Genomic DNA, 55,587 nt, shown 5'->3' on the forward strand with positions numbered 1-55,587 from the left:
ACACCGCCCTTGTGTTCGGCCAGATGGATGAGCCGCCGGGAACGCGTCTGCGCGTGGCCCTGTCCGCCCTGACCATGGCGGAGTACTTCCGCGATGTGCAGAACCAGGACGTGCTGCTCTTCATCGACAACATCTTCCGCTTCACCCAGGCAGGCTCCGAGGTTTCCACCCTCCTCGGCCGCATGCCGTCGGCCGTGGGCTACCAGCCCAACCTGGCTGACGAGATGGGCCTCCTCCAGGAGCGCATCACGTCCACCAAGGGCCACTCCATCACCTCGATGCAGGCCATCTACGTTCCCGCAGATGACTACACCGACCCGGCCCCGGCGACGACCTTCGCACACCTCGACGCGACCACGGAACTTTCCCGTGAAATCGCCTCCCGCGGTCTGTACCCGGCCGTTGACCCGCTGACGTCGACCTCCCGCATCCTGGATCCGCAGTACATCGGACACGACCACTACAACACGGCCGTCCGCGTCAAGCAGATCCTGCAGAAGAACAAGGAACTCCAGGACATCATCGCCATCCTTGGTGTCGATGAACTCTCCGAAGAAGACAAGATCGTCGTGTCGCGTGCACGCCGCATCCAGCAGTTCCTGTCGCAGAACACCTACACGGCCAAGCAGTTCACCGGCGTCGAAGGTTCCACCGTGTCCATCAAGGACACCGTGGAAGGCTTCACCGCGATCTGCGACGGCGACCTCGACCACATCGCAGAGCAGGCGTTCTTCAACGTCGGCGGCCTGGACGACGTCGAGCGCCAGTGGGCCAAGATCCAGGAACAGACCAAGTAATATGGCTGAGCTTGAGGTTGAGATTGTCGCAGCGGACCACTTCGTGTGGTCCGGAGCGGCCAAGATGGTCAAGGCCCGCACCAGCGATGGTGAAATCGGAATCCTGCCCGGCCACTCGCCCCTGCTGGCGATTCTGGCCGAAGGTGAACTGGCGATCGAGCCGGTCTCCGGTGACCGCATTGCCGTAGTTGTCGACGGCGGGTTCTTCTCCGTCGACAACAACCGGGTCGTCATTGTTGCTGACAACGCCCAAATGGGTGACGCGGCTACTGCGGGGATCCGCTAGCCCTACCTTGATGAACGTTACTGGTTTTCCGTTCATCGTCCTGGCAACCGTATTCGCGTTGCTGGTCTTTGCACTGTGCCTTTCCGGGGTGCGCCGCTTCAACCTGCGGCGCGCCCTGGGCACAGTGGACGCCTCCATCTGCATGGCTGGAAACAGCTGGCAGATGGGGGTTTGTCGTTATCAGGACAACGACCTGGAGTGGTTCCGGCTGGCCTCGCTCAGCGTCCGGCCGAAGCACACCTTCCGCCGCAGTTCGCTCGAACTCCTCGGCCGCCGCGAACCCACGGAGTCCGAACTCGTCAAGGTGCAGCCCGAGACCGTGATCGTCGAACTCCGCTACGAGGGCCGGGACGTCCTGCTGGCGATGCGGTTCGACGCCTACACTGGGCTCTCCTCCTGGCTCGAGGCCGGACCGGTCATCGGCGTCGGCACCTGGCGCTAGCCCCGGTGGACTTCATCGAGGACATCCGGCTCGTCGACGGGCCGGTGCTATGGACCGCCTGGGCCGCCGGGCTCGCCGGTCTGGCCTATCTGCTGTGGCGCAGCGGACGACGCCACACCCTCAGCGCCTCCGCCGTTGTCATCACCGCAGCGCTGATGCTCTCGGCAGGCCTCGTGGCCGGCTTCCACCTGCTGCTGATCTATGTCCTGTCAGTCTTCCCCGAGGAACTTCCCTGGGAGACCCTCGTCTGGAGCGTCCCGGCCGTCGCGGCCCTGCTGCTGTGGCTGCTCCGGCTGCACGGCATCTGGGGCCGGCGGCCGTTCCTGGCCAGCATCCCGCGCCCCACCCGGCCCGTGGTGCACCGCCTGCGCTCGACTGCGCTGGCGGTGGGCGCCCTGCTGGGAGTTGTTGCGCTCTCCGCGGTGCAGATCAACATCTATTTCGGGCTGAACCAGACTGTCAGCGACCTCGCCGGCACTGCCGTGGCCCGGATCCAGCCGCTCGAGGCGAAACTCACCCGCGCCGCCGGCGGCCCGGAATCCGTTGACCTGGCGGGGTGGACGGCGCCAGGACCACTGCCTGAGGGGACCATGCGCCGCGCCGGCATCCCGGGCACGAGCTCTGGATTCCAGAGCCGGGAGGCGTACATTTACCTGCCGCCGGCGTACCAGAGTTCGCCCCGCCCCGCCCTCCCCGTCCTGGTCCTCTTCTCCGGCCAGCCAGGCGGTCCCGCAGACTGGCTGGCCGGCGGCGCCCTCCGGAGCCGACTGGACCGCTTCGCCTCGGTCCACGCCGGCGTCGCGCCGGTGGTGGTCGTCGTCGACCCGAACGGAACCCCGGCCGGCAACACCCTGTGCATGGACAGCCGGATTGCCAAGGCGGACACTTTCCTCTCCCGCGACGTGCCGGACTGGATCAACAAGACCCTCGACGTCGATCCGGACCCGCACCAGTGGGCGGTCGGAGGCTTTTCCTTCGGAGCCACCTGCGCAATGCAGATGGTGACGCGCCACCCCGACGTCTACAGCGCGGCGCTGTCCTTCTCAAGTGAGAAGGAGCCCGCCCTCGCCAAGGAGCGTGACAAGACGATCCAGGGCTCCTTCGGCGGCGACGTTGCCGCCTTCGAACGGCAGACACCGCTGCACGTGATGAAGGAGCGCCGCTTCAACGGCAACGGCATCTACTTTGCGGCCGGCGAACGGGACCCGGAATTCGTCGGCTACATGGATCTGCTCTCGGCGGCGGCACGATCCGCCGGCTTCACCGTTGAGTCCCACCGGATCCCCAACGCGGGCCACTCCTGGGAAGCCGCGTCCAAGGGTATGCCGGGGGGCCTGGACTTCCTGGCCGGCCGCTGGGGGATCAAGCCATGACGGGCCTGCGCGGCATCTGGTACCACTTCCGCCAGGTCCCCTTTACGCTGTCCGTGCTCGCGGCCTTTCTGGCCACCGGGGCGGCCACGGGCAGCTTCCTGGAAGGCCCGCCGGAGTCTCTGCTGGACTTCGCCTCGGTCAGCGCCCAGGGACTGCAGGCCGGGCGCTGGTGGACCATGTTCACCTCGCTGTTCTTCGCGACCAACCCCTTGGCCTACCTGGCTGCATCCCTGATGATCCTGGGCCTGCTGGGGATTGCCGAACGGCAGCTGGGCCCGCTCCGCACCGCCGTGTTCTTCTTCGCCGGGCAGTTTGCGGCGGTGACGCTCTTCCTGCTCCTGACCCAGCTCGCCCGTTACGCCGGGGACGGCTGGCTCGGGCTGATGGTGGACGCGGTGCTGATCGGGCCGTACGCCGCCATCCTGGCGGTCACCCTGGCGGCGTGCGGGCTGCTGCCCACGCTCTGGCAGCGCCGGCTGCGGACGGCAGCGGTCTCGACGGCGCTGCTGCTGGTCCTCTACGTGGGCCATCCCGAAACCGTCGTGGGCCTGGCGGGCGCGTTGGCCGGCCTGATGGCGGGCTGGTGGCTCCAGGGGGACAAGGGCACGCTGCACCGCCACCGCTCCACCGGCCGCGAGACCCGCAACCTGCTGGCCCTGACGGTGGCGATTTTCGCCGTCGGGCCCATTCTGACCGCGGCGGTGCGGACCCCCACCGGGCCGCTCGCGCTGCTGCGCGACGTCGTGCTCAACCCGCTGCCCACGCTGAACCAGCTGGAGCAGAACTGCGGCGGCACGGTCGACGTCAACTGCCTCGAAGCGGGGCGGGCCGGCTTCGCCGGGCCGCTGGGCCTGGCGCTGGCCGTGGTGCCCGTGGTGCTGCTGCTGATCTGCGCCGACGGCATGCGGCACGGTCGCCGGCTGGCGCTGCGCATCGCCATCCTGGTCCAGCTGGGTGTGACCGCCCTGTCCACGGTATACCTGGCGCTGTTCGCCAGGATCCCGCACTACCCCAACCGGCCGCACACGGCCGTGATGGGTTCCGGATTCGTCCACGTGCTGCCGCTGGTGGCCGTGCCGCTGGCGCTGGTCCTGCTGCTCTTCGCCTACCGGCGCCTGTTCCGGGTGGAAACCACACGGCAGGCCCGTCGGATCCTCGCCGTCGCGGTCGGCGGGACCTTTGTGGTGCTCGCCGGCGGCTACACCGCGGCCTGGCTTGCCGCCGGGGGCCTGGACCGCGACGGCGGCTGGCTGGGCCTCGCCGCGGAGCTAGCCCGGCAGTACCTGCCGCTGCCCATCCCCGGCACCTACAGCCGGGTCTTTCAGAACCGCAACGCCGTCGAGGCGTTCCTGTTCGCCTCCTCGGGGGTTGTGTTCTGGGTGGTGGCGCTGGCCGGGGTGTGGCTTGTGCTGCTGCGCCGGCACCACGGCACGGACGCCGGGACCGGGGACCGGGAGGTGGCGCGCCGGCTGACCAGGCAGGGCGGCGACTCGCTGTCCTGGATGGCGCTGTGGGAACCGAACAAGTATTGGTTCAGCGAGGGCAGGCGCGGGGCAGTGGCCTACCAGCAGCACGGTAACGTGGCGCTGACCCTGGGCGGACCGCTCGGTCCGGCCGAGAACCGCGAGGACACGGCGGCGCAGTTCCTGGCGTACTGCGCCGAGCACGCCCTCATTCCGTGCTTCTATTCCTGCACCGACGAGCTCTGGCCCATGCTCCAGGCGCGTGGTTTCCGCCGTCTCGCCGTCGCGCAGGAGACCCGGCTGGGCCTCGAGGAGCTCACCTTCAAGGGCAAGGAATGGCAAAACGTGCGGACCGCGCTGAACCGCGCCGCCAAGACCGGGGTCGAGGCCGTCTGGGGCCACTACAGCGAATTCTCGCCCTCGCTGCGCGCCCAGCTGAGTGAGGTCTCGGAAGAGTGGGCGGCGCAGAAGTCGGTCCCGGAAATGGGATTCACCCTGGGCGGCCTGGACGAGCTCGAAGACGACGAGGTGCTGTGCTGCCTGGCCGTGGACGCCGAGGGCCGCGTGCACGGCGTCACCAGCTGGCTGCCGGTGTACGACGCCGGCACCCTGGTGAGCTGGACCCTGGACTTCATGCGCCGGCGCGGGGATGCCTTTCCCGGCGTGATGGAATTCCTGATCGCCTCGGCCGTGCTGGAGCTGCGCGATTCGGTGGAGGTTATCTCGCTCTCGGGGTCGCCGCTGGCCCGCGATGAGGCCCGCGATGAGACCCGGGGCGAGGGCGGGGACGGCCCGAAGGCGGGCGAGGGGCTGGCCGGGATCCTCGACGTGGTGGGCCGCGCGCTGGAACCGGTGTACGGCTTCCGCTCGCTGGCCACGTTCAAATCGCGGTTTAAACCGGAATACCGCACCCTTTACCTGTACTACCAGGATCCGTTGCAGCTGCCGGCCATGGGGCGGGCATTGAGCCGCGCCTATCTGCCGGGCCTTTCGGTGCGGCAGAGCGCCCGCCTGCTGCGGACGCTGGTGCGCTAAAGAAATTGAGGCAAGGCTTTGCCCGTCCGGAATATGCATTCCCGGCGGTGCAATTCGGGACCGCGCACGGTGCCTCCGGACGGGCCGCCAATTTCCGCGGCAGTCAAAAACAAAAAATGATCCCCGGCGAAATCGCCGGGGATCATTCTTTAGCAAGGCCGCCCTCGGGCGGGCCCGCCGGGGAGACTAGACCAGCGTCACGCCGGTAGCCTGGGGGCCCTTGGCGCCCTGGCCGATCTCGAACTGAACGCGCTGGTTCTCGTCGAGGGTCTTGAAGCCGCCGGTCTGGATCTCGGAGTAGTGAACGAAGACATCGCCATCGGAGTCATCCGGGGTGATGAAGCCGAAGCCCTTTTCAGCGTTGAACCACTTGACGGTTCCCTGTGCCATTTAATTCTCCTCATTGTGGATCTTGAAGAAGTCCGGCGCACTTTGCACCGGACTTGGTCACTCTGCGAGAAGAACCTTGGCTTCCGCCCGGATCACCCGGGCCTGGGCGGCAGGAGCTTCGCGCTCGCAACATGTCTTGCGAGCATGAAAAACACCTACACAAAGACTGGTATAAGAATTTCATGCCCCTCCCGTCAGGTCAACGGGCCCGACGCATAATTGACCGAAATTTTATCTAAAGAGTGCATGAACGCCGCCGCCGGCCTGCAGTGGGGGAGTGCAATGTTGGGTGCAATGGTGCGCCGCCCCGGCCGGAACGGACATTAAGAAAGCGGTGCCAGCCATTCTCCGCCGCGCATTACGCGGTAAAGACCCAGGCGGGAATTGACGACGACGGCGTCGGCGCGCCGCCCGGGCCGGAGCGAGCCGAGCTCGCCGGACAGGCCGAGGACGGCGGCGGGGACCGCGGTGGCGGAGCGGACGGCGTCGGGCAGCGGCACGCCGGCGGCCACGGTACGACGCACGACCTCCAGCAGTGTGGCGGTGCCGCCGGCCAAGGCCCCGCCGGCGTCGAGGCGGGCGGCGCCGTCCGCGACCGTGACGGCGGAGCGGCCCAGGGTGTAGCCGCCGTCGGGCAGCCCGGCGGCGGCCATGGAGTCGGTCACGAGTGCGATGTTGGCCGCCCCTGCCAGTTGGAATACCGTGGCCACGACCGCCGGATCCAGGTGCGTGCCGTCGGCGACCAGTTCCAGGACCGCCTCCCCGGCGGCTGCGCTGCGCAGGCAGGCCGCGACGGGCCCGGGTGCCCGGTGGTGCAGGGGCGGCATGGCGTTGAAGAGGTGGGTGACGGTGGGCCGCCGGCCGCCGGGGGACCCCTGCAGGGCCCCGGCCGCCAAACGCAGCGCGGCGGCCGCCGTCGCGTCGTCGCAGTCGGTGTGCCCGAGCGAGGGGACCACGCCCTGCCCGGCCAGCAGCCGGGCCAGGCCGTCCGCGCCGGCAAGCTCCGGGGCGAACGTCATGACCGAGAGCGTGCCGCGGGCGGCTCGGAGGAGCTCGCCAAGGAGGTCCGGATCGGGGTCGCGCAGGAAGGCGGGGTCCTGGGCGCCGCACCGGGCCGCCGAGAGGAACGGGCCCTCCAGGTGGATGCCGGCCAGCAGGCCCTCCCCGGTCAACCGGGCGTGCAGGGCAACCGCGCGCAGCAGTGACTCCGGCGCGGCCGTGACCAGGCTTGCCAGCAGCGTGGTGGTGCCCGAGCGGTGCAGGAAATCGATCGCACGCCGCGCCGGCGCTTCGCCGCCACTGGAGAAGTCGCCCCCGTACGCGCCGTGGCAGTGCAGATCCACCAGGCCCGGCAGGATCACCGCGCCGGGCGGAAGGGACGCCGTGGTGGCGTCGGCGAAACCGGCAGCGCCGACGTCGAAAACGGCCGCCGGCCCGGCATAAGCGATCCGGCCGCCGTCGACGGCCACAACCGCGTCCTCGTGCAGGGCGCCGTCGCTGACAACCGTGCCAAACAGGAGCTTGCGGCCGGCCGGTGCGGGATTCATGGTCAGAGTCTAGGGCGCGCCGGCGGCCGGGGACCTAGAAGAGCCTGGACTCGCTGTCATCGACGCCGCGCATGGCGTCGTAGTCCAGCGTGACGCAGTCGATGCCGCGGTCGGTCGCGAGCACCTTCGCCTGCGGCTTGATCTGCTGGGCGGCGAAGATTCCGCGCACGGGCGCAAGCAGTGGATCGCGGTTCAGGAGTTCCAGGTAGCGGGTGAGCTGCTCGACGCCGTCGATGTCCCCGCGCCGCTTGAGTTCGATGGCGACGGTGCCGCCGGTGGCGTCCCGGGCCAGGATGTCCACCGGGCCGATCGCGGTGAAGTACTCGCGGCGGATCAGCGAGAAGCCGGCCCCGAGGGTCTCGATCTGCTCGGCCAGCAGCCGCTGCAGGTCCGCCTCGACCCCGTCCTTGATCAGTCCGGGGTCCTGGCCCAGCTCGTGGGAGGTGTCGTGCAGCTGCTCGTGGATGTTGATGATCAGCCGGTCGTCCGTCTTCGCGGACTGCACGGTCCACTGCTCGATCACGCCGACTTCGACGTCGACCTCATCCGGGGTGGAGACGCTCAGGCGCGCCGGCGGGCTCATCCAGTTCAATGGCTTGTAGGACCCGCCGTCCGAGTGGACCAGGACCGAGCCGTCGGCCTTGACCAGCAGCAGCCGGGTGGCAAGCGGGAGATGGGCTTTGAGCCGGCCGACATAATCAACGGAGCAACGGGCTATGACTAAACGCACCCGGTCAACACTACCGCCTGGGCGGACCTGGGCGGACCTGGGCGGACCTGGGCGGACCTGGGGGCACCTGGGGGCACCCGGGCTGGGGCAGAATGGAACCATGCCCCGTTCCAACCGACCCCGCCGAGCCGCCTCCGGGAAGGCCCCCGCCGGACGGGCGGCGGCCGGCAAGCACGCCGCCGGTCCCGCCCCGGAACTGGACCTGGAGCGCGCCCGCACCGGGATCGCGCGGCGGGAGAGCGCCCCCGACGGTGAATGGATGGTCCGCTCGATCTCCGCCAGCCGGGCCGGGAAGACCTACATCTGCCCGGGCTGCTTCACGGCCGTAACGCCGGGCACCGCGCACCTGGTGGTCTGGTCCGAGGACCACATCTTCGGTGCGGCCGCGGGCCTCGCCGAGCGGCGGCACTGGCACTCCAACTGCTGGACCTCGCGCACCTACCGTTACCGCTAACCCGCTCCGCTGAGCCTCACCGCGGACCACCGTCGCCGGCGGGCTTCGCTAAGCTGGAGGGCATGACTTTCGACCCGGCGTCCTACGTGTTCAGCCAGCCCTCCGCGCCCACCGCCATCCGTGCCTCGACCGTGCTCCCGGCCCGCCGGGAGAACGTGGAACTGCGCACCGGGGACGGCCACCGGCTGGTCGGCGAGCTCGCCGTGCCGGAATCCGGGGAGATCAAGGCCACCCTCATCACCCTGCATCCGCTGCCGACCCACGGCGGCTTTATGGACTCCCACGTCTACCGCAAGGCTTCCTACCGGCTGCCCGCCCTCGCCGGCATTGCGGTGCTCCGGTTCAACACCCGGGGAACCTCCTCGCCGCGGGGGACAAGCCAGGGCAGCTTCGAGGAAGGCATCGGCGAGCGGCTCGACGTCGAGGCGGCGGTCCGCTTCGCCGTCGAGCGCGGGCTGCCCAACCGCTGGCTGGTGGGCTGGTCCTTCGGCACCGAGCTGGCCCTGATGTACGGCGCCACCGAGCCGGTGGCCGCGGAGATCGAGGGCGCCATCCTGCTCTCGCCGCCGCTGCACCGGGCCACGGACGTCCACCTCAAGGAATGGGCCGCCGCCGGCAAGCCGCTGAAGGTCCTGGTCCCCGAACACGACGACTACATTCAGCCCGCGGCCGCCGCGGAACGCTTCGCCCTCGTGCCGCAGGCCGAGGTGGTGGGCGTCGACGGCGCCAAGCACCTCTGGGTGGGCGAGAAGTATGCCGGCCGGGTGCTCAACGAGATTGTGGCCGAGGTGCTGCCGGGCGGGACTGCAGCGGCGCTGCCCGAGGAATGGGACGGCCCGGTCGCCACCGCACACGCCTGAGGCGTTAGTGCTTGTCCTGGCGGACGATGAAGATTTCCTTCACCAGCAGCATGATCGCCGCGGCCGTCGGGATGGCGATCAGGGCGCCGAGCACACCGAGGAGGCTGCCGCCGGCGATGACCGAGATCACGGCGACCGCGCCGGGCACCGCGACGGCCTTCTGCATGATGCGCGGGGAGATGAAGTAGGCCTCGAACTGAAGGTAGGCGAAGTAGCAGATCGCGAACACCACGGCCGTCTGCCAGCCCGCGGTGAGCGCGATCAGAGTCACCAGGACGCCGGCGATCATGCCGCCCACCAGCGGAATGAAGGCCAGCAGGGCCACCACAAACGCGAGCAGCACCGCGAACGGGACCCCCACGATCGACATCACAACGAAGGCGAAGGTGGCGTTCAGCAGCGCCACGCAGACCTGGCCGATGACGTAGTTGCCGACGGAACCGGTGATCTCCTCGGACAGAGCCTCGACCCGGGCACGGCGGGAGCGCGGCGCCAGCCGGTAGCCCCACTTCTTCATGGCCGGCATGGCGGAGAGGAAGTACAGGCTCAGGACCAGGACAATGAGGGCGCCAAAGAGGCCGTTGGCCACGGTGGAGCCGAAGCCCACCACGCCGCCGAAGATGCCGCCCATCGCCTCCGGGTTGTTGACGAACTTCTCGAGTTCCTGGCTGATCCGTTCACGCACTCCGAACTGGCTGTCGAGCGTGCGGAAGAAGTCGGAGTCGATGAAGTCCTGGATCCAGCGCGGCGCCTCCTGCACGACCTGGGTCACCTGCTGGACGATCGTGGGGATCAATGTGGCGAAGAACCCGGTAACGGCCAGGGCCAGGACGGCGACGGAGACCAGGACGCCCGCCGGACGCGGCACCTTGTGGCCTTCGAGCCAGCGGACCACGGGGTCCAGGCCAAGGGCAATAAAGAGGGCGGTCACGATCCAGAGCAGCAGCTGGGTGGTGTTGGAGCCGATCCAGTACACCAGCAGGGCGGCGCCGACGCCGACCGTGCCCATAAAGCCGACGTAGAGCGGATGCTGCGCGGACATCCGGGGCCCCGGGTCGCCGAAGCGCGCCGTGTTCCCGCTGTCGGCGCCGGCTTCGGTGTCCTCCTGCTCGGGGGGCATCTCGAACCGCAGCCGCGGCTGGGCTCCCGGGAGGGGCTGGCGCAGGCGGCGTGCCATCGAGATCAGGAAGCCGGCCGCGGCAGCCCGCGGGGCGGAGTGCTGCGGGGCCGGCTCGAGCGGGCCGCGTGGCTGGCTCCCGGATTCCTGGGTGGCTGCGTGTCCCGAGGGGGACGGATCCGTGGGTTCAGTCACTGCGTTGAATGCCCTTTTTCTCTGGTATTTCCCTGCAACTCCGCGGTTGCGGGCCGGGTGTGACGATCACCGCAAACACTATCAGCAGCCTTGTCATACGGCGGGTTGGCCGGACCGGCGGAGGCACTGGCGGGGGCAGGAACGGCCCCCGATCTGACTCGCAAGTAACAAAACGGTTACTGTTAAAGCTACGTGTCCGCTGATGATAGGTAATATTTTGCATTTCAAGACTGCAGTTGCACTAGTGCTGCTCGGCCTCCTGACACTGCTGGCCGGCATCGGCCAGAAGACGGTGTGGGCCCCGCCCGCCACCGTCACCGCCGTCGCGCCCGCGGGCGGGACCGCCGCCCCGTTGACCGTCATCGAGGGGAAGCTGCGCACCCTGCACGGCGGCACGGTGAAGATCACGGTCAAGGGCGAGGGCAACTTCATGCTCGCGTCCGGCCGGCCGGACGACGTCGACGCGTGGGTCGGGAAGACCGCCCACAACACCGTCACCGGCGTCTCGGACGACGGCAAGGCACTGCAGCTTGCGCACGCCGACGGCGAAGCCGCGGCGCCCTCCCCGGCAGGCTCTGACCTCTGGGTGACCACCGAGAACGCCAACGGCGAGCTGAACTACTCCTGGACCCCGCCGGCGGACGGCGACTGGTCCCTGCTGCTGGCCGCCGACGGCACGAAGCCGGCCCCGTCCTCGATCTCGATGACGTTCCCGAATGACACGTCCACCCCGTGGGCCATCCCGCTGATGGTGCTCGGCGGACTGCTGATTCTGGCCGGCGCGGCCCTGCTGCTGCTCAAGCCCAAGGGCGGCGCCACGGACGATGACGAATCCGCCGGGACGGGTGGGCCCCGCCAGGGCAGCGTCTTCGCCCGCCGTGCCCGCGCCCAGGCCGTCGCCCGGGCCAAGACCCGCAATGCCGGCGGGGCGCAGGCCCCGGAGGGCGCCGCCGGGACCGGCCGCGCCGAGAACCGGGTTGCCCCCGCCGCCGCCCGCCGCGCCGCCGGCGCCGCAGTCGCCCTGCTGACCGCCGCCGCGGTCGCTGGCACCGGCGTCGCCGCGCAGGCCGGCCAGGCTCCGTCACCGGCGCCGAGCGGCTCCTCGGCCGCGGCCAAGGGTGCCGGCACCCCCGTGCTGCTGGACGCCCAGTTCCGCCGCATCCTCGAACAGGTCGCCGGCGCGGTTGATGCCGGGGACGCCGCCAAGGACGCCGCCAAGCTGGCGCCCCGGGTGGCCGGCTCCGAACTGGACGTGCGCACCCAGAACTACAAGATCCGTTCCCAGGTGGGCAGCTACGAGCCCCGGATGCCGGTGCGTTCCACCAAACTCCTGACCACCGTGGTGAGCAACAAGCGCGAATGGCCGCGGTCCGTGATGGCCGTGACCCAGGGTGACGGCAACGTCGTCCCGCAGCTGCTGACCCTGGTGCAGGCCTCCCCGCGGGAGAACTACAAGCTCGTGGGGGCCACCCCGCTGCAGCCGGGCACCACCTTCCCGGGCATCAACCGCGGCGGCACCGAGACCCTGGCGCCCTCGGACAAGTCCGGGCTGCTGTACAGCGGCGAGGAAGCGCTCGCCGGGCTGGGCGACCGTCTGTCCTCCGCCGACTCGGCGTTCAAGGACAAGCTGGCCGAGGGACAGTCCTCGCCGTACATCGCGGACACCCTGGCCTACCAGAACGACGTGGTGAGCTCCGGCGCGAACGGCACCTTCGCCTTCAGCCACAAGGTGGTTCCGGAGAACACCGTGGTGTTCCGCACCGCCGACGGCGGCGCGCTGGTCCTGGGCCGGCTCAACTTCGCCTTCGACGGTACGCCCAAGAACTCCGGCGACAAGCTGACGATCGGCGACGACGCGGCGGCCCTGGCCGGGGGCAAGGACACCAGCACCGGTATGGTCCTGAACTTCGCCGAATCCGTGGCCGTCTACGTGCCGCCGGCCGGTTCCAAGGACCCGATGAAGCTGGTGGCCGCCACACGTGGCCTGGTGGGGGCCAAGTTCAAATAGCCCCCCAAGGAGGTTGCCGCGCTGGCGGCCTCCGCAGCAGACACAGCAGGACAGACGACCGGGCCGCCACCGCGGCCCGGTCGTTGCTGCTTCCGTCGCTGCTGCCCGGTCGTTGCTGCTTAGGCCGTAGTGGATAGAGTGGAGCTATGACTTCGCCAGCTTCCCGCCCGGTCCCGCCAGCTGCCGCCAACCCGCTCAACCTGCGGGGCGCCGTCGACCTTTCCTCGCTGAAGCAGCGCCCCGCCCCGCCGTCGGCTGCCGGCCAGCCGCCCGCCCCCGGAACCGGTCCCGCTGCCGGTGCCCCGGACGGCGCCGTTGCGGCGCTGCGGGTGGACGTGACCGAGGCCAACTTCCAGGAACTCGTGGACCTCTCCGCCAAGGTCCCCGTGGTGATTGCCCTGTGGGCTGGCTATTCACCCGGCTCGGCCCAACTGGTCGACGCGCTGGAGCAGATCGTGGAGGGCTATGAGGGCCGGCTGGTCCTGGGCGCCGCCGACATCGACGTCTTCCCCCAGCTCGCGCAGGCCTTCCAGGTGCAGGCCGTTCCGACCGCCGTCGCCCTGGTCAAGGGCCAGCCGGTGCCGCTGTTCCAGGGCGGGGCCGACGAGGCGCAGGTGCGCAGCCTGTTCGATGAACTCCTCAAGGTGGCCGCCGCCAACGGCGTGACCGGCCGGATCGGAGCAGGCTCCGGCGCGGCCGAGCCCGAGGCTCCGCCGCTGCCGCCGCTGCACCAGCAGGCGTTCGACGCGATCGAGGCAGGCGACTACGCCGGCGCCGCGGCGGCCTACCGGCAGGCGCTGACCGAGATGCCGGCCGACGCCGAGGCCAAGGCGGGCCTGGCGCAGGTGGAGCTGATGGGCAGGCTGCAAGCGCTGTCCGCCGCCGAAACGGACGCACTCCGCGGCCGCGCCGCCGAAGAACCGGACAACCTTGAAGCCCAGCTGGCCGTCGCCGACCTGGACATCGCCGGCGGCCACGTCGAGGACGGCCTGGGCCGCATTGTGACGTTCATCGGCCGGAACTTCGGACCCGAGCGCGAAACCGCCCGGGTGCGCCTGCTGGAGCTCTTCGACGTCGTGGGAACCTCGGACGGGCGCGTCGCCAAGGCCCGGCAGAACCTCGCCCGGGTGCTGTTCTAGTGGGGTCGGCCCTGTTCAACCCGCTGGAGCTGCGCTCGCTGCGGCTGGAGCACCGCGGCTGGGTTTCGCCGATGTGCCAGTACAGCTGCGAGCCGGAGACCGGCGAGGGGGTGCCCAATGACTGGCACCTGATGCACCTCGGCTCGTTTGCCACCGGCGGAGCCGCCCTGATCCTGACCGAGGCCGCCGCCGTCAACGCCGCGGGCCGGATCAGCCCGCGTGACGCCGGCCTCTACAACGAAGCCCAGGCCGAGGCCTGGGAGCGGATTGTGACGTTCGTGCACCGCCACGGTTCGGCCAACGCCAAGATCGGCACCCAGCTGGCCCATGCCGGACGCAAAGCCTCTTCCTACTGGCCGTTCTCCGGCAAGAGCGGCACGGTCCCGGCTTCCGACGGCGGCTGGAGCACCGTCGGGCCGGGTACCGGGGCCTTCGACGGCTACGCCCCGCCCTCGGCCATGACGGAGGAGGAGATCGACGCCGTCATCGCCGACTTCGCCGCCGCCGCCGTCCGCGCCGTCGGTGCCGGTTTCGACACGATCGAGATCCACGGCGCCCACGGCTACCTGCTGCACCAGTTCCAGAGCCCGCTGGTCAACGACCGCACGGACAGCTGGGGCGGGAACGAGCAGGGCCGAAACCGGCTGACCCTGGCCGTCGTTGACGCCGTGCGGGCCGTTATCCCCGATTCCATGCCGTTGCTGCTGCGCATCTCCGCGTCGGACTGGGCCGAGGGCGGGATCGACGCCGAGGCCTCGGTGCGGCTGGCCCGGGCGGCGGGCGAGCACGGGGTGGACCTCGTGGACGTTTCCAGCGGCGGGGCGGTGGCGCACCAGTCGATTCCGGTGGGCCCTGGCTACCAGACTGGCTTCAGCGCCCGGATTCGGCGCGAAGCCGGGGTCCGCACCGGCACCGTGGGACTGCTGACCTCCGCCGGCCAGGCCGAGCACGCCGTTGCCACCGGGCAGGCCGACGGCGTCTTCATCGCCCGGGCCGCGCTGCGGGACCCGCACTGGTGGCTGCGGGCGGCCTTCGAACTGGGGCACGAGCTCCCCTGGCCGCCGCAGTACGAACGGGCCATCCCGCGTCATACGTTCTAGGCTCCGCGGCGGTTAGTCTAACGACATGACTCTCGAGCAACCGCCCGTTCCGGCGCTCGCCCTGCGCGGGCTGGCCAAACGCTTCGGCCCGAAGATCGCCGTCGACGGCATCAGCCTCGACGTGCCGGCGGGCTCCTTCTACGGGATCGTCGGGCCCAACGGCGCCGGCAAGACCACCACCCTCTCGATGGCGACCGGGCTGCTGCGGCCGGACTTCGGCACTGCCCTGGTCCACGGCGTGGATGTCTGGCAGCACCCGCTGCAGGCCAAGAAGCTGATGGGCGTGCTGCCGGACGGGGTCCGGCTCTTCGACCGATTGACCGGCGAACAGCTGGTGAGTTACGCGGGCCTGCTGCGCGGGATGGAACGGGACGTGGTGGCGTCCCGGGTCGCCGAGCTGCTCGCCGCGCTGGACCTCAGCCAGGACGCCGGCACGCTGGTGGTGGACTACTCCGCGGGCATGACCAAAAAGATCGCCCTGGCCTCGGCCCTGATCCACGCGCCGCGGCTGCTGGTGCTGGACGAGCCGTTCGAATCGGTGGACCCGGTCTCCGCGGCCAACATCCGTGACATCCTGGACCGCTACGTCGCCTCCGGGGGAACGGTCATCGTCTCCAGCCATGTAATGGACCTTGTGCAGCGGATGTGCGACCACGTCGCCGTAGTGGCGGGCGGCCGGGTGCTGGCCGCGGGCAGCGTGGACGAGGTGCGTGCCGGCCAGTCGCTGGAGGACCGGTTCGTCGAGCTGGTCGGCGGCCGCAGCCACGCGGAAGGGCTGGAATGGTTGCGCACCTTCTGAGGCTCAAGCTCACGCTGCTGCGCAACAGCCTCCGGCGCAGCCCCTGGCAGCTGGTGGGCCTGGCCATCGGGGCCCTGTACGCCCTCGGCATCGTGGGCGTGGGCGTCGCGGGGCTGCTGCTTCTGCGCGAGGCCGACGTCGCCACGGCGCAGACGGTGGTGGTGCTGGGAGGCGCCGCCGCGGTGCTGGGCTGGGCGGTTATCCCGATTGTGGCCTCCGCGGCCGACCTGACACTGGACCCGGCCCGCTTTACGACCTTCGCCGTGCCGGTGCCGCAGCTGCTCGCGGGCCTGGCCCTGGCCGGGCTGATCGGCATCCCCGGAGCATCGACGGCGCTCGTCGCCCTGGCCACGGTGGGCACCTGGTCACGGGGGTTCCCGGCCGCCGCCGGGGCCCTGGTCGGCGCGGTCCTCGGGGTGCTGACCTGCGTGGTGCTCTCCAAGGTGGTCACGGCCGGCACGGCGGGCCTGGCCACGTCCCGGCGGTTCAAGGACGTCAGCGGGGTAGCGTTCCTGATCCCGCTGGTGCTGATGGGCCCGATCGTGGCCGGCGTCGCCCGCGGGATCGCCGGATCCCCGGGCTTTATGGGGGACCTGGCGCGGTTCCTGGAGTGGACGCCCGCGGGGGCGGCCTGGGCCCTGGGCGGGGAACTCGCCGCCGGCCACTACGGTCCCGCGGCGCTCAAGCTGCTCATCGCCGTCGCCAGCCTCGCCGGGCTGGCGCTGTGCTGGAAGGTGCTGCTGCAGCGGGCGCTCATCTCTCCGCCCTACACCGGCACCGCCAAGAAGAAGGCGTCTGGCCTGGGGCTGTTCGGGATTGTTCCGGCCACGCCCACGGGCGCGATCGTGGCCCGTTCGCTCAGCTACTGGCTGCGCGATCCGCGCTACGCCGGTGCGCTGGTGGTGGTTCCGCTGCTGCCCGTGCTGCTGCTGTTCCAGGCCAGCCAGTCGGGGTTCTACGGCATCCTGCTGTTCGTCGGACCGCTGACCGCGTTCCTGCTCGCCTGGTCCATCTCCTCCGACGTCTCCTACGACAGCACGGCTTTCGCGCTGCACGTCTCCGCCGGGGTGCGCGGCCTGCACGACCGGCTCGGACGGGCCGTGGCCTGCCTGGTGTTCGCCCTGCCGGTGGTGCTGGCCTTCAGTGTCCTCCCGTTGTTCTTCACCGGCGACTGGGCGCTGCTGCCCGGCATCCTGGGCCTGGCCCTGGGGGTGCTGTTCACCGGGCTGGGGCTGTCCTCGGTGGTCTCGGCGCGCTACACCATGCCGGTCCCGCTGCCCGGCGAGAGCCCTTTCAAGAAGCCCCCGGGCAACGTGGCGCAGACCCTTGCCGTCCAGTTCGGCGGCATGGCGGTCCTGCTGCTGCTGGTCAGCCCCGAGCTGGCGCTGGTGGCGGTGCAGCTCGCCGGCGGCGGCGCGGTGCCGGGCTGGATCTGCCTGGGCGTGGGCCCGGTCCTGGGCTTCGCCCTGTTTGTCACCGGGGTGCGCCTGGGCGGCAAATGGTTCGACGCGCGAACGCCGGAGCTGCTCGCCCAGCTGGCCGTCAACCGCTGACCGGGTCCGAGGGCCCGGGCCGGAACGGCCCGAGTAGGATAGCCTGCGGTTCATGGAAGTCGTGATCCTTCCGGGCGGCCGGCCGATCGCCGCCCTCGCCGCGGACGCGGTCGAGGCCCTGCTGCGGACCCGGCCCGACGCCGTCCTGGGCCTGGCCACCGGATCCTCGCCGCTGCCGGTGTACGAGGAGCTCGAGCAGCGGCACCGGCGGGGCCTGGATTTCAGCCGGGTCCGGGCCTTCAGCCTGGACGAATACGTGGGGCTCCCCGCCGGCCATCCCGCGTCCTACCGCGAGGTGATCCGGCGCGAATTCACCGGGCGGATGAACATCAGCCCGGAGAACGTGCAGGGGCCCGACGGGGACGCCGCGGACATCCCCGCCGCCTGCCGGGCCTTCGAGGAGGCCCTCCGGGCGGCCGGAGGAGTGGACCTGCAACTGCTGGGGCTGGGCACCGACGGCCATATCGGCTTCAACGAGCCGGGGTCCTCGCTGGCCTCGCGGACCCGGATCAAGACCCTGGTGGAGCAGACGCGGCGCGACAACGCCCGCTTTTTCACGACCCTGGCGGAGGTGCCGCACCATGTCATCACGCAGGGCCTGGGCACCATCCTCGAGGCTCGGCATGTGATCCTGCTCGCCACCGGGGCGCAGAAGGCGCAAGCTGTCCGGGACATGGTGGAGGGCCCGGTGGCCGCCCTCTGCCCGGCCTCGGTCCTGCAACTTCATCCGCACGTCACGGTCCTGCTGGACGAGGCGGCGGCGTCCTCGCTGCGACTCGCCGACTACTACCGGCACAGTTACGACAACAAGCCGCGCTGGCAGGGCCTGTAACGGCGCCCAAGTGCCCGACGGCGGATGCCGCCGTCGCGATTCTGTCCGATCCAGCGGCTAAGATGGGTGGCATGACCAGCATGACGGATCCACTCCAAAACGACCCGATGCGTGAGCTCTCCGGAGCCGGGACGTCGACGGCGACCATTGAGCGCGAGGAACTGCGGCAGGAAGTTGAACCGGGCGACCGGGAGCGCTTCTCGCACTACGTCCGCAAGGAAAAGATCATGGAATCCGCGCTGTCGGGGGAGCCCGTCATTGCCCTCTGCGGCAAGGTGTGGACGCCCGGCCGCGACCCGAAGAAGTTCCCGGTCTGCCCCGAGTGCAAAGAGGTCTACGAGGGCCTCCGCCCGGGCAACGACGGCGGGGACTCGGGCAAATAAGGCCTGCGCGCTCAGGCCCCCGTGGCGTTGATCCGTCGCGGGCAGAAACCGGCTGCTTTGCGTCCCTGCAGTCCGGTTCATCCGAAAAAGATTGGTGTTTTTGTGCTTACTAGGGTTTCTCCGGAACCGGCTGACGTGCGCGGAAGGGAGGGGTCCTAGGTGACTGAGACACTCTTTGGCGGGCCCGTCCTGCCCCCGGCGTACCCCGAGCGGGCCGCCTGGGGCACCGCGCCGAAACTTCGTGCCTGGCAGCAGGAAGCCCTGGACAGCTACTTCAGCACCCACCCCAGGGACTTCCTCGCGGTCGCAACGCCCGGGGCCGGCAAGACCACCTTCGCGCTGCGGGTGGCGTCCATGCTGATCGAGGCCGGAGTGGTGAACCGGGTGACTATTGTGGCCCCGACGGACCACCTGAAACGGCAGTGGGCCGACGCCGCCGCGAAGGTCGGCATCGCCATCGACCCGAACTTCAAGAACGCCGACGGCCAGCACGGCCGGGGCTTCATCGGCGTCGCGGTCACCTACGCGCAGGTGGCCAGCAAGCCCATGCTGCACCGGGCCAAGACCGAGGCGGCGCGCACGCTGGTGATCCTGGACGAAATCCACCACGGCGGCGAGGCCCTGTCCTGGGGTGACGGGCTGCGCGAGGCCTTCGATCCCGCGGCCCGGCGTCTTTCGCTGACGGGTACCCCGTTCCGCTCGGACACGTCGCCGATCCCGTTTGTCGAGTACGCCGAGGACCGCGACGGGATCCGCCGGTCCAAGGCCGACTACACCTACGGCTATGGCAAGGCCCTCCGTGACCACGTGGTCCGGCCGGTGATGTTTATGGCCTACTCGGGCCAGATGCGCTGGCGGACCAGTGCCGGCGATGAGATGGCCGCCTCCCTCGGCGAGGCCGCCGTCACCAAGGACATCACGTCCCAGGCCTGGCGGACGGCACTGAACCCGGCCGGCGAGTGGATCCCGGCCGTGCTGGCCGGGGCGGACAAGCGGCTCAGCGAAGTGCGGCGCACCGTGCCCGACGCCGGCGGCCTGGTCATCGCCACCGACCACGACGACGCCCGCGCCTACGCCGGGCAGTTGAAGCGGATCACCGGTGAGTCGCCCACGGTGATCCTCTCGGACGACGCCAAGGCCTCGTCCAAGATCGAGGAGTTCTCCGCCAGTGAAAAGCGCTGGATGGTGGCCGTGCGCATGGTCTCCGAAGGCGTGGACGTCCCGCGGCTGTCCGTCGGTGTGTACGCGACCTCGACCTCCACCCCGCTGTTCTTCGCCCAGGCCGTGGGCCGCTTCGTGCGTGCCCGCAAGCGCGGCGAGACGGCGTCGGTGTTCCTGCCATCCGTGCCGCAGCTGATGGCGCTGGCGAACTCGATGGAGGCCGAGCGCGACCATGCCCTGGACCGCCCGGAGAAGGAAGATGCGGACGGGCTGTTCAACCCCGAGGATTCGCTCATGGACGAGGCGAACCGCGAGGAGAAGGCCTCCGACACCCTGATGAAGGGCAAGTTCGAGGCGCTCGACTCGCAGGCCTCCTTCGACCGGGTCCTGTTCGACGGCGGCGAGTTCGGCACCGGCGGCGAGGTGGGCTCGGAGGACGAGCTGGACTTCCTCGGCATCCCCGGCCTGCTCGACGCCGAACAGGTCGGCACCCTGCTCCGCCAGCGCCAGCACGAACAGCTCAACCGGAAGAACAAGCGCGCGCCGCAGGCCGCGGCGGCCGAGGCTGCGCCGGCGGTGCCGGACCACCGGCTGCTGATGGACCTGCGCACCGAACTGGCCAAAAACGTCGCGGCCTGGTCGGCGCGGACGGGCACCCCGCACGGGGTCATCCACACCAAACTCCGCACCGTGTGCGGCGGCCCGGCGGTGGCGCAGGCCAACGAGGAGCAGCTGCAGACCCGGCTCCGGAAGCTCCAGGACTGGTTTATCGGCCGCAAGTAGCGGCCGGCGCAGAAAATGGCACAAAAAAGGGACCGGGCGACCGGTCCCTTTTTCGTGCGCTGGTGCGCCCGCCGTTACTGGGCGGCGCCGCAGGCCTGGGAGAAGGTCTGGCCCGCCGAGGTGTACTTGGCCTTCAGCTCCTCGAGCTTGGCCGAGTCCGGGTCCTTCTTCGCGGACTCGTCAAGGTAGTCGACAATCGACTGCAGCGGGGCCTGCAGTTCCTCGGACGCGGTCGCCTCGATGGGCCGGATCTGGTTCGCCAGCCGGGTCATCCCGAACTTGTCAGAACTGGAGGTGGGCGAGGCGGTGATGGTCTTGATGCGGGCGCAGGTTTCCTCGCTGGTCATCTTCGGGGCCGAGCAGGCGGCTGCGCCGAGCAGGGTCCCGGCAGCGATCAGGACGGTCAGGATCTTCTTCATGGTGTACTCCGGGGCTTTACGGTCAGGCGTTTACTGGCAAGGATTCCGAGTCTACTGTGCGGGCGGAGTCGGCGACGAGCTCAGGCGAGGTCGACGCCGCCCAGCTCCATCTCGGCGAAGGCGTCGTCGAGGTCTTCCGCGATGCCCACGGTGAGCCCGCGCGGCACGGTGACGGAGTAGCCGGCCTGGACGGCGTCCAGCGCTGTGGCCTTCACGCAGTGGTCGGTGGCGATCCCCACGACCACCACCTCCTCGACGTCGTGGCTCTGCAGCCAGTCGTCCAGGCCGATGGCGTCCTCGTCCACGGCGAAGGCCCCGGCGGCGTCGGCGCCGCCCACGGGCAGGGAGCCGGGCGTGCGGTCGCCGGTGGGGACGGCGTCGTCCGGGGCGAGCAGGCCCTCGAAGCCGGAGTAGGCCGCGGTGAACTGCCCCTTGCGGAAATAGGCCTGGATGTATTCGGTGTCCAGATCCGGGTGCAGCTCTGCGCCGCGGGTGCCTGCCACGCAGTGCGGCGGCCAGCTGTCGACGAAGTCCGGCTGCTCCGAGAAGTGCGCTCCCGGGTCGATATGCCAGTCCTGGGTGGCGACGATGTGGTCAAACTGGCCGTGGTGGGCGTCGACGTATTCGCTGATCTCGGCGGCCAGGGCTGCCCCGCCCTCGACCGGGAGCGTCCCGCCCTCGCAGAAATCGTTCTGCACGTCAACGATGATCAGGGCACGGGACATTCAGTCCTCCTCGTAGATGGTGGGGATGGCCGCTTCACCGCGCTGGAGCCGGTTGACCACGGCCGGGAGCTCCCGCATGCTGTCCGCGTGGCGCTGCCGCGCCCGCACCACACCCTCGGGCCCGGTCCAGCCGGGCAGCAGTTCGCCGTTCTTGATGAATTGCTGGAGCAGCGGCCGGTCGTTGCCGTCGTCGTCCGGGCGGTGCCCGATCCCGACGATCTCCTGGCTGGCGGTTCCGCGTTCGTTGAGCTTGCGCAGTGCATACTTCCGGCCGCCCTTGCTGGTCTTGTTCTTCGCCGCCTTGGCCACCGAAACGAAGTCCCCGTTGTCGTCGGTGCGGCTGACCAGCTTGTAGACCATGCTGGCCGTCGGCGCGCCGGAGCCGGTCACCAGCGAGGTGCCGACGCCGTAGGAGTCCACCGGGGCGGACTGCAGGGCGGCAATGGCGAATTCGTCCAGGTCCGAGGTGACGATGATCCTCGTGTTCTCGTTGCCGAGATCGTCCAGGAGCTGCCGGACCCACTGGGCCTGGGCCACCAGGTCGCCGGAGTCCAGGCGCACGGCGCCGAGCTTGTCGCCGGCCAGTTCGACCGCGGTACGCACGGCGGCCTCGACGTCGTAGGTGTCCACGAGCAGCGCGGTGCCGGCGCCCATCGAGGCGATCTGCGCCTCAAACGCCTCGCGCTCGGTGTCGTGCAGCAGGGTGAAGGAGTGGGCGGCCGTACCCACGGTCTTGATCCCGTAGCGCCGGCCGGCCTCCAGGTTGGAGGTGCTGTCGAAGCCGGCGATCACGGCGGCGCGGGCGGCCGCGACGGCGGATTCCTCCTGGGTCCGGCGGGAGCCCATCTCGACGCACGGCCGGGTGCCGGCGGCGGTGATCATCCGGGAGGCCGCGGAGGCGATGGCGCTGTCGTGGTTGAGGATCGAGAGGATGTAGGTCTCGAGGATGCAGGCCTCGGCGAAGGTGGATTCGACAATCAGGATGGGGGAGTTGGGGAAGTACGCCTCGCCCTCCGCGTAGCCCCAGATGTCACCGGAGAAGGAGAAGTTGGCCAGATATTCCAGGGTTTCCTCGTTCACCACCTTGGTGCGGCGCAGGAAGTCCAGTTCGGCGTCGCCGAAGCGGAAACCGGCGATCCCCTCCAGCAGCCGGCCGGTGCCGGCCACGATGCCGTAGCGGCGCCCGTCCGGCAGCCGCCGGGCGAAGGCCTCGAACACCGACTTGCGGTGCGCGGCGCCCGAATGCAGCGCGGCCTGCAGCATGGTCAGTTCGTAATGGTCGGTGTACAGGGACGTGCGGGGATGGTCCCAGCCGGCAGAGGTACTCACGAATTCACTCTAATCCCCACCGGCTCCCACGTCTCGCTTCGCTTCGCCGCGGGGCCCTCGCCTGCGTGGGCCCAGCCTCCCCATAGAATGGACAGATGACCCTTAGCGTTGCGCTCGGCCCTGACACCCAGGAGAGCACCCAGACCGGAACAGCGGCGTCCACCGACGTCCTGACCGCCCCGGACATCCCCTGGAACCTCGTGATCTGGAATGATCCGGTAAACCTGATGAGCTACGTGAGCTTCGTGTTCCGCAGCTACTTCGGCTACTCCGAGGCGAAGGCCAACAAGCTGATGCTCGAGGTGCACAAGAAGGGCCGATCCATCGTGGCGCACGGCAGCAAGGAACAGGTGGAACAGCACGCGGTCGCCATGCACGGCTACGGCCTGTGGGCCACCGTGGAGCAGGCCAGCGGCGGCGCCGGCGGCGGCAGCGGATCAGGCAAAGGCAAGGGAAAACGTGGCTAAGGCATTTAAATCCGGCCTCAAGGGCATCACTGGCTACCTGGAGCCGGCCGAGCGGGACCTGCTGCGCAGCCTCTTCGATGACGTCATTTCTATGCTGGAGCCGGAGGAACGCCCCAACCAGGATCCGCTCGCCGCGCTCGTCGGGCTCGACAGCGAGGCCCGCGAACCGTCCGACCGGGCCCTCCGGCGGCTGCTGCCGAACGTGATGAAGGACGACGACGAGGCCTCCCTCGAGTTCCGCCGCTACACCGAGCGCTCACTGCGCGAGGGCAAGATCGGCGCGCTCAAGGCCGCAGCCCTCGGCCTGGACAAGGACGAGCTGGTGCTGACGCCCGCCGACGCCCGGCACTGGTCCACGGCGCTCAACGACGTCCGGCTGGTGCTCGCCGAACGCCTCGACATCCGGGACGACGCCGACGCCGAGCATGTGCACCGGATGCAGGACTGGTCCCAGGCCGAAGACGTCGAAAGCTACCTGGCGCTGGTCTACAACTTCACCACCTGGCTGCAGGAATCCCTGGTCCAGGCGATGCTGGCCTCGCTCGACGCCTAGGGGTTCTCCCCGGCGGACGGTGGTGAACCCCGCCGGACGCTAAGCGATAGTGGCGGCGCCGGACACGGGCACGGAAACCGGCACGGCATCGATCCGGGGAAGCTCCTCGAAGGCGGGTTTCGCGAACCAGTAGCCCTGGAACAGCCGGATGCCGGCGTCCTTCAGGACCAGGTACTCCGCCTCGGTTTCGATGCCTTCGGCGAGAACCGTGATGCCGAGCTCCCCGGCGATGCCGATGATGCCGGCGACGACGGCCTGGCGCGCCGGGCTGGCATCGATTCCCCGGATCAGCTTCATGTCGATCTTGATCAGGTCGGGCTGGAAGTCGACCAGGAGCCCCAGCCCGGCATGGCCGGCGCCGAAGTCGTCGATGGCCGTGGTGAACCCGTGCTTGCGGTATTCGGTGATGATGTTGGTGAGGTGGGAGGTGTCGGAAACCTCCTCGTTCTCCGTGAACTCGAACATGATCGACGACGTCGGAAAACTGCAGCGCCGGGCCGCGAGCAGCGTCGCCCGCAGGCATGCCGCCGGTTCGTAGACCGCGTTCGGCATGAAGTTGATGGAGAGAATCAAATCCTCGCCCGCAGGAAACAGCCGCGACGCCAGTTCGATAGCCTTGACGCGGCAGTCCTGGTCGAAGCGGTACTTCTGCTCGGGTGCCACCTGTGACAGGACGTGGTAAGCCCCCTCGCCGGACACGCCCCGCACCAGCGCTTCGTAGCCCCAGACGCGACCGGCAACCGCGTCATAGATGGGCTGGAAGGCCATGCTGAAATCGAAGTCGAGTTTTGACGACGTCGTGCAGCCGTCGCATGCCATGGGCGGTCCTTTCACCGGTTGCGTCCGCCGCGGGGCGCGACAAACGCCGCCGATTTCTCGACGGAGCCCACAGCATACAGGCGCAGGCGGCGGCGGTCCGGCATCACAGGGCAGGGGGTTGCCGCGCGCCGCACGTCCGAAAGCCCGTGTGACCCATCAGACACGAGTTGCGCGACACAATGTGATGGCCGCGCCTGTGGCGAAGCCCTATCCTCGAATAATCATGACTTCAGCATCGAGCACGGATCCGGCAGCGTCTGCTGCGGCGGAGACCGCAGCGGGCAGCGCCGGAAATGCCGGGCTGGGGGAGCGCCCGATCGGCGTCTTCGACTCCGGCGTCGGCGGCCTCACGGTGGCGCGGTCCATCATTGACCAGCTGCCCAACGAATCCATCCTCTACGTCGGCGACACCGCGCACGGTCCCTACGGCCCGCTGCCCATCGCCGAGGTCCGCGCCAATGCCCTGGGCGTGATGGACGAGCTGGTGGATTCGGGCGTCAAGCTGCTCACCATCGCGTGCAACTCGGCCTCCGCCGCCGTGCTCCGCGACGCCCGGGAACGCTACACGGCCCGGTACGGCATCCCGGTGATCGAAGTGATCCAGCCGGCCGTGCGCCGCGCGGTGGCCGCCACCCGCAGCGGCCGGGTCGGCGTGATCGGCACCTCTGCCACCGTCGGTTCCCGCGCCTACGAGGACACCTTCGCGGCGGCGCCGGACCTGCACATCACCTCCGTGGCCTGCCCGGCGTTTGTGCCCTACGTGGAGGCCGGCATTACCACCGGACCGGAGCTGCTCGCCGTCGCCCGCGAATACCTTGAGCCGCTCAAGGCCGCCGGGGTGGACACCGTGGTGCTCGGCTGCACGCACTACCCGTTGCTGACAGGCGTCATCTCCTACGTCATGGGCGAGGACGTCACGCTTGTCTCCAGCGCGGAGGAGACCGCCAAGGACGTTTACCGGGCGCTCGCCTCCCGCGGACTGGAGCGCACGGGCAGCACCGCGCCCGAGCACCACTTCATCGCCACCGGCGACGCCGCGCAGTTCGAGCACCTCGCCCGCCGCTTCCTCGGCCCCGAGGTGCTCAGCGTGCGCCACGTGGACCATGTCGCGGCGCAGTACCCCACGGGCAGCCTCGCCCGGATCACCCCGGAAATGATTGCGGCGGCGCAGGCCGGCGCGAACCGGCCGCGCATCTCCAACTTCGTCTCCGCTGATATTGTCTCCGCCGACGGGGCGCCGCTGACCGGGCTCCGGGGGTCCGGCCTGTGAAGCTGACCATCGTGGGGTGTACCGGGTCCTTTCCCGGTCCCGGCTCGCCGGCGTCGTGCTATCTGCTGACCGCGCACGACGGCGAGCGGAGCTGGAAGATTGTGCTTGACCTCGGCAGTGGCGCCCTCGGCGCGATCCAGCGGTACACCGACCTCGAGGACATCGACGGGATCTTCCTGACCCACCTGCACCCGGACCACTGCATGGACCTGTGCGGGCTGCACGTCGCGGTGCGCTGGAAGCCGGGCGGCTGGGGCCGGGGCCGGATCCCGGTCTGGGGACCGGCGGCGACCGCGGACCGGATGGCGACCGCCTACGGCCTGGACCTGGACCCGGGCATGCACGAGGAATTCGACTTCAGCAACTGGTCCGAGCGCAAGCCGGTGACTATGGGCCCGTTTACCGTCACCCCGTTCGCGGTGAACCACCCCGTCGAGGAGGCCTACGCCTTGCGGGTGGAGGTGACCGAGCCGGACAAGGACGGCTCCCCGGTCACACGGGTGCTGAGCTACTCCGGGGACACCGACTCCTGCGCCGGCCTCGAGGACGCCGCCCGCGACGCCGACCTGTTCCTCTGTGAGGCGGCGTTCGAGGAAGGCCGCGACGACGGCATCAAGGACGTCCACCTGACCGGCAAACGTGCCGGCGAAGCCGCCGTGGCCGCCGGAGCGCGTCGCCTGCTGCTGACCCACATCCCGGTCTGGACGTCCCCGACCACCGTGACGGCCGAGGCCAAAGAGGTCTTCGGCCAGCACGTGGCCGTCGCCGTCGCGGGCGTGCACTACACCGTCTGAGCCGCGCCACCCCGGGACCCTCCCTCACCTTCGGCTGGAATGTTGCTGACGCTCCCGCACCTTCGGCAGGAATCCCGCCGATCCTCCCTCACCTGTGGCTGGCAACGCGCCGATCCTCCCGCGACTTTGGCCGGAAACCCGCCGGTGCTCCCTTCAGAGCTGCGGGAGCATTGTGTTTGGGGCGGCAGGAGCTGCGGGGGCGTTGTGGTGGGGGCGGCAGGATCTGCGGGAGGGTTGTGGTGGGGGCGGCAGGATCTGCGGGAGGGTGGCGGAAGAGGCCGCCGCGCCGAGTCGATATGCTGGAAGGCATGACTTCCGAAGCCCTCACTGCCCCCGTCATCCGCGCCGATGGCCGCACCCCCGACCAGCTCCGCCCGATCAGCATCACTCGCGGCTGGTCTAAGCAGGCCGAAGGCTCGGCGCTGATCGAGTTCGGCAACACCCGGGTGCTCTGCACGGCGTCGCTGACCGAGGGCGTGCCGCGCTGGCTCAAAGGCGAGGGCCGGGGCTGGGTCACGGCCGAATACGCCATGCTGCCGCGGGCCACCAACACCCGCTCCGCCCGGGAGTCCGTCAAGGGCAAAATCGGCGGCCGCACACACGAGATCTCCCGGCTGATCGGCCGCTCGCTGCGCTCGATTATCGACACCAAGGCCCTCGGCGAAAACACGATCGTGCTGGACTGCGACGTCCTGCAGGCCGACGGCGGGACCCGCACCGCGGCGATCACCGGCGCTTACGTCGCGCTCGCCGAGGCCATCCGCTTCGCCCGCGAGAACAAACTGATCGCCCGCAACGCCCAGCCGCTGGTGGACACCATCGCGGCCGTCTCGGTGGGCATCATCGACGGCGTGCCGATGCTGGACCTGCCGTATGTGGAGGACGTCCGGGCCGAGACCGATATGAACGTCGTGGTGACGGGCTCGGGCAAGTTCGTTGAGGTCCAGGGCACCGCCGAGGGCGCCCCCTTTGACCGGGACGAGCTCAACAAGCTCCTGGACCTGGCCCTGCTCGGCACCGAGCAGCTCGCCGCCATCCAGCGCGAAACCCTGGCCGAGGCCCCGTGAGCGGCGCCCCCACAGCGGACCGGCAGCCCCGCCCGGTGCTCGTCCTTGCCACACACAACCAGGGCAAGCTGCGGGAGTTGCGGGAGCTGCTGCGCGGGCAGCTGCCCGGGCTCGACGTCGACACACAGGTGGTGGACGCCGGCGCCGTCGGGGCCCCCGACGTCGTCGAAACCGGGGTGACGTTCGCGGAGAACTCGCTGCTCAAGGCCCGGGCGGTGGCGGAGGCGACCGGCCTCGTCGCGATCGCCGACGACTCCGGCCTGGCCGTGGACGTCCTCGGCGGCGCGCCCGGGATCTTCTCCGCCCGTTGGGCCGGACGGCACGGGGACGAGGCCGCGAACCTGCGGCTGCTGCTGGACCAGCTCTCCGACGTGCCGGACGGATACCGCGGCGCTGCCTTTGTCTGCGCCGCGGCGCTGGCAGTGCCCGCACAGCACGGCGGGCAGGCCCGCGAGGTGGTCGAGTACGGCCAGCTGGAAGGCACGCTGCTGCGTGAACCGCGCGGCGCCGGCGGCTTCGGCTACGACCCGGTGCTCCAGCCGAGCGGACTGGACCGCAGCTGCGCCGAACTGAGCGCCGAAGAGAAAAACGCCATCAGCCACCGCGGCCACGCCTTCCGGGCGCTGCTGCCGGCCATCGTCGAGGCGCTGGCGGGCAGGTAGTCCCGGCCGCCGGATCAAAAAAGGATGGCGCCCCGCCTGGGGCGCCATCCTTTTTTCGGGGAGTGAATGCCTTCCCGGACCGAATTTAAGGCGTCTTGCGCTCTTCCTCGGGCTCGTGCTCCTCGATGAACTCCTCGACGACGTCGGTGCCGTACTTCGCCGCCTGGCGCTTGGCGATGAAACCGCGGACCACTTCGATGCCGATCGGGATGACGGAGAGCAGGACGATCGCGATGAAGATGATGTCCAGGTTGTTGCGCACCCACGGCACACTGTCGCCCAGCAGGTAGCCAAGCAGGGTGACGCCGCCGCCCCAGAGCACGGCGCCGATCACGTTGTAGAGGAAGAACTTGCGCTTGCTCATCTGGGCCACGCCGACGATCACCGGCACAAAGGTCCGGATGATGGGGACGAAGCGGGCCAGGATCAGCGCCTTGCCGCCGTGCTTTTCGAAGAACGCGTGGGCGCTCTCCACGTTTTCGCGCTTGAACAGCTTGGAGTCGGGCTTGTTGAAGATGGCGGGACCGGCCTTGGAACCGATCAGGTAGCCGGTCTGGTTGCCGATGATCGCCGAAACGATGATCAGCGCGGCAAACGCCCAGATGTTGAACTTGATGGTGTCCGTCGCGACGAGCAGCCCGGCCGTGAAGAGCATCGAATCGCCCGGCAGGAAGAAGCCGATCAGCAGGCCGGTTTCGGCGAAAATGATGCCGCAGACCAGGAGCACAACCCACGGCGCCAGGGCCGGGTCGGCCAGGAAGACCTGGGGATTGAGCCAGTCGGGCAGGAGCGAGGACAGATGCGGCTGGACCGGTCCGGCGCCCGCGAGCGTGGTCACGGCGGCGTCGTGCAGCGTATAAAGGTTCACCTATCTAGGGTACTTGACGGGTCCGGGCCCGGAGCGGCGCTAAAGTTGGAGCGTGGGTTTGGACTTTACGGCGATCGACTTCGAGACCGCGAACGGCTTCCGCGGCTCGCCGTGCGCCGTGGGCCTGAGCAAGGTGCGCGGCGGCGTCGTCGTGGAGGAAGCCTCCTGGCTGATGCGACCGCCCGCCAACCACGATGCCTTTGACCACCACAACGTCCGGATCCACGGGATCCGGCCCGAGCAGGTGGCCGGCCTGCCCCGCTTCGGTGAGCTCTTCCCGGAGATCGGCGCGTTCATCGGCGATGACGTGCTGGCCGCCCACAACGCCGCGTTCGACCTGGGCGTGATCCGGTCCGGCCTGGAGGTGTCCGGGCTGCCCGGCCCCGCCTATGACTACGTCTGCACCGTGATGCTGTCCCGGCGCTGCTACTCGCTGGTGTCCAACTCACTGCCCTACGCCGCCGCGGAGGCCGGGGTCCCGCTGCTGAACCACCACGACGCCGCCGAGGATGCGCGCGCCTGCGCCGGCATCCTGATCGACATCGCCGCCCGCAACGGCGCCGCCAGCATCGCCGAGCTCTACCTCTCGCTGGGGCTGGCCTTGTCCCGCCAGCCGGCCTTTGACCCGCGCTGCGACCCGCTCTCCAAGGCCACCCGGTCGGCGCTTGGGGCGCTGGCCGCCGGCCAGGGACCGCTCGCGGCCGCCCGCCCGTTCCGGCCGGGCTGGCCGGAGGAGGGGGAGAACCCGGAACCCAATGCCGAGGCCGAACCGGGCCATCCGCTGTTCGGGCAGACCGTGGTGTTCACCGGGGAACTGGCGATTCCGAGACCTGAGGCAAAGCTGCGTTCGGCCGAGCTCGGCGCCCGGCCCGAGAGCCGCGTCACCGCCCGCACCACGGTCCTGGTGGTGGGGGACGGTTTTGTCGCGGCGGACCTGCGCTCGGGCCGGCTGACCGGCAAGGCGCGCCGGGTGCTTGAACTGCATGAACGCGGCCAGCGGATCGAGGTGGTCTCCGAGGGGGAGTTCCTGCAGATGGTGGGCGGCCACGTGGCCGCGGCCAGCTGAGCCGGGGTCACACGGCGCAACAATCATTTCGTCCCGGCCCGGGCCGCTTCTAGCCTTGACTGATGAGCAAACTGATCTCGGCACAGGCCCGCACCGCGGAAAACGGCGCCGCACCGGCCCGCGCCGCACAGGCGCCCGCCGCCGGCCCGCTGGGCGGAGTGGACTGGGGCAAGGTGTTTGCCTTCCCGAATCCGGTGAACGAGTACTCTGCGCGGATCACCGCGGCCCTCGTGGTGCTGCTCTCCCTCGCGACGCTCCTGACCGGTTTCGGCTGGGGGCTGGCGGTGATCGCGGCGGGCTTCTGGCTGCGTGTGCTGTTCGGCCCGCGGATCTCGCCCTTCGGCATCCTCTCGGTCAAGGTCCTGACGCCGTGGCTGGGCAAAAAGCGCCTGGTCCCCGGGCCGCCGAAGCGCTTTGCCCAGGGCATCGGCGCGGCGCTGTCCACCACGGCCGCCGTCCTCCTTGCCGCCGGCATCTCCCCGGCCGCCTGGATCCTGCTCGCGGCCCTGATCGTGGCCGCGTCCCTGGAGGCCTTCGCCGGGTTCTGCCTCGGCTGCGCGATCTTCGGGATGCTGCAGCGCCGCGGACTCATCCCCGAGGATGTCTGCGAAGCCTGCAACAACATTTCGCTTAGGCGCCCGTAACCGCCGCCAGCCGCGCGGCCATGCCGCGGATCACCTCGGGCGCCTCAAGGGCCGTCAGCCAGTCCGCCGGCAGGCACTCCTCGCCGTAGTACGCGCCCAGGATGTTGCCCGCGATCGAGGCGGTGGAATCGCTGTCACCGCTGTGGTTCACGGCCACCGCGATCGCCGCCCGGAAGTGCTCCTCCGGCCCGGCGGCAGCCGCCGTCTCCGTTCCCGGGGCGGTGGCCAGCACCGCGTAAAGGCCGACGGCGAGGGCCTCCTCGGCCACCCAGCCCTCGCCCAGTTCCCGGACGAGCTCCTCGGCGCCCAGTAGCCCGCCGTCGCCGGTTGTGCCAGCGGCAAGGCGGAGGGACGCCTCCAGCCGCTCCAGCAGCGCCGGATCGGGTTCCTCGCCCCGGGGCAGCCGGCCGGCCTGCAGCCGGGACAGCGCGGCGCCGGCTGCCTCGTGCAGGGCGGCGCCGTTGGCCAGGGAATGGATCAGCAGGCTGAACGCGCCGGCGCTCTGCCGGGCGGAGGGGTGCCCGTGGGTCAACGATGCGGCGTCCGCGCTGAGTTTGTAGACGGCGTCGGCGGCGATGTGGGGAATCAGCCCGAACGGCGCCGAACGCATCACCGTGCCGCAGCCCTTGGACTCCGGGTTGACCGGCCGGAACACGGTTCCCATCTCGCCGGTGGCGAGGCCGCTGAGGCAGGCGTTGCCCGGCGCGCGGCGGTGCCGGAGCACCTCGTGGCCGTCGATCCAGCGCGGCGGCTGGAACGGCGCGGAGTCGGGAATCGGCACACCCTGGCTGCCGAGCCAGCGCAGGTAGGCGAGCCAGAGGCAGGCATTGGTGTCCGCCGCCACGCCCGAGTTGGCCCACTCGAGCGCCTCCAGCAGGCCGTCCACCGTATACAGCGTCATCTGCGTGTCGTCAGAGAAGTGACTGCCGCCGTCCAGCGCCGCGAAGTCGCGCAGCCCCTCGGGCCCGAAAGCGGCGCGGATCGCGTCGATCGTGTCGAATTCCACGGCGTAGCCCAGGGAATCGCCCAGCGCGCCGCCCAGCAGGCAGCCGTGGATGCGGGATTCGTGGGAGGGGGCGGGGGCCGCCGCGGGGGTCTCGGCGGCGGGGCTGCCGGGCTCAATACTCATGCCCTCAAATTTACCCCGGGGGACCGTCCGGTCCTCAATGCCCCGTCCGGTCCCGGTAGGGTGCTGTTGGTGTGGCGGACCAAGGCGCCAGCCGCAGGGACTGCGGACTCAACGAGGGGAGAGGGATGCGCGAACCAGCGTGGCGGAAGGCCGGCAGCACGCCTGACTACAGGTTTTCGCTGGCCAATGAGCGGACCTTCCTGGCCTGGATCAGGACCTCGCTGGCGCTGATCGCCGGGGCGCTCGCCATTGACCAGCTTGCCCCGAACATCGCGCCGGGTCCCGTTCGGATCATCATCTGCGTTGTGCTGGCGCTGATCGGGGCGGGGCTGGCGGCGCTTTCCTACCGGCGCTGGGGGCTGATGGAGGCGGCTATGCGGAACAACCGGGAGCTGCCGTTCTCCGGTGTCCTGTTGGTGATGACGGTGGGGGTGGCCGCCGCGGCGTTCATCCTGGCCGGCCTGATCCTGCTGGCCCGGTGAACCCTCCGGCGCACGTCCCGGCGCACCGCGATCCCGGGCTCCAGCCGGAGCGCACCTCCCTGGCCTGGCGGCGCACCCTGCTGGCGCTCGTCGTCGTGGACCTCCTGGTCTGGCGGAGCTGGGTGCGCGCCGGAACTGTCCCGCCGCCCTCCGGGGTCGACCTTACGGGGCTGAGCGCCCTCACGGCGATGGCCGCCACCGCCGTGCTGGCCGGCGTTGTGTTCGTCCGGGGCCGGGAGCTGCGCCGGGGCTCTGCGGCACCCCCGGCGCTCCTGATGCGGTACGCTGCCGCCGCTGTCATCGCGCTGGCCGGGAGCACGGTCGCCGCGCTGGCGCTGGGCCGCTAAGCTCGGACCCAGCCAACGTCCAGACTCCGCTGGCAGACTGCTGGCGGCCCCAGACCCCAAGCGAAGGATTCCGAGAACATGACCATGCCTGTGCCAGCCTCCGGGCCCGACGGCGCGCAGCCGTTCACCGTCCTCGACGACCGGCAGCCCGGCCTCCCCGCCCGGCTCGCCGCCGAGGCGCTCGGGACCCTGTTCGTCGTGGCCGTGGGCCTGGGCGTGCCGCTGTTCGCCGTACCGCAGTACAACCCGATGTCCGCGTCGTTGGCGGCCGGCCTGGCCCTCACCGCGGCCATGCTTGCTTTCGGTTACCTCTCCGGCGGCCACTACAACCCCGCCGTGACGCTGGGGAACCTGATCGCGGGGCGGATCCGGCCGGTCGAGGCCGCCGCCTACCTCGGGGCGCAGTTGGCAGGGGCCCTGCTGGGCGCGCTGACGCTGTTTGGCATCCTGCGCACCGTCCCAAAGCTCAACGGAACCCGCGCGGCCTTCGACACCGTGGCGGCCGGCTTTGACGCACGCTCGGTCATCCAGGCCCCGATGCCCGGCGTGCTGCTGGTCGAGGTTCTCGGCGCCGCGCTGCTTGTGGCGGTCTACCTTGGCACCACCGCGGGGCGCAACCCGGCCAGGGCTGCCGCGCCGTTCGCCGTCGGCCTGAGCATGGCCGTGCTGCTGCAGCTGGGCCAGAGCATCGGGAACGCCCCGTTCAACCCGGCCCGCGCGACGGCGTCCGCGCTGTTCAGCAGCCCCGACGCCCTGGGCCAGCTCTGGCTCTTCTGGGTGGCGCCGCTAGTCGGTGCCGCGGTGGCCGGCCTCGTGTTCCGTGGTTTTGCCCACACCTCCGCGCCGGCAGCTGCCGGTGTTGCGGCACCGGACGAGCGCGGCGCTGTCGCCGACGGCGACGACGTCGGTGACCTTGACGACCCGGCTGACCTTGGGAATCGCGGCGACACGGCGCCTGCCGCCCCGGCCCGAACGCACACTCCGGCCCCGGCGAAGGCCCCGGCCGACGAGGCCCGCGACTTCTTCGACAGGCCCACCCCGTAACGTGCGCCACCTCCGGCGCCGGGCCGCTGCGCAGTAGTGTCGGTGGCAGCCGCTAGCGTAGTGGCATGCGGTTATTGCACACCTCGGACTGGCATTTGGGCCGGTCATTCCACGGCGTCGGGATGCTTGACGCCCAGCGCGCCTTCGTCGACCAGCTCGTCGGCGTCGTCCGCGAACAATCGGTCGACGTCGTCCTGATTGCGGGCGACGTCTACGACCGTGCGCTGCCCGGCGTCGACGTCGTCGGCCTGCTCGACGACGCGCTGGTGCGGCTGAGCGGAGCCGGGGCGAAGGTGGTGCTGACCAGCGGGAACCACGACTCGGCCATCCGGCTCGGCTTTGCGTCCCGGCTGCTCGAACGCGGGGGAGTGCACCTGCGCACCCGGCTCGCCGAACTGGACACGCCGCTGCTCCTGCCACTGGCTGAGGACGCAGGCTCCAATGACGCCGGGTCCAATGACGCAGGCTCCGGGCCCGTGCTCGCCATCTACGGCATCCCCTGGCTGGAGCCGCGGCTGGTCGCCGCGCAGCTGGGCGTCGAGACCGCCAGCCACTTTGAGGTCACCCGCGCCGCCACCGGGCTGATCCGCGCCGATCTCGCGGCCCGGGCCCAGACCCGGACCGTGCATTCCGTGGTGCTGGCCCACACCTTCGCCAGCGGCGGCATCAGCTCGGACAGCGAACGTGACCTCAGCATCGGCGGGGTCGGCGCCGTGCCGCTGGATCTCTTCGACGGCTTCAGTTACACCGCCCTGGGCCACCTGCACGGCCGGCAGACGCTCTCGCCCACGGTCCGCTACTCCGGCTCGCCGCTGGCCTACTCGTTCTCGGAGGCGCAGCACCAGAAGGGCGGTTGGCTGATCGACGTCGACGCCACCGGCGTCACCGCTGTCACCGAGGTGCTCTGGGAAGCCCCGCGCCAGCTCGCCGTGCTGCGCGGCACCCTGGCGGAGCTGCTCGCCGCCGAGGAGTTCGGCTGGGCCGAGGGCGCCTACTGCCAGGTCACACTGACCGACGCGCAGCGCCCGGCCCAGGCGATGGAACAGCTGCGCGCGCGGTTCCCCGACACCCTCGTCCTGGGCTTCGACCCCCAAGGGGGCGAGGCCACCGCCAAGACCAGCTACAGCAGCAGGCTGGCCCAGGCCGGCGACGACCTCTCGATTTGCTGCGGCTTTCTGGAGCACGTCCGGGGCCGGAGCGCCGACGACGCCGAAACGGCCGTCCTGGCCGAAGCGCTCGAAGCCGTCCGACTGGAAGGGGTGTCCCGGTGAGGATCCACCGTCTGGAAATTTCCGCGTTCGGCCCCTTCGCCGGCACCGAGGTCATCGACTTTGACCGGCTCTCGGCGCACGGGCTGTTCCTGCTCAACGGCGCCACCGGGGCCGGGAAAACGAGCGTCCTGGACGCCATCTGCTTCGCCCTCTACGGCTCGGTCCCCGGCGCTCGGCAGGAGGGCAAGCGGCTGCGCAGCGACCATGCCGACGCCGCCGCCGAGCCGCGCGTGACCTGCGAGTTCTCCGCCAAGGGCCGCCACTTCGAAGTTTCGCGGACGCCGGCCTGGAACAAGCCCAGCGCCCGGGGCAAGAACGGGTTCACCGAGCAGAAGGCCAACACCCTGCTGCGCGAGCGGGTGGACGGCACATGGCTGGATAAGTCCGGCCGCAACGACGAGGCGGGGGCGGAGATCACCGCCCTGCTGGGCATGGACCGGGACCAGTTCACCAGGGTGGTGATGCTGCCGCAGGGGGACTTCGCGGCCTTCCTGCGCTCCAAGGCCTCCGACCGGCTGGACCTGCTCCAGAGCCTCTTCGGCACCGAGCGCTTCGAGTCGGTGGAACAGGAACTGGCGCGGCGGGCGGCGGCGGCCCGCGCCGAAGTGGAGAGCCTCAACAACCAGCTGATGCTCCTGCTGGCCCAGGCGGAGACCGAAACGGCGGGCCTCGGCCTCGCGCTGGACGGGGCCCCGGGCCGGGACGACGCCGACGGCCTGCTGGCCTGGCTCGGGGAAGCTGCCGCTGCTGCGGCCGGCGAACGGCAGGCCGCGGCGGCCGACGCCGAACGGCGCGGCGTCGAACTCGCCGCCCGGCTCGAGGGCATGGCGGCGCGCGCCGAGCGGCAGGCCAAACTCGCTGCGGCCCTACAGCGCCGGGCCGACGCTGACGCGGCAGCCCCCGGGCTGCGTGAGGCGGCGGAACGGCTGCAACGGCACCGGAAGGCCGAGGTCCTCGGAGGCCAGCTGCAGGCAGTGGACAGCGCCGAAGCGGCAGAGGAGGGCGCCGAGCTGGCCGCCGCCGCTGCGGCCTCGGAGCTGCGGGCCGCGGCCCTCACCGACCCGGAACTGGCGCCGCTGCAGGGTGCCGTGCCGGAGGTGCCTCCGGGCGACGGCGGGCCGGCCGCCGCTCCGCTCTTCGAGGGCACCGTGCTGCGGAGCGAACTTGGCCGGCTGCGCTCCCTCCGCGCCGTCCTGGAGGAACGGCTGCCGGACGAGGACCGGCTGGCAGCACTGACCACCCGCGGCGCCGAACTGCAGCTCAGCCTGGACCGGCTGCACACGGCACACCGCTCCGGCGCCGCGGCCCTGGACACCCTGCGGGCCGAATCCGCGGCCCTCGTGGCGGCCCTGGGGCCGCTGGAGGAACTGGCCGCGGAAGTCCAGCTGCGGACCAAGGAAGCCGCGGCTGCGGACGAGCTGGTCGCCATCGTGGGCCGCCACGCCGAGGCCGCGGCAAACTGCGCCGGAATCACCGAGCGGCACCGGCTGGCCCGTGACACGTACCAGGACCGCCGGCAGCACTGGCTGGACCTCCGGGAGGAGCGGCTCGCCAACGCCGCGGCGGAACTCGCCGCCCAGCTGCTGCCGGACGAGCCGTGTCCGGTCTGCGGCAGCGCCGAGCACCCGGCACCGGCGCCGGCCGCGGCCTCCGCCCTGGCCATCGCCGAAGCCGAGCAGACCGCGCAGGAGGACGCGGACGCGGCCGAGGCGGTGCTGGCGGCGCTCGAACACGAACTCGGCGATGCCCAGCAGAGCCTGGCCGTGCTGGCCGCGCAGGGCGGTGACACCGCGCCCGGCGTAGCCCGCAGCGACGCCGCCCTGGCCCGGGACCGTGCGGCCGAAGCCACCCGCGCCGCGGCGGAACTCGCCGCCACCCGGGCGCGGCGGGACGAGCTGGACGACGAGATCACGGCCGCGGAGCATGGCCAGACGGAGGCCGCCGCCGGGCTCGCCCAGACCGAAGCCACGCTCAGCGGGGTCCGCGCTCAGGCCGACGAACTTGAGGCGGCACTCGCGGGCCTGCGCTCCGGGCACCCGAGTCTTGGGACGCGCCTGAGCGCGGTCCGCGGCGCCACGGCCCTGCTTGAGCGCGCCGACGCCGCCGCGGGCAGCCTCGAACAGGCCCGGGCGCGGACCGCGGAGGCCCGCGCGCAGCTGGAGCAGGCCCTCCCGGCCGCCGGCTTTGAGTCCGCCGCCGCCGCGCGTTCGGTGCTGCTCCCGGCCCCCGACGCCGCCGGCCTGGAAGCCGCCATTCGCGCCGGGCAGGACGAGGCCGCCCGGCTCGAGGAACTCTTTGCCGGGGAGGAACTCTCCCTGGCCGCCCGCGAACAGGCGGCGGACGGCCCCGTGGACCCGGCCGTTCTCGCCGCGCTCCGCCAGGACACCGCCGCGGCGGCGCGCACCACGCGGGAGTCCGTGCTGGCGGCCGGGCTGGCCGGGAACTCGGTGCGGGCGCTCGGCCGGATTGCCGCCGACTACGCGGAACAAGCCGCTGCCGGCCGGGAGCCCCGGGAACGCGCTGCGCTGTGGACCGCCGTCGCCGAAGCCGCCCGCGGCGGCGGCGACAACACCTACCGCATGAGCCTGAACAGCTACGTCCTGGCCGCCCGGCTCGAACAGGTGGCGGCCGCGGCCTCGGACCGGCTGATCGGCATGAGCGACGGCCGGTACACCCTGCAGCACACCGACGCGCTGGCGGCCCGCCGGCAGAAGTCCGGACTCGGCCTGGAAGTCGTGGACCAGTGGACCGGCCAGCGCCGGGACACCGCCACGCTCTCCGGCGGGGAGTCCTTTATGGCCTCGCTGGCGTTGGCCCTGGGCCTCGCGGACGTGGTGCAGATGGAATCCGGCGGGGTGGACATCGAGACGCTCTTTGTCGACGAGGGCTTCGGCAGCCTGGACGAGCAGTCCCTGGAGCAGGTGATGGACGCCCTGGAGGGGCTCCGCGACGGCGGCCGGGTGGTGGGCCTGGTGAGCCACGTAGCGGAGATGAAACAGCGGATCACCACCCAGCTGCAGGTGGTCAAGGGCCGGAACGGGTCCACGCTGCATATCTCGGACGATGCCCCGGTCTGAGGGGCGCCGGCTCGGGTATAATTGGATGGTTACCGGGTCGCGCGCATCGGGAGGAGGGACGATGCGCACCATCGAACGAACCCGGATAAATGATCCTCTCCACGTCTTCCCAGGCGCCTGCCTCTGCGGCGCCCGCCTCCACTGAGGCAGAATCCACCGGCGCATCACTGGCCCCCCGCGGCGGCCGCTTTGCCCGTCTTCCCCTGCTGGCCGGCCGGAGCTTCATCCCGCTGGGTCTTTTCGCCCGCCTTCCGCTGGCCATGCTCACCGTCGGCGCCCTGACCCTCGTGACCGCTGTTACCGGCTCCTATGCCGTGGGCGGCGCCGCGGCCGGCGCCGTCGGCATCGGGTCGGCACTCGGCGCCCCCACGCTGGGGGCCCTGGCGGACCGGCTGGGCCAGCGCCCGGTCCTCCTTGTTTCGGCCGTCTTCAACACCCTGGCCGTCACCGCCCTGATCCTCGCCGTGTACCTCGTTCCGGCCGGCGGGGACCTGGCAGCCGCAGTGCCGGTGCTCGCCGCCGCCTTTGTGGCCGGCGCCAGCTGCCCGCAGGTCGGCCCGCTGGCCCGGGTCCGCTGGATGGCCCTGAGCTCCAGCCGCGGCGGGTCCGGACACGACCTGGACACCGCCCTGTCCTACGAGAGCACCGCGGACGAGTTGACCTTCGTGCTGGGGCCGGCCCTGGTGGGCATCCTGGCCAGCCTCATCAGCCCCTGGCTGCCGCTCGCCCTCGCCGCCGCGCTGACCCTGACCCTGGTCCCCGCCTTCGCCGTGCACCCGACGCACCGCGCCGTCCCGCGCACCCCTGCGCGGAGCCGGACGGCGTCGGCCGCTGAGCGGAAGCGGCGGACGGAACTGACGGCCGGGCAGCGTGCGGCCGGCTTCGCCGCCGTCGCGCTCCCGGTGCTGGCCATGGTCTGCATGGGAACGTTCTTCGGCGCGACGCAGACGTCCCTGAGTTCCTTCGCGGCCAGCTTCGCGACCGCGGAACTGGCCGGGCTGCTGTACGCGGTGATGGGGCTGAGCTCGGCCGCCGCGGCCCTGTCCGTGGCCTACTGGCCGCGGCGGTTCGGCGTCCACGCCCGCTGGCTTGCCTGCGCCGCCCTGATGGCCGGCCTCGCGGCCCTGCTGCTCCTGCCCTCGACGGCGCCGCCGATGATCCTGGTCCTCCTGGTCCTGGGCGTGCCGGTGGGCCCGCTGATGGTCACCGTGTTCGCTATCGGAGGCCTGGTGGCCCCGGCAGACAAACTCGGCACGGTGATGACGGCGCTGGCCAGCGGCATCGTCGCCGGCACCGCGTTGGGCTCGTCCGTGGCGGGCCGGCTCGCCCAGGACTTCGGCTATTCGGCCGCGTTCCTGGTGCCGGTCTGCGCCGCGGCGGCGCTGTTCCTGCTCGGTGCCGGTGCCGCCGTCGTCCTCCGGCGAGGCACGGCGGCGGCCCGCGCCTGACGCGGAGGCCCAGCAGGGCCACATAGAAGGCGCAGCGGACCATGGCAGGCGCCGGGACCGAGGGGTTTCAGGTCGCGGCGCCGAACTTCGGGGTGTGGACGGCGCCCAGGGTGATGTGAACGGCCTGCTGGTCGGTGTAGAAGTCGATGGACCGGTAGCCGCCCTCGTGGCCGAGGCCCGAGGCCTTGACCCCGCCGAACGGGGTGCGCAGGTCCCGGACGTTGTGGCTGTTGAGCCACACCATGCCCGCCTCGAGGTTCTGCGAGAAGGTGTGCGCCCGCGTCAGGTTGTTCGTCCAGACGTAGCCGGCCAGGCCGTAGCGGGTGTTGTTCGCGAGCGCGAGGGCTTCGTCGTCGGTGTCGAAGGGGGTGATGGCGACGACGGGGCCGAAGATCTCCTCCTGGAAGATCCGGGCGTCCGGGGCGACGTCGGCAAAGACCGTGGGGGCGATGTAGTTGCCGGTGGGCAGGGACTCCGGGCGGCCCCCACCGGCCAGCAGCCGGCCCTCGGACTTGCCGATCTCCACGTAGCGGGAGACCTTCTCGTAGTGCTCCGGGTGGACCAGGGCTCCGACCTCGGTCTTCGGATCATGCGGATCGCCGACGACGATGTTCTTCGCCCGGGCGGCGTACTTCTCACAGAACTCCTCGTACACGGCGCGTTCCACCAGGATCCGGGAGCCGGCGGTGCAGCGTTCGCCGTTGAGCGAGAACACGCCGAACAGGGTCGAGTCGATCGCGGCGTCGAGGTCGGCGTCGGCGAAGATGATCGCCGGGCTCTTGCCGCCAAGTTCCATCGAGAGGCCCTTGAGGTTCTCCGCGGCGTTGCGGAAGATCGTCTTGCCCGTGGTGGTTTCACCGGTGAAGGAGATCAGCGGCACGTCTGGGTGCTTGACCAGGGCGTCCCCGGCCTCCTCGCCCAGGCCGTTGACCAGGTTGAAGACACCGTCGGGCAGGCCGGCGTCCTTGAAGATCTTCGCCCAGAGCGAGGCGGAGAGCGGGGTGAATTCGGCAGGCTTGAGGACCACGGTGTTGCCGGTGGCCAGCGCCGGGGCGAGCTTCCAGGATTCGAGCATAAAGGGCGTGTTCCACGGGGTGATGAGGCCGGCGACGCCGATCGGCTTGCGGTTGACGTAGTTGATCTGGGCGCCGGGGACCTTCATGGCGTCGTCGAACTGGGCCACGATCAGGTCGGCGAAGAAGCGGAAGTTCTCGGCCGCGCGCAGCGCCTGGCCCTTGGCCTGGGTGATCGGCAGGCCGGTGTCGAAGGTTTCGAGCTGCGCGAGGCGGCTCTCCTGGGCCTCGACCGCGTCGGCGATCCTGTTCAGGACGCGGGCGCGTTCGCGCGGTTTCATCCGCGGCCACGGGCCCTCGGTAAAGGCCTTGCGCGCGGCGGCGACGGCGAGGTCGATGTCCTCTTTCTGGCCGGCGGCGGCGGTGGCGTAGGTCTCGTTGGAGACCGGGTCCAGGACGTCGAAGGTCTTGCCGCTGACGGAGTCGACGAATTCGCCGTTGATGTAGTGCCGGATCCGGGCGGGGAGGTCGTCCGGGATGTAGTGCTCGGCCATGGGGATCAATCCTTTGCTTCCGTGGTGAAGTGCTCGGGCGGGGCTTACTTTGCTTGTCAGGGCCTCGGCGGCCGGGGACGGTCCCGGCTCGGCGTCAGCCCAGCTGGGCCTCGATGCGCGCGGCACTCGCGGCCAGGGCGGCCGCAACCTCCGCGGGATCCTGCGCGTCTCGGATGTAGACCACCGCCAGGGCAGCCGGCCGACCGCCAGGTACGCTGACCGGCACGGCCAGCGAGGAAACCCCCGGGATGACTTCGTCGTGGCTGGCCGCGTAGCCGCGGCGGCGGGCCTCGGCGGCCTCGGGGCGGTAGGGAATGCCGGGGGCGAGGCTGTGCCATTCCCGCTCCGAGAGCGCCGACTGGATGGCGATGCCCGGGGCGCCCGCGCTGACCGGGTGCCGGGATCCGGGATGCTGGACCACGGCCGCCCCCGTACGGCGGGGATCGACGGTCACGAGTGTGACGCAGTCTTCGCGGTCCCAGACGGCCACAAAGGCGCTCATGTCCAGGGCGTTGGCCAGCTGGGTGAGCTCGGGGAGGGCCGCGGTCTGCAGGTTGCGGGCCACGCCGCGGGCGAGGACAGCCAGGCCGGGGCCGGGCTGGACCCGCCCGCCGTCGTCGCGGACCAGCAGTGAGTGGTCCTCGAGGGTGCGCAGGATGCGGTAGGCGACCGAGCGGTGGACCCCCATGGCATCTGCGAGCTCGGCGATGGTGAGCGGCTCCGGCGCGTCGGCGAGAATCTCCAGCGCCCGGATGCCTCGGGAGAGCGTCTGGGACGGGGAGGTCTGGGCGCTGCCGGCGGTCAGTGTCATGGGGTCCATCCTAGGGCGGGGCGGGGGGGCGCGGGGGCGGGTGTGCCGCGGCAGTCCCGCGGGTCTCTTGTGCCGGGGCTCACAGTCCAGTAGCGTTCTATATCGGAACTGTGTGTTCGATTATAGAACACAGATTGGGGGCGCACAACGTTTCGGGGCCAGTCGTCCCGGGGTCCGGGGCATCACGATTTGGGGACAAGGCGGCTTTTTTCCCCGGACTGTGTGCCTGATCACATGTTTCATAGTAAGATCACAGATACTAACTGACCGTTCGATCAGTAATTCAAGAGGCATTCAGTTATTCTCTTCGCACCCACCCCGGGCAGCACCTCTGCCCCCAGCAACGGAGTTCCAATGACCGCAACTTCAACCGTCGATTCAGAGGCGGGCCCCAGCAGCAAGCATGAGGAACGCAAGGTCCTCGCCGGGACGCTGGTCGGTACCACGATCGAGTGGTACGACTTCTTCATCTTCGCGCAGCTGACCGCAACGCTGCTCTCCCCGCTTTTCCTGGCGCCGCTGAACGCCTCCAACCCGGGCCTGGCGCAGATCCTGTCCTTCGCGCTGATCGGCATCAGCTTCCTGTTCCGCCCGCTCGGCGCCATCATCGCCGGCCACCTCGGCGACCGCCTGGGCCGCAAGGCGATGCTGGTCTTCACCCTGGTGATGATGGGTGCCGCGACCGCCCTGATCGGCTTGCTGCCGACCTACGCCCAGATCGGCGTCTGGGCCCCCGTCCTGCTGATCCTGCTGCGCATCATCCAGGGCTTTTCCGCCGGCGGTGAATGGGGCGGCGCTGCCCTGATGGCCGTGGAGCACGCTCCGATGAGCAAGCGCGGCCTGTTCGGCGCCTACCCGCAGATCGGCGTTCCGGTGGGCATGATCCTCGCGACGGGCCTGCTGTACTTCCTCAACACGTCCATGTCCAAGGAAGATTTTGCGTCCTGGGGCTGGCGGGTGCCGTTCCTGCTCTCCATCGTGCTGATTGTGGTCGGGTACCTGATCCGCCGCGCCGTGGCCGAGAGCCCGGTCTTCAAGGAAATGCAGGAGCGCAAAGAGGAAAGCAAGGCGCCCCTGGGCGAGCTGGTCCGCAAGCACAAGAAGGCCGTCCTCTACTCGACGATGATCTTCATCGGCAACAACGCCGCCGGTTACCTGCTGATCGCCTTCTTCATCTCCTACGCCACCAAGTCGCTGAAGATGCCCACCCCGCAGATCCTGCTGGCCACCACCCTGGCATCCTTCGGCTGGCTCATCTTCACCCTGGTCGGCGGCTGGCTCTCCGACAAGATCGGCCGGGTCAAGACCTTCCTGATCGGCTACGGCATCGTCTTCGCTTGGATGATCCCGATGTTCGCCCTGATCGACACCAAGGACATCGTGCTCTACGGCGTGGCCCTTTTCGTCCTGACCATCGGCCTGGGCCTGTCCTACGGCCCGATGTCCGCCATGTACGCCGAAATGTTCCCGGCGAACGTGCGCTACTCGGGCATCTCGATCGGCTACGCGTTCGGCGCCATCCTCGGCGGCGCTTTCGCGGCCACCATCGCGGAAGCCCTGCTGCAGGGCACCAAGTGGACCGGCTCGATCGGCATCTACATCATGATCCTCTGCGTGATCTCCGCCGTCGGCGTCGTCCTGGCCAAGGAAACCAAGGGCCGCCCGCTCGGCGTCAGCCGCCACCACTAGGAGCTGCTCCCCAGGGAGGCCACCACAAACACAGAAGAGGCACGGACCGCGGTCCGTGCCTCTTCTGTGTTTGTGACTGTGGGGTTTGTGCCAGTAATTCAGAGTCCCCGCGGCTCAGGCGCCCAGGAACTCGATGGCGCCCTGCTTGAAGGCGCGGCTGGTGATGGCATTGGTGTGGTTCCGGGCCGGCAGGATGAGCTGTTCCACCAGCGCCCCTGCTTTGGCGCCCAGCGCCGCGAGCTCGGGCATGGATTCGGCCCGCTCGTCCTTCTCGCCGGCCACCAGCAGCATCGGCATCGGCGGCACGGCCTCGGCGGGGTCGAACGGCTCGTCCTTGATCGCCTCCACCAGGGACAGCAGGGCAAAAATGTTGTTGCTCGGCAGCAGCTGCGCCATCTTGAGCAGCCCGGCGGTGGACGCGTCCGCGATCGGGGTGCCGTCGGCCAGGTACCGCTGCGCCGCCACGAGGTCGAAGTCCGCCAGCGGGTCCGCCACGTTGGGTCCGCCCAGGACCAGCCGGTGCACCAGCTCGTGCTGGGTGGCGCCGAATTCCCAGGCCAGCCGGGAACCCAGCGAGTAGCCGATGACGTCCAGCCCGCTGGCCGGGTCGCCGTCGCGCAGCGGGCGGGCGCCGGCGTCGAACGCGATCTGCAGCAGGTCCGCCCGGATCCGGCTGGGGGAGTAGGAGTCGCGGTCCTCGGGGGCGCCGCTGCGGCCGTGGCCCGGCAGATCCACCGTAATGACGCGGCGTCCGGCCTCGGTCAGGGCCGTGATCCAGCCGCTGTCCTCCCAGTTGAGCTTGGAGGAGGAGGAGAAGCCGTGCAGCAGCAGCACCGGGCGCAGGCCGGCGTCGTCCTTGGGATCATGCACCCCGACGTACAACTGGGGGTCCGTGCCCTCGACGGTGTGGGAATGCCGTTCGCCGGTGTGTCTGCCGCTCATGGTGTCAGTCCTCATCAAGTACGGCGCTCAGGCGGACCCGGCGCTTCGGTGCCTCTTCCTTCGGGACCGTGCCCACGATGCCGGCGGTGTTGTCCGGCACCTCGAACACGATCAGGGGCTCGCCGACGTTGATCTTGTCGCCGGGCCCGCCGTGGATACGCACTACCTTACCCGCCTGCGGGCTGGGCAATTCAACGGCCGACTTGGTGGTTTCGACCTCCACCAGGGGCTGGTTGCGCTCTACCTGGTCGCCCGGGGCGACCAGCCATTCCAGCAAGGTCGCCTCGATCAGGCCCTCGCCGAGATCCGGCAGCGGGAAGGAAATTTCAGCCACGTTTGTACTCCAATACTCGCTGGATGCCGAAGAGGATCCGGTCAATGTTCGGGATGTATTCGTCCTCAAGATCGCCCGAGGGGTACGGGACGTCGAAGCCGGTGACACGCTCCACGGGGGCGCGCAGCGTGTCGAAGCAGCTCTGCGTGATCAGCTGCGCCACCTCGGCGCCCAGACCGGAGGTCAGCGGCGCCTCATGGACGACGACGGCGCGGCGCGTCTTGCGCACGGACGCGGCCAGTGCGGCGGCGTCGATTGGCTTGAGCCAGCGCAGGTCCAGGACCTCGATGTCGATCCCGTCCTCGGCGGCGAGCTCGGCCACCTGGAGGCAGCGGGCCACCATCGCACCCCACGCCACCAGGGTCAGGTGCCGTCCCTCCCGCATGACCTTCGCTCCGGTGGGGGAGCCGCCGTCGGCGTCGTGCGTGGCGGGGTCCACTTCGCCCTTCTGCCAGTAGCGGGACTTCGGCTCCATAAAGATGACCGGGTCCGGCCGCGTGGCGGCGTACTTGAGCAGGTGGTAGGCCTCATGCGGGGTCGACGGCGAGACCACCTTCAGGCCAGGCACGTGGGCGAAGAGCGCCTCGAGGCTTTCGCCGTGGTGTTCGGGGGCGCGGATGCCGCCGAAGCTGGGCACCCGGAGGGTGATCGGCATCGGCAGGGTGCCGCGGCTGCGGTAGTTCATCCGGGCGATCTGGCAGACGATCTGGTTGATGGCCGGGTACGCGAAGCCGTCGAACTGGACCTCGGGGATGGGGTGGAAGCCGGCCATGGCCAGGCCCACGGACATGCCGAGGATGCCGGATTCCGCCAGCGGGGTGTCGAAGACGCGCTGCTCGCCGTGCTTGGCCTGCAGCCCGTCGGTGATCCGGAAGACCCCGCCGAGCCGGCCGCAGTCCTCGCCGAAGATGACGGCCTTGGGGTTATCCGCGAGGACCTCGTCGAGGGCCCGGTTGAGCGCCTGCTGCATGGACATCACGGTGGTGGCCGCGGGGGCAGTCGCCGCCGGCGAGGTTCGGCTTTCAATGGTCGGGTTAGACATGCTCGGACTCCTCGCGCCAGTTGGCGGCCTGGGCCTGCAGGGCAGGGGTGGTTTCCTGGAAGACCAGGTCAAACATTTCGGTGCCGGGCCGGGAGCCGAGGGCCTGGATGCCGTTGCGGATATGCTCCTCTTCGGCCTTGGCGGCGGCGAGGGCCTCGGCGAAGAAGGCCTCGTCGGCGATCCCGTCGGCGAGCAGCCGCTTGCGCAGGCGCTCCAGCGGATCCTCGCCGGCGCCGTCGCGCTCCTCGTCGAGGGAACGGTAGCGGCCGGGGTCATCGGAAGTGGAGTGCGGGCCACGGCGGTACGTCATCGCCTCGATCAGCACGGGACCGTTGCCGGCCCGGGCGTGCGCGAAGGCGCGGCGGGTGGCCTCGACGACGGCGACGACGTCGTCGCCGTCGATCTGCAGCGCCGGCATGCCGTACCCGGCGGCGCGGGCGGCGACGGAGCCGCCGGCGACCTGGCGTTCGGTGGGCACCGAGATGGCCCAGCCGTTGTTCTGGACGAAGAACACCACGGGCGCCTTCATTACGGCGGCAAAGTTCAGCGCCTCGTGGACGTCACCCTGCGAGGATGCGCCGTCGCCGAAGTAGGTCAGCGCGACGCCGGTGGTTCCGCCGTCGCTGTTCTCGAGGGTCTGGCCGTGGGCCCAGCCGACGGCGTGCAGTACGGACCCGGCCACCACGGCCTGGATCGGGGCAAGCCGGGATTCCAGCGGGTTGTAGAGGCCGCCGTGCCAGGTGGCCTTGTGGGTGGACATGTAGCCCACCATGTCCACGCCCATGGTCCGGGCGACGCCCATCTCGCGGTAGGTGGGGAAGACGAAGTCGCGGGTGGTGTCGACGGCGTAGCCGCTGCCCACCTGGGCCGCCTCCTGGCCGAGTTCCGGGGCGTAGCCGGGGATGATGCCCTGCCGCTGCCAGGCGATGGCCGAGGTGTCGAGGTGCCGGACGGCGACCATCAGGGTGTACAGCTCTCGGAGCTCGGCGGGGGTGAGCGGGCCGGCGTCGCCGCCGGAAACCGCGAGGGGGAGTGTGTCCATGCCTGTGACCCTAGTCACGGGCCCCGAGTTAGGCAATCAGCTCAGGAAATGCTGACCACTCTGTACAAAGCTACCCGCCCCCGGCTCCCCAGGCCTGGCAGTTTGTACAGTCTTTGCGGCGGGTCAGCTCGCTCGGCGGGCGTTGATCCGGGCGCCGATCCAGCAGGCGGCGGCGATACCGGCGATCAACGCCATGGTGCTGAAGAGCTGCTTGCTGCTCTCCGGGCTGCTGAAGCCGACGGCAAAGATCAGGGCCAGGAGCACCAGGCCAAAGATGGTCAGCCCGGGGAAGCCCTTCATCCGCAGCGGCAGCGCGGTGCCGGCGCGGTCGGCCCGGCGCCGGAGGATCAGCTGGGATACGAGCGCCGAGCCCCACACCACGAGGCAGGTCGAGCCCACCAGCTGGAACAGGGCCGGCAGGATCTGTTCTGGGAACAGCAGTTCCAGCACAGCGGCCAGAAAGCCGAACGCCACCGATATGCCGACGGCGATCACCGGAACGCGGGCCGCATTCAGCCGCGACAGGAAGAGCGGGGCTTCGCCGCGCTCGGACAGGGAATAGGCCATCCGGGAGGCGCCGTACAGGTTCGCGTTCAGGGCCGAGAGCAGGGCGACGACGGCGACCAGCGTGATTGCCGCTCCGGCGCCCGGAATGCGGGCCAGATCCAGGACGCCCGCGAACGGGGACTTGAGCGCCGCCGACGTCGAGGGCAGCACAGCCGCGATGACAAAAACGGAGCCGATGTAGAACACCAGGATGCGCCAGACCACGGTGCGGATCGCGTGGCCGACGCTGTGCTCGGGGTTCTCGGTCTCGGCCGCGGCCACGCTGACGATTTCGGTGCCGCCGAAGGCGAAGATCACTACAAACAGGGCGGTGGCGATGCCGCCGAGGCCTGCCGGGGCGAAGTCGGAGGTGATGTTGCGCAGTCCCGGGCTGGCAACGTCCGGCAGCCAGCCGAACAGCAGGGCCGCGCCGATGGCCAGGAACAGCACGATGGCGGTGACCTTGAGGATGGCGAACCAGAACTCGAACTCGCCGAAGTTCTTCACCCCGGCGAGGTTGATGGCAGTGAAGAGTGCCATAAACACCAGCGCCAGCCCCCATACGGGAATCACCGGCCAGACCGTAAAGAGGAGCCCGGCCGCGCCGAGGGCCTCGGCCGCGATGACAACGACAAGTTGCAGCCACCAGAGCCAGCCGACGGTGGCGCCGGCGGTCTTGCCCAGGGCCTTTTCGGCGTAGACGGAGAACGCGCCGCTGTTCGGATTGGCGGCTGCCATCTCGCCGAGCGCCCACATGACCAGGATGATCAGGGTGCCCGCGACGAGGTAGGAGATCAGGACGGCCGGGCCCGCGGCCTGGATCCCGGCTCCGGATCCAAGGAACAGGCCGGCGCCGATGGCGCTGCCGAGCCCCATCATGGTGAGCTGGCGGGGCAACATGGTGTGGCCGAGCTTCAGGGCCGGGCGCTCCGCGGGGGACTTCGTTGTCATGCTGGCGAACCTTCTTACGGTGGTGTTGGCGTCCTTTTGGGACCCTACGAATTTACCGCCCCGGCGGGCGCCCTCGGTGCGGCCCGCGTGAGAGCATGGTTGCAGTTTGTTGATCAACCGGCCCAAATCGCGACGATGTGTGCTGTTGGAACCCGCAGGCAAGGAAACTGAAGTGAACGTCGACCCGCTGGACGCCAAAATTGTCCGATTCTTTACGGACTCTCCGCGCTCCTCCGTCCTGGAGGCGTCCCGGGTGCTCAAGGTCGCCCGTGCCACCGTGCAGTCGCGGCTGGACCGCATGCAGGACAGCGGTGTCATCGGTTCGTGGGTGCCGCAGCCGGACCCGGCCCGTTTCGGCTACCCGGTGGTGGCCTTCTGCTCCCTGACCATCAACCAGGACCTAGGGCACGACGCCGTCGTGGAGGCGCTCGCGCGGATTCCCGAGCTGATCGAGATCCACACCGTGTCCGGCGGATCGGACCTGATGGCCCGCATCGCCGCCCGCTCCAACTCGGACCTGCAGCGGGTGCTGGACGCCATGATCGCCACCCGGACCGTGCTGCGTTCGTCCTCGGTGATCGTGCTCAACACCCATTTCCAGGGCCGCACCCTGCCGCTGCTCGAAGCCGCCGCCCAGGGGGAGTAGGACGTTCCGCCGGCTCTGGGGGCGGCGGCGCACGGAAACATTTTGCGCCCGGCCCCCGGCGTCGTAGAATTAGTTCTAGTCAAGTTGACTATAACTACTCCGGCGGTCGGGCCGGAACCGTCCGGCAGGTCCGCAAAGACCGGGCCGGACCCCGGAACTCGGGGGTCGATCACCGTCTACACCTCTCCAGCCAACGTCTCGGAGCGCCAGCTCGCGCCGCCGTCGCTGGCCATTTCCACGGTGATCTTCGCCCTGCGGCCGAGTGAACGCTCCGGCCGCCCCACGCTCTGGATCCCGCTGGTGCGCCGGATCCGGGAGCCGTTCAAGAACCAGTGGGCCCTGCCCGGCGGGCCGCTGACCCATTCCGAATCGCTGCAGGACGCCGCCTCCCGCAACCTCCGCGAGACCACCGGCCTGGCGCCGAACTATCTCGAACAGCTCTACGCCTTCGGCGGGCTGCACCGCTCGCCCACCCAGCGGGTGGTCTCGATCGTCTACTGGGCGCTCGTCCAGCCCACCGAGGCCGCGCTCGCCGACGAATCCGAGAATGTCCGCTGGTTCCGGGCGGACCGGCTCGGCGACCTGGCCTTCGACCACAACGCGATCATCGACTACGCGCTCTGGCGGCTGCGGAACAAGATGGCCTACGGCTCGATCGCCTACCACCTGCTCGGCGAGTACTTCACCCTCGCGCAGGTCCGGGAGGTCTACGAGGCCGTCCTGGACCGGGAGTTGGATCCGGCCAACTTCCGCCGCCAGATCAAGGCCACCCCGGAAATCGAAGAAACCGACGAATACCTCCAGGGCGGCAAACACCGCCCGCCCCGCCTCTACCGCTTTACCGGCCGGCCCGGCCTCGATCCAGACAACAGGAGCACACCATGAGCAGCGTCAACACGGCGATCCAGCTGATCACGCGCGAGTCGGCCGCCGGACAGGCAACAGCGGCCGCGGCAGCATCCACCTGCAGCCCGGCCCTGGCCCGGGGCCCCTGGGACTTCGACCTCGCCGAGGCCCTCGCCGGTGTCCCGGCGTACGGCCCGGGCGCGTCCGTGGCCGACGTCGCCCCGGCCTCGACGCCCCGGCAGGGACAGCTGCCAGAGGAATACCGCCTGGCCGGCGACGCCGAACTGGACGACCGGATCCGGGCCGCCAAGGCGGCGCTGGGGGACCGGGCCGTTATCCTCGGCCACTTTTACCAGCGCGACGAGGTGATCCAGTACGCCGACTTCGTGGGCGACTCGTTCCAGCTGGCCAACGCGGCCCTGACCCGGCCGGACGCGGAGGCCATCATCTTCTGCGGCGTGCACTTTATGGCCGAAACCGCGGACATCCTCTCCGCGCCGGAGCAAGCCGTGATCCTGCCCAACCTCGCCGCGGGCTGCTCGATGGCGGACATGGCGGACATCGATTCGGTGACGGAGTGCTGGGAGCAGCTGGAGGAGCTGTTCGGCACCGAGCCCGACGCCGACGGCCGGGTCCCGGTCATCCCGGTCACCTACATGAACTCCTCGGCAGCGCTGAAGGGCTTCTGCGGCGAACACGGCGGGATCGTCTGCACCTCCTCCAACGCCGCCACGGTGCTGGAATGGGCGTTCGAGCGCGGCCAGCGGGTGCTGTTCTTCCCGGACCAGCACCTGGGCCGGAACACCGCCAAGGCCATGGGTGTGCCGCTGGCGCAGATGCCGATGTGGAATCCGCGCAAGGAACTCGGCGGCAGCGACGAGGAGACGCTGCAGGACTCCCGGGTGATCCTGTGGCACGGTTTCTGCTCGGTCCACAAGCGCTTCAACGTCGCCCAGATCGAAAAGGCCCGCGCGGACTTCCCCGGTGTGCAGGTGATCGTGCACCCGGAGTGCCCCATGGAGGTGGTGGACGCCGCCGATTCGGCCGGCTCCACGGACTTCATCCGCAAGGCCATCGCCGCCGCCACCGAGCCCACGGTCTTCGCCGTCGGCACCGAGATCAACCTGGTCAACCGGCTGGCCGCCGAGTACCCGCAGCACACCATCTTCTGCCTGGACCCGGTGATCTGCCCCTGCTCCACGATGTACCGCATCCACCCCGGCTACCTGGCCTGGGTGCTGGAGGCCCTGGTCCGCGGCGAGGTGGTTAACCGCATCACGGTGGCGGACGACGTCGCGGCCCCCGCGCGGGTCGCCCTGGAACGCATGCTGGCGGCGCGGCCGTGACCAGGCGGCTTGTCGTCGTCGGCAGCGGGATCGCCGGGCTGTACGCGGCGCTGCTCGCCTCCGAAGCGCCCGGCGCCGAGGTGGTGCTGCTGACCAAGGGCACGCTCGAGGAGAGCAACACCTTCTATGCCCAGGGCGGGATTTCCGCGGTGCTGGCACCGGGGGAGGCCGCGCCCGGCGACTCCGTTGCGGCGCACATTGCCGACACCCTCGCCGCGGGGGCCGGGCTGAATGACCCCAATGCCGTGCGCATCCTCTGCACCGAAGCCGTCCGGGACATCGCCGGGCTGCGGCGCTTCGGCGTGCACTTCGACGCCGGGGCCCACGGCGGACCGGCGCTGGGACTGGAAGCAGCACATTCGGCCGCCCGCGTCCTGCACGCCGGCGGCGACGCGACCGGCGCCTGGATCGCCCGCGGCCTTGTCGCCGCCGTGCTGGACCGCGCCGTCCAGGGCCGGCTCCGGGTGGAGACCGGCGCTTTTGTGACCGCGCTGCTGAGCGGCGGTGGTGACCCTGACGGCTGTTCATCGGGCTCCGTCACCGGCGTCGCCTACCTGGCCGGTGGGCAGCCCCGGGAACTGGACGCCGACGCCGTGCTGCTCGCCACCGGCGGCGCCGGGCGGCTGTTCGCCCGCACCAGCAACCCGTCCGTGGCCACCGCCGACGGCCTCGCGCTGGCCTGGCGCGCCGGCGCCGCCGTGCGCGACCTGGAGTTCTTCCAGTTCCACCCCACCACACTCGCGGCGGCCGAAGTACCCGGCGGGCCGCCCGCGCTGCTTATCTCGGAGGCGGTGCGCGGCGAGGGCGCCGTGCTGCTGGACGCCGCGGGACAACGCTTTATGCCCGACTACCACCCCGACGCCGAACTGGCCCCGCGCGACGTCGTCTCCCGCAGCATCGCCCTCCACCTGGCGGCCACCGGCCGCCCGGCCGACAGCCCGGTGTACCTGGACGCCCGGGGGATCGAAGCCGGCCGCGGGGCCGGCTTCCTGGCCCGGCGCTTCCCGACCATCACCGCCAGGACGCGGGCCGCCGGCTACGACTGGACGCTCGACCCCATGCCGGTGTCCCCGGCCGCGCACTACTGGATGGGCGGGATCGCGACCGACCTCTGGGGCCGCACCTCGGTGCCGGGGCTGTACGCCGCGGGCGAGGTGGCGTGCACCGGCGCCCAGGGCGCCAACCGGCTGGCCAGCAACTCGCTGCTCGAAGGGTTGGTGTTCGGGCGGCGCGCCGTCGAGGACTTCCTGGGCGAAGCGCCGCACAACGGCACTGCTCCGCGTGCTAGCTCGGCCGCGGGCGGCCTCCCTTTGACGCACGCTTCCGCAGTACCCTTGCGCGGCTCCTCCAGGGAAGGAACCGCCGCGGCGGCCCCCGAAGCTGGTATTAAGTCTGGGCCTGGATCCGGGGTGTTTTCTCGGGCGGCTCTGGGGCGGTTGATGACTCGAGCCGCCGGGGTTCTGCGCTCGGCGGCTGACCTCGATGATGCGGCTGCGCAGCTCGCTGCCTGGGCCGCCGTCGTCCGTCCCGGGATTGTAGCGGCCTCGGACGACCCGCGGGAGCACGAGGACCGCAACCTGCTGCTGGCTGCCGGCCTGCTCGTGGCGGCCGCCCGGAACCGGACCGCCTCCGTGGGCGCCCACTACCGGGCCGACACGGACCCGGCTTCCGCCTCCACCCCCTCCATGCAAAGGATTTCCTCATGACCGCAACCACCCAGGACACGCCGGTGTTGTCCGGCGCCGAGCTTGCCGGCACCCTGCCCGCATCCGCCGTCGACGCCGTGCTCCGCGCCGCCCTGCTGGAGGACGCCCCCTGCGGCGACATCACTTCGCAGACCCTCATCCCGGCCCGTGCCCGCGCCACCGCGGTGCTGGCAGCCCGGGTGCCCGGCGTCTTCAGCGGCGGGCAGGTGTTTGCCGCCGCGATGAAGCTGGCGGACCCGGACGCCGCCGTCGAACTGCTCGTTGCGGACGGGGAGGCGTTCGACGCCGGGACGGCGCTGGCACGGGTGAGCGGCAACGCCCGCGGCGTGCTGCTTACCGAACGGGTGGCGCTGAACCTGATCCAGCGGATGAGCGCGATTGCCACCCGGACCGCGGAGTTCGCCGCGCTGGTCACCGGCACCAAGGCACGAATCACCGACACCCGGAAAACGACGCCCGGGCTGCGGGTGCTGGAGCGCTACGCAGTCCGCTGCGGCGGTGGGGCAAACCATCGCTTCAGCCTCTCGGACGCGGTGCTGGCCAAGGACAACCACCTGGCGGTACTGACCGGGGGAGACCCCGGGAAGCTCACCGCCGTGCTGCGCGGCGCCCGCGCCCGGCTGGGGCACACCACCCACTTCGAGGTGGAGGTGGACAGCATGGAACAGATCGAGCCCGTGCTGGCCGCCGGCGTGGACACCATCATGCTGGACAACTTCTCGGTGCAGGACCTCGCCGCCGGCGTTGCGCTCGTTGCGGGGCGGGCCCGGGTCGAGGCCAGCGGCAACGTCAGCCTCGCCACCGTGGCCGGGATCGCCGCCACCGGCGTGGACATCATCTCGGTCGGGGCCCTCACCCACAGCGTCACCGCCCTGGACCTCGGGCTGGATGTCGAGCTCGACGTCGAGCTGGAAACGGCCGGCTGAGGCCCACCGTGATCTTCCTCGACGCCGCCGCCACCACGCCGGTCCGCCGCGAGGTCCTCGAGGCCATGTGGCCCTACCTCAGCGGGGACTTCGGCAACCCGTCAAGCCACCACTCGCTCGGCGACGCCGCCGCCAGGGCGCTCGCGGGAGCCCGGGAGGCCACGGCCCAAGTACTGGGCTGCCGGCCGGGCGAGATCGTCTTCACCTCCGGCGGCACGGAGGCGGACAACCTCGCCCTCAAGGGCATCGCCCTGGCCCGGCGCGCGGCCGATCCGCGCCTTGACCGGGTGGCGATCAGCGCCGTCGAACACCCCGCGGTGGAGGAATCCGCCCGCTACCTCGAACGCGTCCATGGCTTCGCCGTCGACGTGGTCCCGGTGGACCGCTACGGGCAGGTGCGAGAGGAAGCGCTCGCGGCCGTGCTCCGGCCACAAACCGCGCTGGCCAGCGTGATGTACGCCAACAACGAGGTGGGAACGGTCCAGCCCGTGGCTCGCCTGGCCGCGCTGGCCCGGGGGCTCGGCATCCCGTTCCACAGCGACGCCGTGCAGGCCGCCGGCTGGCTGCCCCTGGACGTGCGCGGACTCGGCGTGGACGCGCTGAGCATCTCCGGCCACAAGCTGGGCGCCCCGAAAGGCTGCGGGGCGCTGTATGTGCGCGGCCGCACCCGGCTGGAGCCGCTGATCCACGGCGGCGGGCAGGAGCGCGGCCGCCGCTCCGGCACCGAGAACGTGGCCTGGGCCGTGGCGCTGGCGACGGCACTGGGCCTCGCCGCGGCGTCCGGGCAGGAAGCGTCCGCCCGGGTGGCCGGGCTGCGCGACGACTTCATTGCCGCCGTCCTCTCCGGGGTGCCCGGCGCCGTCCTCACCGGCCATCCGGCGGACCGGCTGCCCTCGGTGGCGTCCTTCTGCTTCCCCGGCACCAGCGGCGAATCGGTGCTGCTGGAGGTGGAGCGGCAGGGGGTGATCTGCTCCAGCGGCTCGGCCTGCGCAGCGGGGTCCGACGAGCCGTCCCCGGTGCTGCTGGCGATGGGGATCGGCGCCGAGGTGGCCCAGACCGCGGTGCGCTTCAGCTTCGATTCCTCCGTGACGGCCGCTCAGCTGCACGAAGCGGCGGCCGCGGTGCGCACCGCCGTCGGCAGCGTCCGTACCCTCGGCGGTTGAATCCGATCGCTTGAATCCCGGCTAGCGGTGCCGGGCGCGGCGGAAAATCCAGTGCCGGAGCATGGTGAACCGCACGGCCGTGGCCAGGAATCCGGAGAGGGT

The 55,587-nt window shown here is 70.4% G+C and carries 54 protein-coding genes (2 of these 54 running past the window's edge); 36 read left to right on the forward strand and 18 right to left on the reverse strand.

Translation table 11 applies throughout. The features are described 5' to 3' along the window. The 5 genes in view from atpD to E7Y32_RS11215 are tightly spaced (at most 10 nt apart) and all read left to right on the forward strand, a layout consistent with a single transcriptional unit that may run on beyond the window. Positions 1-797 carry the 3' portion of a F0F1 ATP synthase subunit beta gene (gene atpD, locus E7Y32_RS11195; RefSeq protein WP_138768903.1) on the forward strand. 658 nt of this gene lie to the left of the window's left edge, so only the last 797 of its 1,455 coding nucleotides appear in the window; its start codon lies off the left edge, out of view; its stop codon occupies positions 795-797. Between the two features lies 1 nt (position 798). Then, complete coding sequence (locus E7Y32_RS11200) at positions 799-1,083, forward strand: F0F1 ATP synthase subunit epsilon (RefSeq protein ID WP_104172348.1); 285 nt, start codon at positions 799-801, stop codon at positions 1,081-1,083. 10 nt (positions 1,084-1,093) lie between these two features. Continuing rightward, on the forward strand, positions 1,094-1,525 hold the full coding sequence (locus tag E7Y32_RS11205) for a DUF2550 domain-containing protein (protein ID WP_146337182.1): 432 nt from the start codon (positions 1,094-1,096) through the stop codon (positions 1,523-1,525). Between the two features lie 5 nt (positions 1,526-1,530). Further along, positions 1,531-2,898 (forward strand): alpha/beta hydrolase family protein, encoded by a 1,368-nt coding sequence (locus tag E7Y32_RS11210; protein WP_146337183.1) that lies wholly within the window; start codon positions 1,531-1,533, stop codon positions 2,896-2,898. Next, positions 2,895-5,396 carry a phosphatidylglycerol lysyltransferase domain-containing protein gene (locus tag E7Y32_RS11215; protein WP_146337184.1) on the forward strand — a complete coding sequence of 834 codons (2,502 nt, stop codon included), beginning with the start codon at positions 2,895-2,897 and terminating at the stop codon, positions 5,394-5,396. Before E7Y32_RS11210 ends, E7Y32_RS11215 begins: the two co-directional genes overlap by 4 nt. Positions 5,397-5,582: 186 nt before the next feature. On the opposite strand, the gene E7Y32_RS11220 is transcribed toward E7Y32_RS11215, so the two are convergent. The 3 genes from E7Y32_RS11220 to nucS all read right to left on the reverse strand — a co-directional run bounded on the left by E7Y32_RS11220 (position 5,583) and on the right by nucS (position 8,063). After that, positions 5,583-5,786 carry a cold-shock protein gene (locus E7Y32_RS11220; protein WP_011692441.1) on the reverse strand — a complete coding sequence of 68 codons (204 nt, stop codon included), beginning with the start codon at positions 5,784-5,786 and terminating at the stop codon, positions 5,583-5,585. A 323-nt stretch (positions 5,787-6,109) separates the two neighbouring features. Next, positions 6,110-7,333 (reverse strand): N-acetylglucosamine-6-phosphate deacetylase, encoded by a 1,224-nt coding sequence (locus tag E7Y32_RS11225; protein WP_146337185.1) that lies wholly within the window; start codon positions 7,331-7,333, stop codon positions 6,110-6,112. A gap of 34 nt (positions 7,334-7,367) precedes the next feature. Beyond that, positions 7,368-8,063: an endonuclease NucS gene (nucS, locus tag E7Y32_RS11230; RefSeq protein ID WP_146337186.1), complete on the reverse strand. Its 696-nt coding sequence runs from the start codon at positions 8,061-8,063 to the stop codon at positions 7,368-7,370. 100 nt (positions 8,064-8,163) lie between these two features. On the opposite strand from nucS, the gene E7Y32_RS11235 reads away from it, so the two are divergent. Beyond that, positions 8,164-8,517, forward strand: coding sequence for an ATP/GTP-binding protein (locus E7Y32_RS11235; RefSeq protein WP_146337187.1), 354 nt, complete (start codon positions 8,164-8,166; stop codon positions 8,515-8,517). A 62-nt stretch (positions 8,518-8,579) separates the two neighbouring features. Beyond that, the gene (locus E7Y32_RS11240) at positions 8,580-9,377 is read left to right on the forward strand and encodes an alpha/beta hydrolase (RefSeq protein WP_146337188.1); all 798 of its coding nucleotides are present in this window, start codon (positions 8,580-8,582) and stop codon (positions 9,375-9,377) included. 4 nt (positions 9,378-9,381) lie between these two features. Here E7Y32_RS11240 and E7Y32_RS11245 read toward each other — a convergent pair whose 3' ends face one another. Further along, on the reverse strand, positions 9,382-10,689 hold the full coding sequence (locus tag E7Y32_RS11245; RefSeq protein WP_395940420.1) for an AI-2E family transporter: 1,308 nt from the start codon (positions 10,687-10,689) through the stop codon (positions 9,382-9,384). Between the two features lie 202 nt (positions 10,690-10,891). Here E7Y32_RS11245 and E7Y32_RS11250 point away from each other — a divergent pair, with 202 nt between their 5' ends. From E7Y32_RS11250 to E7Y32_RS11285, 8 genes are all read left to right on the forward strand, one after another. After that, on the forward strand, positions 10,892-12,697 hold the full coding sequence (locus E7Y32_RS11250; protein ID WP_146337189.1) for a hypothetical protein: 1,806 nt from the start codon (positions 10,892-10,894) through the stop codon (positions 12,695-12,697). Between the two features lie 146 nt (positions 12,698-12,843). Next, on the forward strand, positions 12,844-13,836 hold the full coding sequence (locus E7Y32_RS11255; protein WP_146337190.1) for a tetratricopeptide repeat protein: 993 nt from the start codon (positions 12,844-12,846) through the stop codon (positions 13,834-13,836). Further along, a complete protein-coding gene (locus tag E7Y32_RS11260; RefSeq protein ID WP_146337191.1) occupies positions 13,836-14,936 on the forward strand; it encodes an NADH:flavin oxidoreductase/NADH oxidase in 1,101 nt (366 codons plus the stop codon). Before E7Y32_RS11255 ends, E7Y32_RS11260 begins: the two co-directional genes overlap by 1 nt. A 25-nt stretch (positions 14,937-14,961) precedes the next feature. Beyond that, complete coding sequence (locus E7Y32_RS11265; protein WP_146337192.1) at positions 14,962-15,735, forward strand: ABC transporter ATP-binding protein; 774 nt, start codon at positions 14,962-14,964, stop codon at positions 15,733-15,735. Next, complete coding sequence (locus tag E7Y32_RS11270; RefSeq protein WP_146337193.1) at positions 15,717-17,288, forward strand: transporter; 1,572 nt, start codon at positions 15,717-15,719, stop codon at positions 17,286-17,288. Before E7Y32_RS11265 ends, E7Y32_RS11270 begins: the two co-directional genes overlap by 19 nt. 52 nt (positions 17,289-17,340) lie before the next feature. Beyond that, entirely contained in the window at positions 17,341-18,120 is a 780-nt protein-coding gene (gene nagB / locus E7Y32_RS11275; RefSeq protein ID WP_146337194.1) for a glucosamine-6-phosphate deaminase, read from the forward strand. A gap of 62 nt (positions 18,121-18,182) precedes the next feature. Continuing rightward, positions 18,183-18,503 (forward strand): DUF3039 domain-containing protein, encoded by a 321-nt coding sequence (locus tag E7Y32_RS11280; protein WP_146337195.1) that lies wholly within the window; start codon positions 18,183-18,185, stop codon positions 18,501-18,503. A 159-nt stretch (positions 18,504-18,662) separates the two neighbouring features. Beyond that, positions 18,663-20,447 (forward strand): DEAD/DEAH box helicase, encoded by a 1,785-nt coding sequence (locus E7Y32_RS11285; protein WP_146337196.1) that lies wholly within the window; start codon positions 18,663-18,665, stop codon positions 20,445-20,447. A 74-nt stretch (positions 20,448-20,521) separates the two neighbouring features. On the opposite strand, the gene E7Y32_RS11290 is transcribed toward E7Y32_RS11285, so the two are convergent. The 3 genes from E7Y32_RS11290 to E7Y32_RS11300 all read right to left on the reverse strand — a co-directional run bounded on the left by E7Y32_RS11290 (position 20,522) and on the right by E7Y32_RS11300 (position 22,920). Continuing rightward, a complete protein-coding gene (locus E7Y32_RS11290; RefSeq protein WP_146337197.1) occupies positions 20,522-20,866 on the reverse strand; it encodes a hypothetical protein in 345 nt (114 codons plus the stop codon). An 80-nt stretch (positions 20,867-20,946) separates the two neighbouring features. Continuing rightward, positions 20,947-21,591, reverse strand: coding sequence for an isochorismatase family protein (locus tag E7Y32_RS11295; protein WP_146337198.1), 645 nt, complete (start codon positions 21,589-21,591; stop codon positions 20,947-20,949). Next, positions 21,592-22,920, reverse strand: coding sequence for a nicotinate phosphoribosyltransferase (locus tag E7Y32_RS11300; protein WP_261382420.1), 1,329 nt, complete (start codon positions 22,918-22,920; stop codon positions 21,592-21,594). It lies immediately after the preceding gene. A gap of 95 nt (positions 22,921-23,015) precedes the next feature. Between E7Y32_RS11300 and clpS the strand changes: the two genes are divergently transcribed. Both clpS and E7Y32_RS11310 read left to right on the forward strand, forming a co-directional pair. After that, on the forward strand, positions 23,016-23,387 hold the full coding sequence (clpS, locus tag E7Y32_RS11305) for an ATP-dependent Clp protease adapter ClpS (protein ID WP_146337199.1): 372 nt from the start codon (positions 23,016-23,018) through the stop codon (positions 23,385-23,387). Next, positions 23,380-23,940, forward strand: a complete 561-nt coding sequence (locus E7Y32_RS11310; RefSeq protein WP_146337200.1) for a DUF2017 domain-containing protein — start codon at positions 23,380-23,382, stop codon at positions 23,938-23,940. Before clpS ends, E7Y32_RS11310 begins: the two co-directional genes overlap by 8 nt. Positions 23,941-23,979: 39 nt before the next feature. Here E7Y32_RS11310 and E7Y32_RS11315 read toward each other — a convergent pair whose 3' ends face one another. Beyond that, the gene (locus tag E7Y32_RS11315) at positions 23,980-24,759 is read right to left on the reverse strand and encodes an EAL domain-containing protein (RefSeq protein ID WP_146337201.1); all 780 of its coding nucleotides are present in this window, start codon (positions 24,757-24,759) and stop codon (positions 23,980-23,982) included. A 184-nt stretch (positions 24,760-24,943) separates the two neighbouring features. Here E7Y32_RS11315 and murI point away from each other — a divergent pair, with 184 nt between their 5' ends. The 4 genes from murI (at position 24,944) to rdgB (ending at position 28,552) form a co-directional block, all read left to right on the forward strand. Continuing rightward, complete coding sequence (gene murI / locus E7Y32_RS11320; RefSeq protein ID WP_395940421.1) at positions 24,944-26,029, forward strand: glutamate racemase; 1,086 nt, start codon at positions 24,944-24,946, stop codon at positions 26,027-26,029. Continuing rightward, positions 26,026-26,823 carry an MBL fold metallo-hydrolase gene (locus E7Y32_RS11325; protein WP_146337202.1) on the forward strand — a complete coding sequence of 266 codons (798 nt, stop codon included), beginning with the start codon at positions 26,026-26,028 and terminating at the stop codon, positions 26,821-26,823. The genes murI and E7Y32_RS11325 overlap by 4 nt, the downstream gene beginning before the upstream one ends. Positions 26,824-27,131: 308 nt before the next feature. Continuing rightward, complete coding sequence (gene rph / locus E7Y32_RS11330; protein ID WP_146337203.1) at positions 27,132-27,890, forward strand: ribonuclease PH; 759 nt, start codon at positions 27,132-27,134, stop codon at positions 27,888-27,890. Then, positions 27,887-28,552: an RdgB/HAM1 family non-canonical purine NTP pyrophosphatase gene (gene rdgB / locus E7Y32_RS11335; protein WP_146337204.1), complete on the forward strand. Its 666-nt coding sequence runs from the start codon at positions 27,887-27,889 to the stop codon at positions 28,550-28,552. Before rph ends, rdgB begins: the two co-directional genes overlap by 4 nt. An 85-nt stretch (positions 28,553-28,637) precedes the next feature. Here rdgB and E7Y32_RS11340 read toward each other — a convergent pair whose 3' ends face one another. Continuing rightward, positions 28,638-29,405, reverse strand: coding sequence for a VTT domain-containing protein (locus E7Y32_RS11340; protein ID WP_146338551.1), 768 nt, complete (start codon positions 29,403-29,405; stop codon positions 28,638-28,640). Positions 29,406-29,472: 67 nt separating this feature from the next. Here E7Y32_RS11340 and E7Y32_RS11345 point away from each other — a divergent pair, with 67 nt between their 5' ends. Both E7Y32_RS11345 and E7Y32_RS11350 read left to right on the forward strand, forming a co-directional pair. Further along, positions 29,473-30,486 carry an exonuclease domain-containing protein gene (locus tag E7Y32_RS11345; protein ID WP_146337205.1) on the forward strand — a complete coding sequence of 338 codons (1,014 nt, stop codon included), beginning with the start codon at positions 29,473-29,475 and terminating at the stop codon, positions 30,484-30,486. 62 nt (positions 30,487-30,548) lie between these two features. Further along, entirely contained in the window at positions 30,549-31,130 is a 582-nt protein-coding gene (locus E7Y32_RS11350) for a DUF4395 domain-containing protein (protein WP_146337206.1), read from the forward strand. Here the strand turns inward: E7Y32_RS11350 and E7Y32_RS11355 are convergent. Beyond that, on the reverse strand, positions 31,117-32,259 hold the full coding sequence (locus E7Y32_RS11355; RefSeq protein ID WP_146337207.1) for an ADP-ribosylglycohydrolase family protein: 1,143 nt from the start codon (positions 32,257-32,259) through the stop codon (positions 31,117-31,119). The genes E7Y32_RS11350 and E7Y32_RS11355 overlap by 14 nt on opposite strands. Positions 32,260-32,384: 125 nt before the next feature. On the opposite strand from E7Y32_RS11355, the gene E7Y32_RS11360 reads away from it, so the two are divergent. The 6 genes from E7Y32_RS11360 (at position 32,385) to E7Y32_RS11385 (ending at position 39,928) form a co-directional block, all read left to right on the forward strand. Next, positions 32,385-32,741 carry a YidH family protein gene (locus E7Y32_RS11360; protein ID WP_146337208.1) on the forward strand — a complete coding sequence of 119 codons (357 nt, stop codon included), beginning with the start codon at positions 32,385-32,387 and terminating at the stop codon, positions 32,739-32,741. Beyond that, complete coding sequence (locus E7Y32_RS11365; protein ID WP_146337209.1) at positions 32,738-33,088, forward strand: DUF202 domain-containing protein; 351 nt, start codon at positions 32,738-32,740, stop codon at positions 33,086-33,088. Before E7Y32_RS11360 ends, E7Y32_RS11365 begins: the two co-directional genes overlap by 4 nt. 78 nt (positions 33,089-33,166) lie before the next feature. Further along, positions 33,167-34,132, forward strand: coding sequence for an MIP/aquaporin family protein (locus tag E7Y32_RS11370; RefSeq protein ID WP_146337210.1), 966 nt, complete (start codon positions 33,167-33,169; stop codon positions 34,130-34,132). A 65-nt stretch (positions 34,133-34,197) separates the two neighbouring features. Continuing rightward, positions 34,198-35,403, forward strand: coding sequence for an exonuclease SbcCD subunit D (locus tag E7Y32_RS11375; RefSeq protein ID WP_146337211.1), 1,206 nt, complete (start codon positions 34,198-34,200; stop codon positions 35,401-35,403). Beyond that, positions 35,400-38,480 (forward strand): AAA family ATPase, encoded by a 3,081-nt coding sequence (locus E7Y32_RS11380; RefSeq protein ID WP_146337212.1) that lies wholly within the window; start codon positions 35,400-35,402, stop codon positions 38,478-38,480. The genes E7Y32_RS11375 and E7Y32_RS11380 overlap by 4 nt, the downstream gene beginning before the upstream one ends. 89 nt (positions 38,481-38,569) lie before the next feature. Beyond that, positions 38,570-39,928 carry an MFS transporter gene (locus E7Y32_RS11385; RefSeq protein ID WP_146337213.1) on the forward strand — a complete coding sequence of 453 codons (1,359 nt, stop codon included), beginning with the start codon at positions 38,570-38,572 and terminating at the stop codon, positions 39,926-39,928. A gap of 67 nt (positions 39,929-39,995) precedes the next feature. On the opposite strand, the gene hpaE is transcribed toward E7Y32_RS11385, so the two are convergent. Together hpaE and E7Y32_RS11395 are read right to left on the reverse strand one after the other, a co-directional pair. After that, complete coding sequence (hpaE, locus tag E7Y32_RS11390; RefSeq protein WP_146337214.1) at positions 39,996-41,495, reverse strand: 5-carboxymethyl-2-hydroxymuconate semialdehyde dehydrogenase; 1,500 nt, start codon at positions 41,493-41,495, stop codon at positions 39,996-39,998. Positions 41,496-41,589: 94 nt separating this feature from the next. Further along, positions 41,590-42,306, reverse strand: a complete 717-nt coding sequence (locus E7Y32_RS11395) for an IclR family transcriptional regulator (RefSeq protein ID WP_146337215.1) — start codon at positions 42,304-42,306, stop codon at positions 41,590-41,592. A gap of 354 nt (positions 42,307-42,660) precedes the next feature. On the opposite strand from E7Y32_RS11395, the gene E7Y32_RS11400 reads away from it, so the two are divergent. Further along, a complete protein-coding gene (locus E7Y32_RS11400; protein WP_146337216.1) occupies positions 42,661-43,995 on the forward strand; it encodes an MFS transporter in 1,335 nt (444 codons plus the stop codon). Positions 43,996-44,109: 114 nt separating this feature from the next. Here the strand turns inward: E7Y32_RS11400 and E7Y32_RS11405 are convergent, their stop codons facing one another. The 5 genes from E7Y32_RS11405 to E7Y32_RS11425 form a co-directional block, all read right to left on the reverse strand. Continuing rightward, on the reverse strand, positions 44,110-44,937 hold the full coding sequence (locus tag E7Y32_RS11405; protein WP_146337217.1) for an alpha/beta fold hydrolase: 828 nt from the start codon (positions 44,935-44,937) through the stop codon (positions 44,110-44,112). A 4-nt stretch (positions 44,938-44,941) separates the two neighbouring features. Then, on the reverse strand, positions 44,942-45,271 hold the full coding sequence (locus E7Y32_RS11410; protein WP_146337218.1) for a biotin/lipoyl-containing protein: 330 nt from the start codon (positions 45,269-45,271) through the stop codon (positions 44,942-44,944). Continuing rightward, positions 45,264-46,313 (reverse strand): alpha-ketoacid dehydrogenase subunit beta, encoded by a 1,050-nt coding sequence (locus tag E7Y32_RS11415; RefSeq protein ID WP_146337219.1) that lies wholly within the window; start codon positions 46,311-46,313, stop codon positions 45,264-45,266. The genes E7Y32_RS11410 and E7Y32_RS11415 overlap by 8 nt, the downstream gene beginning before the upstream one ends. Further along, the gene (locus E7Y32_RS11420) at positions 46,306-47,355 is read right to left on the reverse strand and encodes a thiamine pyrophosphate-dependent enzyme (RefSeq protein WP_146337220.1); all 1,050 of its coding nucleotides are present in this window, start codon (positions 47,353-47,355) and stop codon (positions 46,306-46,308) included. Before E7Y32_RS11420 ends, E7Y32_RS11415 begins: the two co-directional genes overlap by 8 nt. 123 nt (positions 47,356-47,478) lie before the next feature. Then, entirely contained in the window at positions 47,479-48,852 is a 1,374-nt protein-coding gene (locus tag E7Y32_RS11425; RefSeq protein WP_146337221.1) for an amino acid permease, read from the reverse strand. Between the two features lie 172 nt (positions 48,853-49,024). Between E7Y32_RS11425 and E7Y32_RS11430 the strand changes: the two genes are divergently transcribed. The 6 genes from E7Y32_RS11430 to E7Y32_RS11455 all read left to right on the forward strand — a co-directional run bounded on the left by E7Y32_RS11430 (position 49,025) and on the right by E7Y32_RS11455 (position 55,485). Further along, positions 49,025-49,498, forward strand: a complete 474-nt coding sequence (locus tag E7Y32_RS11430) for an Lrp/AsnC family transcriptional regulator (RefSeq protein ID WP_146337222.1) — start codon at positions 49,025-49,027, stop codon at positions 49,496-49,498. A gap of 168 nt (positions 49,499-49,666) precedes the next feature. Next, on the forward strand, positions 49,667-50,383 hold the full coding sequence (locus E7Y32_RS11435) for an NrtR DNA-binding winged helix domain-containing protein (RefSeq protein ID WP_146338554.1): 717 nt from the start codon (positions 49,667-49,669) through the stop codon (positions 50,381-50,383). Then, entirely contained in the window at positions 50,380-51,690 is a 1,311-nt protein-coding gene (gene nadA / locus E7Y32_RS11440; RefSeq protein ID WP_146337223.1) for a quinolinate synthase NadA, read from the forward strand. The genes E7Y32_RS11435 and nadA overlap by 4 nt, the downstream gene beginning before the upstream one ends. Then, a complete protein-coding gene (locus tag E7Y32_RS11445) occupies positions 51,687-53,396 on the forward strand; it encodes an L-aspartate oxidase (RefSeq protein ID WP_146337224.1) in 1,710 nt (569 codons plus the stop codon). Before nadA ends, E7Y32_RS11445 begins: the two co-directional genes overlap by 4 nt. Continuing rightward, complete coding sequence (nadC, locus tag E7Y32_RS11450; RefSeq protein WP_146337225.1) at positions 53,393-54,322, forward strand: carboxylating nicotinate-nucleotide diphosphorylase; 930 nt, start codon at positions 53,393-53,395, stop codon at positions 54,320-54,322. The genes E7Y32_RS11445 and nadC overlap by 4 nt, the downstream gene beginning before the upstream one ends. A gap of 8 nt (positions 54,323-54,330) precedes the next feature. Beyond that, the gene (locus E7Y32_RS11455; protein WP_146337226.1) at positions 54,331-55,485 is read left to right on the forward strand and encodes a cysteine desulfurase family protein; all 1,155 of its coding nucleotides are present in this window, start codon (positions 54,331-54,333) and stop codon (positions 55,483-55,485) included. Between the two features lie 21 nt (positions 55,486-55,506). Here the strand turns inward: E7Y32_RS11455 and E7Y32_RS11460 are convergent, their stop codons facing one another. Beyond that, on the reverse strand, positions 55,507-55,587 hold the end of the coding sequence (locus tag E7Y32_RS11460) for a GtrA family protein (protein WP_146337227.1). It continues 426 nt past the right edge of the window; the window shows 81 of its 507 coding nt (coding positions 427-507); the start codon falls outside the window, past its right edge; it ends in the stop codon at positions 55,507-55,509.

Origin of the sequence: Arthrobacter sp. UKPF54-2 (assembly GCF_007858535.1) — a bacterium.
In the GTDB taxonomy this organism is placed as follows: Bacteria; Actinomycetota; Actinomycetes; order Actinomycetales; family Micrococcaceae; genus Arthrobacter.

What these genes read in the sequence shown, in the direction of transcription:
- E7Y32_RS11225 (WP_146337185.1), bottom strand. Translation starts at nt 7,333, where the DNA reads ATGAATCCCGCACCGGCCGGCCGCAAGCTCCTGTTTGGCACGGTTGTC.
- E7Y32_RS11250 (WP_146337189.1), top strand. Translation starts at nt 10,892, where the DNA reads ATGATAGGTAATATTTTGCATTTCAAGACTGCAGTTGCACTAGTGCTG.
- E7Y32_RS11415 (WP_146337219.1), bottom strand. Translation starts at nt 46,313, where the DNA reads ATGTCTAACCCGACCATTGAAAGCCGAACCTCGCCGGCGGCGACTGCC.
- E7Y32_RS11205 (WP_146337182.1), top strand. Translation starts at nt 1,094, where the DNA reads ATGAACGTTACTGGTTTTCCGTTCATCGTCCTGGCAACCGTATTCGCG.
- E7Y32_RS11425 (WP_146337221.1), bottom strand. Translation starts at nt 48,852, where the DNA reads ATGACAACGAAGTCCCCCGCGGAGCGCCCGGCCCTGAAGCTCGGCCAC.
- E7Y32_RS11290 (WP_146337197.1), bottom strand. Translation starts at nt 20,866, where the DNA reads ATGAAGAAGATCCTGACCGTCCTGATCGCTGCCGGGACCCTGCTCGGC.
- E7Y32_RS11395 (WP_146337215.1), bottom strand. Translation starts at nt 42,306, where the DNA reads ATGACACTGACCGCCGGCAGCGCCCAGACCTCCCCGTCCCAGACGCTC.
- E7Y32_RS11375 (WP_146337211.1), top strand. Translation starts at nt 34,198, where the DNA reads ATGCGGTTATTGCACACCTCGGACTGGCATTTGGGCCGGTCATTCCAC.
- hpaE (WP_146337214.1), bottom strand. Translation starts at nt 41,495, where the DNA reads ATGGCCGAGCACTACATCCCGGACGACCTCCCCGCCCGGATCCGGCAC.
- E7Y32_RS11200 (WP_104172348.1), top strand. Translation starts at nt 799, where the DNA reads ATGGCTGAGCTTGAGGTTGAGATTGTCGCAGCGGACCACTTCGTGTGG.
- E7Y32_RS11405 (WP_146337217.1), bottom strand. Translation starts at nt 44,937, where the DNA reads ATGAGCGGCAGACACACCGGCGAACGGCATTCCCACACCGTCGAGGGC.
- clpS (WP_146337199.1), top strand. Translation starts at nt 23,016, where the DNA reads ATGACCCTTAGCGTTGCGCTCGGCCCTGACACCCAGGAGAGCACCCAG.
- E7Y32_RS11315 (WP_146337201.1), bottom strand. Translation starts at nt 24,759, where the DNA reads ATGGCATGCGACGGCTGCACGACGTCGTCAAAACTCGACTTCGATTTC.
- nagB (WP_146337194.1), top strand. Translation starts at nt 17,341, where the DNA reads ATGGAAGTCGTGATCCTTCCGGGCGGCCGGCCGATCGCCGCCCTCGCC.
- rph (WP_146337203.1), top strand. Translation starts at nt 27,132, where the DNA reads ATGACTTCCGAAGCCCTCACTGCCCCCGTCATCCGCGCCGATGGCCGC.
- E7Y32_RS11420 (WP_146337220.1), bottom strand. Translation starts at nt 47,355, where the DNA reads ATGGACACACTCCCCCTCGCGGTTTCCGGCGGCGACGCCGGCCCGCTC.
- murI (WP_395940421.1), top strand. Translation starts at nt 24,944, where the DNA reads ATGGCCGCGCCTGTGGCGAAGCCCTATCCTCGAATAATCATGACTTCA.
- E7Y32_RS11400 (WP_146337216.1), top strand. Translation starts at nt 42,661, where the DNA reads ATGACCGCAACTTCAACCGTCGATTCAGAGGCGGGCCCCAGCAGCAAG.
- E7Y32_RS11350 (WP_146337206.1), top strand. Translation starts at nt 30,549, where the DNA reads ATGAGCAAACTGATCTCGGCACAGGCCCGCACCGCGGAAAACGGCGCC.
- E7Y32_RS11280 (WP_146337195.1), top strand. Translation starts at nt 18,183, where the DNA reads ATGGGTGGCATGACCAGCATGACGGATCCACTCCAAAACGACCCGATG.
- E7Y32_RS11215 (WP_146337184.1), top strand. Translation starts at nt 2,895, where the DNA reads ATGACGGGCCTGCGCGGCATCTGGTACCACTTCCGCCAGGTCCCCTTT.
- E7Y32_RS11385 (WP_146337213.1), top strand. Translation starts at nt 38,570, where the DNA reads ATGATCCTCTCCACGTCTTCCCAGGCGCCTGCCTCTGCGGCGCCCGCC.
- nadC (WP_146337225.1), top strand. Translation starts at nt 53,393, where the DNA reads ATGACCGCAACCACCCAGGACACGCCGGTGTTGTCCGGCGCCGAGCTT.
- E7Y32_RS11370 (WP_146337210.1), top strand. Translation starts at nt 33,167, where the DNA reads ATGACCATGCCTGTGCCAGCCTCCGGGCCCGACGGCGCGCAGCCGTTC.
- E7Y32_RS11355 (WP_146337207.1), bottom strand. Translation starts at nt 32,259, where the DNA reads ATGAGTATTGAGCCCGGCAGCCCCGCCGCCGAGACCCCCGCGGCGGCC.
- E7Y32_RS11240 (WP_146337188.1), top strand. Translation starts at nt 8,580, where the DNA reads ATGACTTTCGACCCGGCGTCCTACGTGTTCAGCCAGCCCTCCGCGCCC.
- nadA (WP_146337223.1), top strand. Translation starts at nt 50,380, where the DNA reads ATGAGCAGCGTCAACACGGCGATCCAGCTGATCACGCGCGAGTCGGCC.
- E7Y32_RS11220 (WP_011692441.1), bottom strand. Translation starts at nt 5,786, where the DNA reads ATGGCACAGGGAACCGTCAAGTGGTTCAACGCTGAAAAGGGCTTCGGC.
- E7Y32_RS11265 (WP_146337192.1), top strand. Translation starts at nt 14,962, where the DNA reads ATGACTCTCGAGCAACCGCCCGTTCCGGCGCTCGCCCTGCGCGGGCTG.
- E7Y32_RS11270 (WP_146337193.1), top strand. Translation starts at nt 15,717, where the DNA reads ATGGTTGCGCACCTTCTGAGGCTCAAGCTCACGCTGCTGCGCAACAGC.
- E7Y32_RS11295 (WP_146337198.1), bottom strand. Translation starts at nt 21,591, where the DNA reads ATGTCCCGTGCCCTGATCATCGTTGACGTGCAGAACGATTTCTGCGAG.
- E7Y32_RS11360 (WP_146337208.1), top strand. Translation starts at nt 32,385, where the DNA reads ATGCGCGAACCAGCGTGGCGGAAGGCCGGCAGCACGCCTGACTACAGG.
- E7Y32_RS11235 (WP_146337187.1), top strand. Translation starts at nt 8,164, where the DNA reads ATGCCCCGTTCCAACCGACCCCGCCGAGCCGCCTCCGGGAAGGCCCCC.
- E7Y32_RS11255 (WP_146337190.1), top strand. Translation starts at nt 12,844, where the DNA reads ATGACTTCGCCAGCTTCCCGCCCGGTCCCGCCAGCTGCCGCCAACCCG.